Consider the following 57,671-nt stretch of genomic DNA (forward strand, 5'->3'; position numbering starts at 1 on the left):
CCGCTGGAAGTAGCCGGGCGGCGGCGGGAAGCAGCCGCCCGCGTTCTGCACCGGCTCGACGAAGACGGCCGCGACGGTGTCGGGTCCCTCCATCTCGATGGCCCTGGCGACCCGGTCGGCGGCCCACCGGCCGTACTGCTCCGGGGTCATGCCGGGGACGCCGCTGATCTCGTCGGCCCGGTAGTGGTTGGTGTTGGGCACCCGCACCGAGCCGGGCACCAGCGGCTCGAAGGGCTGCTTGAACGCCGGGATGCCGGTGATCGACAGCGCTCCGTGCGGGGTGCCGTGGTAGGCGATCTCACGGCTGATGACCTTGTGCTTCGACGGCTTGCCGACGGCCTTGAAGTACTGCTTCGCGAGCTTCCAGGCGGTCTCGACGGCCTCGCCGCCGCCGCTGGTGAAGAAGACCCGGTTGAGATCGCCCGGCGTTTGTCCGGCCAGGCGGGCGGCGAGCTCGGCGGCCTTCGGGTGCGCGTAGGACCAGAGGGGGAAGAACGCGAGCTTCCGGGCCTGCTCGGCGGCGGCCTCCGCGAGTTCGGCCCGGCCGTGGCCCGCCTGGACCACGAACAGACCGGCGAGGCCGTCGAGGTAGCGCTTGCCGTGGATGTCGTAGATGTAGGCGCCCTCGCCTCGCACGATCATCGGCGTGTCGGTGGCGTCGGCGGAGCCGTACCTGGTGAAGTGCAGCCACAGGTGGTCCTGGGCGGCCTTGAGCACCGAGGCCACATCGGTGTTGTCCTGCGTCATCGCTATCTTCCCTACGTGATCTGGGCTCCTCACAGTCTGCATGCCACGTCAGACGTTGCCAAGTGAAAGCGTGGCAGCAGAGTGCAAGAACTTCGGATTCCGCTATATCGCACTGTAAACACGACGAAATCCGTGACGAAATTCGAGACGGCTCCAGACCAGGTAACCTTGCCCGCCGGGTGACACAACGGAGACACGCCGTACGCCGCCTGTGATCGAATAAGCCGAGATATCAGACCCCCGGGGGAAGACGTGACTCCTGATCAGATCGAGGGTGCCGTCGCAGCGGTCATGCCCCAGGCCGTCGAGGACCTCAAACGACTCGTCGCCATCCCGTCGGTGGCCTTTCCCGGCCACCCGGAGGAGCCCGTGCGCGCCGCCGCCGCGTTCACCGAGGAACTGCTGCGCAGCACCGGCCTGCCGCACGTGCGCCAGGTGCCCGTCGAGGGCAGCTTCCCCGCCGTCTTCGCCGAGGCCCCCGCGCCGCCCGGGGCGCCGACCGTGCTGCTCTACGCGCACTACGACGTTCAGCCCGCCGGCGACCCGGCGCTGTGGCGGACGCCGCCGTTCGAGCCGACCCAGGTCGGCGGTCAGGTGTACGGCAGGGGCGCGGCGGACGACAAGTCGGGCATCATCTCGCACGTCACCGCGCTCCGCGCCTTCCAGGGCCGGTTCCCCGTCGGGATCAAGGTCCTCATCGAAGGCCAGGAGGAGTACGCGGGCGAGCGCCTGGAGCAGTTCGTCGAGCGGAACCCCGACCTGGTGCGCGCCGACGCGATCGTGGTGGCCGACACCGGCAACCCGCGGGTGGGCGACCCGTCGGTGACCACGTCGCTGCGCGGCATGGGCGCCTTCACCATCGAGGTCCGCACGTTGAAGGAGTCGCTGCACAGCGGCCAGTTCGGCGGCGCCGCCCCCGACGCGCTCGCCGCGCTGCTCCGGATGCTCGCCGCGCTGCACTCCGACAACGGCGACCTCCGGGTGCCCGGCCTGCCCCGGGGCTCCTTCCTGGGCACCGGTCCGTCGGAGGAGGAGTTCCGGGCGACCGCGGGCGTGCTCGACGGGGTGTCCCTCGTCGGCTCCGGCTCGGTGGCCGACCGGCTCTGGTCCTCCTACGCGATCACCGTGACCGGGCTCGACGTGCCGACGGTCGCCGGTGCGATCAACGCGGTCCAGGCCGTCGCGCGGGCCCGCATCACCCTCCGGGTGCCTCCCGCGGGCGACCCGAAGAGCACCGTCGACGCCGTGGTCGACTATCTGCGGCAGGTCGCGCCGTGGGGGGTCCAGGTCTCGGTCGGCGACCTCGTCCTGGGATCGGGTTTCCTCGCCGACGCCGGCGGCCGGGCCCGTTCCGCGCTGAACCGCGCCATGGAGCGCGCCTACGGCCGCCCGCCGCGCGACATCGGCGCCGGCGGCTCGATCCCGCTGGTGTCCACGCTCGTCAAGCAGTTCCCGGCCGCCGAGATCCTGCTCTTCGGCGCCGAGGACGACGACGCGGCGATCCACGCCCCCAACGAGCGGGTCGACCTGGAGGAGCTCCGCCGTACGGCCACCGCCGAGGCCCACTTCCTCCAGGAGTACGGCACGCAGCCCTGACACTCCGCCCCGTGAGATTCGGTGCCGCCCCCGCGCTCGCCGCCCGGGGGCGGTGCCATATCCAGGGCCGGCGCGCCTTGTCACACGCGGTGTAACGGCGGATCGTCTGGTCTATGCGTCCCCGTTCATGGCGCGACCGGAGGAAGAGTCTCATAGACCGGATTGACGCACTTCTTCCCCATGCCGCCTTCCTTCTCGGCTGTCTGGTCTTGTTGCTGATTTTTCACGGGTGCACTCTCCTCTTGGAGGGGCGGGAATGGGATCCGCGCCTTAGCGACGTGTCATGCGAGGACGTGGAGGACACGTGGCCGATCGAGATCGGGCACGGCCTGCACACGCCCTCGTGCGTCGACACGACGATCGGCCGCTACGCGTTCGCCAACCGGCTGAGCGACTACCCGATTCACGTCTGCCTCGGCTCGGGCAGGCGATGTGAGGACGGGCACGGGGTCACCGCCATCACGATCCCCCACGGCGAGGAGGCGGCGATCGTGGTGCCCCTCAGAGAGGGCTGGCTCTGGGCCCAGGCCCCGCGCAACTACCCCATCACTGTGTACGCCGATCCCGCCGCCGACCTTCCCGTGATCGACCTGGTCATACGATCGGTGCCGCCTTCCGACTAGCGCGCCCACCGTGGCGTCGACAAATGGCTCGGCGAATCAACGCTCCGACCTAATCCCTTGTCTCCCTGTATCCGCACTACTTACGATCTTTTTGTGGCATACCCTTCGGGACGACCGCGTCGATTATTGCCATTCGTGCTCGCCGCAATTATCGCGGCCGGGCTCGTCTACGGCCTCTATCTCTTCACCAGACCCGAACCCGGTCCGGTTTCGGCGTGTTCGGGGCAGGGCGTTCAGATTATGATGGCGTCCTCTCAGGACAAGGTGGGGCTGCTGCGCGAGGCCGCGGCCAAGTACAACGGACGGGCCGTCGGCGGGAAGTGCGCCGAGGTGACGGTCACGTCGATGAACTCGGGCACCGTGATGCGAACGCTGAGCCGGGGCTGGAACGAGCAGACGGACGGCCCCCGCCCCGACGTGTGGGCCCCCGCGGCCTCCGCCTGGGTGACGCTGCTCCGCCTCCAGTCGGCCACCGCCGACGGCACCCTGCCCGTGGCGGAGGGCGATCCGGTGCCCATCATGACCTCGGCCCTCACCATCGCCATGCCCCGCCCGATGGCCGAGGCGCTGGGCTGGCCGGACAAGGCGATCGGCTGGGCCGACCTCGCCGAACTGGCCGCCGACCCCAAGGGCTGGGCCCGGTTCGGCCATCCCGAGTGGGGCGTGTTCAAGCTCGGCAAGACCAACCCGAACTTCTCCACCTCAGGGCTGAACGCCACCATCGGCGCCTACTTCGCCGCGACCGGCACCACCTCGGACCTGACCACCCGTGACATCGACAAGCCCGAGGTCCGCTCATTCGTCAAGAACGTGGAGCAGTCGATCGTCCACTACGGCGACATCTCGCTGACCTTCCTGGCCAACCTGCAACGCGCCGACGAGAAGGGCGCGGCCATGAAATACATCTCCGCCGTCACGGTCGAGGAGAACTCGGTCACCGACTACAACCGGGGCAACCCCAGCGGCGACCCGGCGACTCTCGGCAAGCACGCCCCGCCGAGCACCCCGCTCGCCGCGATCTACCCCAAAGAGGGCACCCTCCAGTCCGACCATCCCTTCGTCCCGCTGACCTGGATGGACCCGGCGAAGAAGGCCGTCGCCGACGACTTCCTCCGTTACCTCCACTCCCCGCCCGTGCAGGCCGGCTTCCAGGCGTACGGCTACCGCGACCACCAGGGCAAGGCCGGGCCGCTGGCCAAACTGGAGTACGGCGTGCCGCCCGAGGTGAAGGTCACCACCTTGCACCCGCCCGCGCCCGCCGTACTGGAGAAGGTGCTGCAGAGCTGGTCGGAGCTTCGTAAGAAGGCCAACGTGCTGCTGGTCATCGACAAGTCGGGCTCCATGGAGGAGGACGTGGCGGGCACCGGCGAGACCCGGCTCGAACTCGCGAAGAAGGCGGCGATCAACGCGTTGCCGCAGTTCCGGGCGACCGACGAGGTGGGGCTGTGGGCGTTCTCGACCGAGCAGAACGGTGATCTCGACCATCGGGAGCTGGTCCCCGTCGGGCCGGTGTCGAGCGTCGGGCCCGCGTTGAGGCAGCAGATCAGCGATCTGGTCCCGGACGGCGGCACCGGGTTGTACAACACGGCGCTGGCCGCGTTCGAGACGATGAAGGCCGCCCGTGACCCCGACGCCATCAACGCCGTGGTGTTCCTGACCGACGGCAAGAACGAGAGACCCGGCGGGATCGACCTGGACAACCTGCTCGGCAAGCTCCGGACGACCGGCGAGGCGAGCGTCCGGCTGTTCACGATCGGCTACGGCGACGACGCCGACCAGGGCACCCTGAAACAGATCGCCGAGGCGACGGAAGGGGCCAACTACGACTCCTCCCGGCCCGACGCCATCGACCAGGTGTTCACCTCAGTGATTTCCAACTTCTGATGGGCCGTTTCCGCGAGGAGTTGCGCAACCCGTGGGGACTGCTGCTCGGCGCGACCGCGGGCGGCGCCGCCTGGGTCGTCAGCGCGCATCCGGTCGCCGCCGGGGTGGTCGGCGTCGCCGCCTGGTTGTCGAAGGCGGCCATCGAGACCTTCCAGCGGCGCGGCGAGCCGCAGGTGGCCGCGGGCAGCCCGGAGGCCCGCTGGCTGGCCAGGGCGGACACGGCGGCGCGCGGGTTCGCCGAGCTGGACCGTTCGCTGCCGCTGGCGGCGCAGGTGACGGACACGATGGCCGTGATCCACCGCCTGGCGGGGCAGGCGACGCGCGCCGGCCGTACGCTCGCGGGCTTCGACCTCGCCTTCCTGATGGCCGAGCAGGCGCGGCTCGCCAGGGAACGCGAGCACGCCACCCCCGAGGTCGCCGTGGAGCTGGAGCGGTCGATGGCCTCGCTGACCACGCAGCACGAGGTCTACGACCGGTTGCACGCCGCCCGGGTGCGGGTGCTCGCCCGGCTGGAATCCAGCACCCTGGGGCTGGAGAGCCTGCTCGCCCGAGCCGTCGAACTGTCGGCCCTGTCCGCGGCGGGACCGCTGGAGGGCGCCGCCGCCCTGGACGAGCTGTCCGATGTGCTCGAAGGCATCCGGCGGGGGATGGCGGAGCTGGAAGAGATCACCAGGCGCACGCTGGACCGATGAGGAGTCTCCATGTTCAAGGTGATCCACCGGACCTGGCGCTATCTGGTCGCCGCGTTGTCGGGCCGGCTGGAGGCGCGGAAGGACCCGGCCGTGCAGCTCGAACAGGCGATCCAGGAGGCCAAGGAGCAGCATCGGCTGCTGACCCAGCAGGCCGCCGCCGTGATCGGGCACGAGCACGAGCTGGGGATGAAGTACGCGCGTGCCGTCGAGGAGGCCGAGAAGCTCCAGGACAACGCCCGGCAGGCCGTACTGCTGGCCGAGCAGGCCAGGGCGGCGGACGACGAGAAGCGTGCGCGGTCCTTCGAGGACTCCGCCCAGGCGTTCGCCACCCGGCTGGTCGCCGCCGAGGACACGATGCGTGACCTCGCCGGCATGCTCGAACGGGCCCGCGAGACCTCCGCCCAGGCCCGTACCTCCGTCGAGACCAACGCGCTGATGCTCCAGCGCAAGCTGGCCGAGCGGATGCGGCTGCTCTCCCAGCTCGACCAGGCCAAGATGCAGGAGCGCTACAACAAGGTGACCGGCGACCTGACCGGCCTCTCCCCCTCGACCGGCACCCCCACCCTCGACGAGGTCCGCGAGAAGATCGAGGTCCGGTACGCCCGCGCGCTGGGCGAGGCCGAGATCAACGCGGGCTCGGTCGAGGCCCGGATGATCGAGGTCGAACGCGCCACCCTCGACACCCAGGGCGCTGCCCGTCTCGAAAAGATCAAGAACGACCTGAAGGCCGTGCCCGAGGAATCCTGACCAACGATCCGCACACCCGTCCCGGCGTCAGCGGACCGGCAGGTCGTAGACGCGGCGGACGCTGCTGCCGAGGACCGAGAGGTCGGCGCCGTAGACGTGCAGCGAGACGCCGGTCTCGGGGCTGGTGTTCTTGACCTTGTGGATGTCTCCGGGCGGCGCGAAGCCGCTGACGTCGCCCGGGCCGTTGGCGACGCGGTCGATCTCGACGAGGTGGTCGCCGTCGAGGCGGTAGAGGGTCTCGTACTCCACCCCGCTCAGTACGCCGAAGGCGCACCAGGAGACGTGGTCGTGGATCACGGTCTCCTGCCCCCGGCGCCACACGACGGCGGCGATGGAGAAGGTGCTCTCAGCGTGCAGGACGAGTGAGACATAGCCGTCGGGACTCCCCTGGCGTTCCTCGGCGGTGAGGATGCCGGGGTTGAACCGGCGGCCCCTGACCAGCTCGGCGACCTCGTGGGCTGTTTCCTCAGGAGCCAGGCCCTGACCGATCACGATGCGGATGGTCTCCACGAGACCGGTCAGTCCTGGGCGGGTGAGCGTCGTGGTGTCCATGACTCCAGCGTCACGCCACGTTACCCATCACGACAAATGCCTAAGTTCAGGATATTTCATAGATACCGTTGATACATGTTGGATGTAGTGCGGCTACGCGTCCTCGTGGCGGTGGCCAGGAACCGGTCGGTGACGGCGGCGGCCCGCGAGTTGCACTACTCGCAACCCTCGGTCAGTCACCATCTGGCCCGCCTGGAGGCCGAGACGGGCGCGAAACTGGTCCAGCGGGCGGGACGGGGCATCCGGCTCACCGAGGCGGGCAAACTGCTCGCCGAACGGGCCACCGAGATCATCGGCCGGCTCGACACCGCGGAGCAGGAACTGGCCGCCCACGTCGGCCTCAGATCCGGCCGCGTACGGCTGGCCGCGTTCCCCTCGGCGCTCGGCACCTTCGTCCCCGGCGCGGCCGTACTGCTGGCCGGGGAGCACCCCGGGCTGGCGCTGGAGTTGTCGGAGGCCGAGCCCCCGGAGGCGCTGCGCATGCTCAGGGCCGGTTACGTGGACGTCGCGGTGATCTTCCGCTACGACGAGACGGCCCCGGAGGAGAACGGCATCCGCCTCACCCACCTCCTCGACGACCCCAGCCACCTGATCACCCCGCCCGGACACGCCCCCGGAGACCTCGCGGCCCACGCGGCCGAACGGTGGATCGGCGGCTGCGACCGTTGCCGGAGCCACCTGCTCGACCTGTGCGAGGAGGCGGGCTTCGAACCGTCCGTCGCCTACACGACCGACGATTACGTGGCGGTCCAGGCGATGGTCGCGGCCGGCCTGGGGGTCACCGTCCTGCCCGGCCTGGCCCTCGCCGCCCACCGCCACCCCGACGTCCTCAGCACCGAACTGCCCGGCGGATCCCGCCACATCCTGGCCGCCGCCTACGGCGACCCGCCCGATCCCCCCGCCACCACCGCCCTGCTGACCGCCCTCCGCAAAGCCGCCAACGACTTGTGACCGCGCTGGGCGGTAGTGACCAGATTCAGCATCGCCGTCGAGTGCCAGATCGACCGAGGATGGACTGTGATTGTTGAGATTGCCGGTTCGAATCCGGCCGGGCCCTCCACGCGGGCCCGTGGCTCAGTGACTCCTCCCCCCCGTAAACGAGGTGGCTTCTCGCTAGGCCGCTAGTGCGGCTTTGCGGAGGACCAGCCCGGCCCTCTTGACGTTGGTCGCCCCGACGACGTCTGCGTTGGCGGTATAACCACACCGGACGCAGACGAAGTCGGCTTGGGTGGTGCGGTTCTCGCCGCTGATGTGCCCGCATTCAGGTGCGGGGCAGGTGCGGGAGGTGTTGGCGGGGTTGACCGGGATCAACTCTCGACCGGCGCTTTCAGCCTTGTGCATGAGGATGCCCAGGAACACCCCCCAACCCGCGTCCAGGATGCTCTTGTTGAGCCCGGCCTTGGCCGCCGCGCCGTTGGGCAGGTAGACCCCGGCCTGCCCGGGGTCGGGCTTCGACTTCGGGGCCTTGGTCATGTTGCGGATCGGGAGTGCTTCGACCGCGATGAAGTCCGCGCCCCGGACCAGGCTCAGCGCGGTCTTGTGCGCGTGGTCGAGGCGTTGCCGGGCAACCTTGCGGTGGATTCTCCCGATCTTCTGGGCGGCCTTCTTCCGGCGGGTGGAGCCGCGTTTCGTCCGGGCGTAGGCCTGCTGTGCGGCGGCCAGTTCCCCACTCGCGGTTTTCAGATACCGGGGATTGGGGATGTGCCCGCGCTCATCGGTGACGCCCTCGACCGGCTCGGTCAGGGTGGCGAAGTGGACGACGCCCATGTCCACGCCGACCTCGCGGCCGGTCGCGGGGAGCGGCACGGTGGGCACATCGTCACAGGAGAGGATGACATACCAGCGGCCGGCCTCGCGTTTCACTTCGACGGTCTTCACCCGCCCGGCCCTCTCGCGGTGCTGGTGAACCCGGACATGCCCGACGCCTTGGACACGGACGTAGGTCGCGGCCGGGTGGTGGGGCTGGGAGTCCCAGCGCGCCCCGTCGCCTTCGACCAGGGTGACCGTGTCGAACCAGCCCCGGCCTTTGAATCGCGGGTAGCCGGGCGTCTCGCCTGCCCTGACTCGGCGGAAGAAGGAGTCGAACGCCCGGTTCAGGCGGCGGAGCGTCTGCTGCTGGGAGGTGAACGACCACCGGCCCTGCCCCTCGGGATCGGTGTTGCGGATCTCCTTGAGCTGGGCGGACTGGTCGCAGTACCGGATCGAGACCTTCGCGCGCCGGTAGGCCTCGCGGCGTTCCTCCAGCGCGGCGTTGTACAACGCCCGGTGGTCGCCGAGCATCGCGGCCAGCGCGATCTCCTGGTGCCGGGTCGGCCGGAGCAGAAACTTGAACGACCTACGCACGCCCCACCGCCCCCGGCCCGGCCACCCTCTTGGGAACCTTCTCGTCCTGGGTCTCGATGTAGCGCTGCACGGTCGTGGCGGAGACCGTGCCCACCGACGCGACGAAGTACGATCGCGACCACAAGGTGGGGAGCTGGGAACGCAGGTGCGGGAACTCCTCCCGCAGGACATGCGAGGTGTAGCCCTTGAACTGGTTCGCCACATACGACGGCGAGTTCTTCGGGTGCGCCTTGACGAACAGGTACACGTGGTCGGGCATCACCTCAAGGGCGACGATCTCCCAGCCGTGTTCGGCGGCCTTGACGCGGATCAACTCCTCCAGCCGGGTCTTCACCCGGCCGTCCAGGACACGGCGACGGTACTTGGGGCACCACACCACGTGGTAGCCCAAGTCGTACGCTGCTCCCGGAGAGGTTCGCACCTGACGAGCCACGCGATCATTATAAGCCTGTCACTCTTATAACTGAAGAGGTGGCAAAGCGAGGGCTCCAACCTGCGGCTTAAGGCACGCTCAGGCCCAGGGGGCCTTCCCGCTGGGCATTCCCCGTCGCCTAAAGGCGACGGTCCCCTGCCTTCGACCTGATGACAGAGCGCACATCGTGAGGACTGATCCGCCCTCTTAAACGTGCTGGCACCGCACATGGCGGCACCATCAAGGCCCCCCGGCTTGGGTGGTCCGGGGGGGCCGCTCCTTTTGCCGGGGAAATCGGCAGCCTCACAGATCGAACGCGACCAGCGGTGCACCGGTCCTTGGCTACTCCGGCGTTGGCGCATCTCCTGGGATGGGTCAGTGGGTGGTGTCTCGGCGACCGGCCTGCCGGGTCAACGGTGATCGTCCCGCATGCGGGAACCAGGGTGTTCGCCTCCGGCGCGCTCGGGTCGTTCCACAGGTGCCCCCACAAATCAGTCTCCGCTGAGGACGCGCGTCATCCACTCCAGCGATCCGGTACTGAGCGCCTCGTCCGCGATCGCCTTGGCCGACGCCGTCTGGAGAGCGGCCAGTGAGCTGTCGATCCACGGCTGCACGTTCTGGTGGCCCTGCTCGCGGTATTCGACGGCCTGAATCAGGCACTCCAGCTTGTCGGCGTCACGGGCGCAGACGGCTTCGAGGCTGGCCTTCGCCTCGTACTCACCGACCGCCCCCGTCACCATCTCCGCCACTGGCGTGGGGATGCCGCGCACCTGGTCGGCGGTCACCTGCTCGTTCGGGGCGGCCTTCAGATAGCGCTTGCCGATGTATGGGATGTCGGTGATCCGAGTCTCCTGTGTGTCATGGAACAAGCTCATAAATGCCGCACGCTCGGGGTTCCCACCCTCCAGTGCCGCCACCACACTGGCGATGACCGCAGTCCGGAAGGAATGGTCAGCGATACTCTCCGGATCTCGCACTCCCGCCACCAGCCACCCGGTGCGCTTGTACCGCTTCAGCAGGCCCACCTCGTACAGCAGGCCCGTCAGCCTGGCCAGTTCCTCCGCCACGAACAATGTCTCCTACCTTTGGTGGATGATGCGCAGAGCGTAAAGGATCGCTCCCAACTCCCGCTGAGACTGCTGGGACACAGCGGCCTCGTCCAGCACCCGGCCGGCCGCTGCCCAAAGACTTTCCACACTGTGTGAGTCCAGCGCCGAGGGCCGTAACATGACCAGTGCCCACAGCGTGTGCACCACCACATCAACATACGGGTTCGCGGAGTACAGCCTGTCGATCAGGTGTCGAAGCAGTGCAGTCCCACGCCACGCGTCTGGGCTCAACTCGACCATGAACGTATCAACCAGTTGCGGGTCGCTAACCTCACCGAGCCAGTAAGCCCAATAGTTGAGATTCGCCACTTCACAGACCTCGTCGACCAGGCGGGTCTGGATGAAATGCTGCAATCCTTCCCGGTCTCCGATCCGCGCGAGCGAGTGCGCACCGGAGCGGACCACTGCCCACGCGGGTGTCCATTCACCGGCCCGGCCCATCCGGCGCACCTCGGCACGTTGGGTGGCCACGAGCCATTCGGCGGTATCGCTGCCCTCGTCGAAGCTGGCTACGTAATGCGCCTGGCGACGTAGGAGCATGCCGTCCACGCGCTTCGTGTCGGCCCGCTCTGCTGCTTTCTTCAGGTGGTCGAAGAAGTGCTCGTGTTCCTCAGGCAAGAGAGTAGGGAACGCAGCTACCGGTCCTCGACGACTCGCAGGACGGCCCGCTCCGGTCAGAGATGACGGCGGGATCTTGGTGAACGGCCACGCCACCAACTCCGTGGACGGGCGCGTGATCACCCACGATGCGAGCGGATGGTCAGCGCTGGAAGTATCCCCAGGTTCGGCGCTGAGTACGTAGCCGATGAACCTATCCGCCTCAAGAGCCATGTCGAGCTGAGACAGCAAGCGGGGGGACGCACCGAGCCGTAGGAGCGAAGACCGCAAGGAAAGGTAGTTCCCTGTCGCAATGGCCATGAGTGGCCGACGGCTGGACTCCCAGCCCTGCACTGTCGTGGGATCGATCGCCAACCGTTCCGCGAAATCTTCTTGAGTCACCCCAACCGACTCACGGATGACCTTGAGCACGTACCCGGAGATACGACCTTCACGGGCATGATTGCCAGAACCCCGACCGACAGTCAGAGTTCCCGGGCCACGAAACGCAATCAAAGCTGACCACCTCTACCTGAACTCGTACTCGCGGTCAGTTCTGGGGCGGCTGCGCCGACCATAGCGTTGCCATCAGCGAATTGAACGCTACTCCTCAGGGCCGGTGTGGTGGGGCCATTCTTCCCTTCGGTGGAAACAGGTGGACCCGCCGAGACGAAGCGATTCGCCTGGCATGCCCTTGATCGCACACTGGAGGTGCGCATTATGCATCGCTATAGAAAAGCGCAGCACACGGTCGGCACCTGGCGAATGATCGCTACCCACCAGAAATTCGGCTCCTACAGCAAGGCCCTTGCCACGCATCTCGACATGATCGAGCCAGGCTGGGTCATCTGGTACGGCGTGGCGTCCAGTCGCTTCTTCGCCATCCCCGCGTGGAACTGCCAGGGTCTGCTGATCGTGCAGGCGGACAGCGCCGGGGAACTCGTCGAACAGATGCGGGCGGTAGAGGACGGAAGCCGGGCGCTGATCCGGTGAGCGGTCACAGCGAATTCCTCTACGTCTTGGCAAGCCAAGACGCGTGGACACCTCCCCGGGACACACGGACGATTTACGTGTGGGACGCTGACAACGGCCACGGACGCAGGCGCTCCGGCGTCACCGGCTTCCGTCACCGCGCGGTCCTCGACCTGTTTCAGACCATGTGCGGTATGCCCGATCGAGGCGCCGCCGGAACACTCCGCGCGGCCATGCTCGACTGTGTCTCCCGTGCCCCGCTTTACATCTATAGCCCGGTGCTGATGCGCATGGGGCGTGATGAACGCACCGGCGGCATACTCGTCGAAGGTGGCGACGTCTGATGGACTCCCAGGGCAGGCCAAGTGCCTCTTCTGCCGCTTGGCTGCCGCATCCGTACGAGGACGGCGAGAATGCGACGGCCCGCACGGCGCGCGAGCAATCGGGCGCGCAGACCTGCTTGCCTGCGCCATCTACATGGCAGTGTTCCGCACTCAGCGCCATCGACGATCTGCATCGTGAAGCGCTGGCCTGCACTTACCCCGGGTGGCGGCTCTGCGTGCTGGGTGGCCTGTGGTGGGCGACCAGAATCGTGCCACCGACGTTGGAGCAGGTGCGGAGCGGTGTCCTGCACCAATTCGCTCGCCCGGATGTAATGCGACTGGGGCAGGTACTCAGCCAGCAACACGGAATACTTACAGGTATCCGGCACATGGGATAGAGCCGCACCCGCAATTCTTGCCGTATCGACGCACCTCAAATCGCCCACCGGCCGGGAGCTTGTCGGCGTCACGTGTGCAGATGGCTTCGAGGCTGGCCTTCTCCTCGTACTCACCGACCGCGCCGGTCACCATCTCTGCCAGCCACTGTGTTGAGGTCATCGCTCTGGGTTCTCATTTTGCCTGGTCGCCGGTATTTGCCGGGCGCGGTGCCGTACTCCCGTTTGAAGGCGTTGGCGAAGGCGAACTCCGAGGTGTAGCCGACCTGCTGGGCCACGGCGTTCAGGGGCGCGTCGGAGTCGCGTAGGAGCCGTGCCGCAGTGGTCAGGCGCCACCAGGTCAGGTAGGTGAGCGGCGGCTGGCCGACCAGGGCGGTGAATCGGCGGGCGAAGGCCGCACGGGAGAGCCCGGCTTGCACTCCCAGTTCCTCGACCGTCCACTGCCGGGCGGGATCGCGATGGATGCCGCCCAGAGCCGCGACGATCGCCGGGTCACCCAGCGCCGCAGCCCAGCCGGTGGCAGTGCCGTGCTCGGGCTGTTCGGCGAACCAGGCGCGCAGGATGAACAGCAGGAGCACGTCCAGGAGGGCGGGCACGACGGCGTCGGAGCCGAGGCGGGAGTTCGCCAGCTCGCCGCCGAGGAGATCGACGGCAGCGCGGAGCTCGAGATGGTGGCCGAGCCGAGCCGGCAGGTGAACGATCTGGGGGAGGTCGTTCAGGAGTGGGTGCGCGCGGGAAGGGGCGAACTGGTAGGCGCCGCACAGGGTCACGCTGGGAACGCCTGAGCCCTGCGCCGCCGCGTCCGGAGGGAACTCCTCTCGTTGCCCGAAGTGGAGGCCGTTCTCTCCGGGGGCGCAGAAGGGTTCGGTCAAGGGGGTGGAGGGAGTGTCGGCCAGCCCGTGATCAACCCCCCGGGGAAGGAACACCACGTCTCCCGGGCCCAGCGCGATGGGGGCGCCGTCCGGAGGGAGCAGCCAGCACGTCCCTTGGAGGATCACGTGGAAGGCGGCCCCCGGCACGGACGGATAGCGCCGCCCCCACGGACCATGTCGTCGCACGCGCGCGGAGGCGGGGCGTCCAACGCGCATGGCCACGATCACGTCACTGAGCACATCCATGAGCGGAGCATATCGCTGCATCCAGCAATAGAGACGATGGAGTATAAATGTAAGATTTTGAAGCATTGAGCATCTCTGTTGCTCATCCTACGGTCATGTGCCGGGGGAGAAGTGACCGCTTCCCCGGGGGGTGCCATCCCCCCTCTTGCCCTATCAGGAGTGCACGCACATGACCCACGACGCTCCACCGGCCCGGGGTTTGCGCTGGCGCGCGTTCGCCGTGCTCAGCGCCGTACAACTAATGATCATTATTGACTCCAGCATCGTGTACGTGGCGTTGCCGGCCATCCAGAACGATCTGGGCTTCTCTTCGGCGGGTCTGGCCTGGGTCGTGAACGCCTACATGATCGCCTTCGGCGGCCTGTTGCTGTTGTCCGGGCGGTTGGGCGACCTGATCGGCCGCAAGCGCATGTTCGTCATCGGCCTGCTCGTGTTCACCGCGGCCTCGCTACTGTGCGGGATGTCGGTGAGCCAGGAGATGCTGGTCGCCGCCCGGTTCGTTCAGGGAGCCGGCGGGGCGATGGCCTCGGCCGTGGTCATGGGCATCATCGTGACGATCTTCCAGGAGCCACGTGAGATGGCCAAGGCGATCGGGGCGATCGGCTTCGTCGCGGCCGCCGGTGGCGCGATCGGCGGTACCGCCGGGGGCATTCTGGCCCAGGCCGCCGGTTGGCACTGGATCTTCTTCGTCAACGTACCCGTTGGACTCGTGGCCGCGGTGCTGGCCGTACGCCTGCTGGTCACCGATCGTGGGCTCGGTCTCGCCGCGGGGGCCGACGTCGCAGGCGCCTTTCTGGTCACCGCGGGCCTGATGGTCGGCGTCTACACCATCGTCAAGGTCGAGGAGCACGGCTGGGGATCAGCGCACACGCTCGGCTTCGGCGCCCTGTCCATCATCCTGCTCGCGGGGTTCGCCGCCCGCCAGGCCAAGGCCAGGAGCCCGCTGATGCCGCTGCGCGTCTTCCGCTCGCGCAACCTGTCGGGCGCCAACCTCGTCCAGGTCCTGATGGTGGCGGGCATGTCCGGATTCCAGTTCCTCACCGTCTTGTACATGCAGCGGGTCCTGGGTTACGGCGCGGCCGAGACCAGCCTGGCGGGGCTCCCCATCGCGCTGGTGCTGGCGGTCGTCTCACTCGGCCTGTCCGCGCGGTTGAACACACGCTTCGGGCCGCGCGCCGTCCTGCTGACAGGTCTCACGCTCATCACGACGGCGCTCGCGTTGTTCACTCGCAGCCCGGTGGACGGCGGATACGCGCTGGACGTCCTGCCGTCGATGGTACTGCTCGGGGCGGGCGCCGGCCTGGCGATGCCCGCCGTAATCACCCTCGCCATGTCGGGCGTCCACCCCGGCGACGCCGGGCTCGCCTCCGGCCTGGCCGGAACAGGAGCGCAGGTCGGTGGCGCACTCGGCCTGGCAACCTTGGCCGCGCTGGCCTCGGGCCACACCGACGCTCTGGCCGCCGGCGGGCAGCACACCGTCTCGGCGCTGAACGCCGGCTATCACCTGGCATTCGGCGTCGGCGCCGGCCTCCTCGTCACCGCCGTCATCGTCGGGCTCATCATGCTGCGCTCCGGGCCGGCGACGCCGGCGCAGGGCCCCGCCGCCGGTGAGCGTCCGGCCGCGAGCCCCGCCCATTCCTGAACGACCGACCAAGAAGAGAAGAGTCCGTGATCAAGGTAGCGATCATCACCTCTGCTCGGCCTGTCAGAGCCCTCGGAGTGGATGACTTCAGCCTGCAGTGGCTCGCCGACCGGGTGCCCGACGTCGATCTACACGTCGACCAGCCGACGACGGGCGACCACCAGTGGTCGTCGGCCTGCACACTCGTCCTGTCCGAATGGGGGTGCGGGATAATGGCGGTGGGACGTACTATCTCCGGCATGCCCGATCTCGCGACTCTTGCCCTCTTCTGCGTGGCTGCGCTGGCCCTGTTGCTGGTGCCCGGACCGGCGGTGGTCTATATCGTCACCCGGAGTGTGGCGCAGGGGCGAGGGGCCGGGCTGGTGTCGATGCTCGGGGTGCACGCCGGGTCGGTCGTGCACGTGGTGGCGGCGGCACTGGGGATCAGCGCGCTGCTGGCGGCATCGTCGGTCGCCTTCACCATCGTGAAGTATCTCGGGGTCGCCTACCTGGTCTGGCTGGGCGTCCGGAAGCTGATGGGCGCCTCGAAGGAGACCGAGGCCGCCGAGATGGTGCCCGCCTCCAGGAAGCGGCTGTTCTGGGAGGGGTTCGTGGTCAACGCGCTCAACCCGAAGACGGCGCTCTTCTTCCTGGCGTTCCTCCCCCATTTCGTGGTGCCGGAGGCCGGGCCGGTGGCGCCGCAGATCGTGCTGCTCGGAATGCTGTTGATCGGGCTCGGGATGGCCACCGACGGCGCCTACGCCCTGCTCTCCTCGACGCTGGCGGGCGGGTTGAGGCGCTCGCCCAGGGCACGCCGCCGCCTCGATGTGGGCAGCGGCGTGATCTATCTGGGGATGGGAGCCGTCGCCGCCCTGTCGGGCGAGCCCGCCAAGGCGTGACGATCGGCGGGGGTCAGGAGCCGGCGGCCAGCACGATGTCGCGGGCCCACCGGTAGTCGGCCTTGCCCGCGGGTGAGCGGACCATCTCGGCGACGAAGGCGTAGCTGCGGGGCACCTTGTAGCCGGATAACCGTTCGCGGCAGTGCGCGTCGAGTTCGTCGGCCGTGGGCGGCAGGCCGGGGCGGGGTTCGACGACGGCCGCCACCCTGCTCCCCCAGCGCTCGTCGGGAACCCCGGTGACCACCGCGTCGAAGACCGCCGGATGCCCCTTCAACACCGCCTCGACCTCCTCGGGGAACACCTTCTCGCCGCCGGTGTTGATGCAGCCCGAGCCCCGGCCGAAGACGGTCATCGTGCCGTCCTCCTCGACCGTGGCGAGGTCGCCGGTGAGCAGCCAGCGGGTGCCGGCCGCGTCGGTCACGAACGTCCGCTCCGTCTTGTCCGGGTCGTTGTAGTAGCCGAAGGCGATCCGGCCCGACTTGGCGACGATGCCCATGCCGCCGGAGCCGGGAATGACCGGCTTCAGCATCTCGTCCAGCACCACCAGGTTCGCGGCGGCGGTGGGCTGGTATCTCAGGCCCGACTCCGGCGAGGACCCGGCGACGCCCGAGGCCGTGTAGCCCGACTCGGTCGAGCCGAAGCTGTCCAGGATCATCGTGCCGGGCAGCAGTTCCTGGAGCCGGTCGCGCACGGTCCCGGTCAGGATGGCCCCGGTGGAGCTGATCACCACGAGTGACGACAGGTCGTGGCCGCCGCGTGCGATCTCCTCGGCCAGCGGTCTGGCCATGGCGTCCCCGGTGATGTTCATCGTGATGACCTTCTCCCGCGAGACGGTCTGGAGCACGTCGACCGGGTCGAACTTACGCACGTAGACCATCGTGGCGCCCATCCAGAAGGCGATGAAGGTGGCCATCTGCGCCGCCCCGTGCATCAGCGGCGGCACCGCCATCATGATCACCGGCCCGGCCGCGAGCGCCGCCTCGATCACCTCCTCCGGCGTCTTGCGCGGCTCGCCGTACGGGTTGCCGCCGCCGAAGGCCATGAACAGGTCCTCGTTGCGCCACATCACGCCCTTCGGCATGCCGGTGGTGCCGCCGGTGTAGATGATGTAGAGGTCGTCGCCGGACCGCGCGGGGAAGCCGCGCGTCTCCGGCTGTCCCGCCAGCGCCTCCTCGTACGGCACGGCGCCCTCGACCGTCGTGACCCCGCCCACCGCGATCAGGTGGCGCAGCTCCGGAGCCAGCGGCGCGACCGAGGCCACCCGCTCGTCGAACTCCACGTCGAACAGCAGCGCCACGATGTCGGAGTCGTGGTAGAGGTAGAGCAGCTCGGACTCGACGTAGCGGTAGTTGACGTTGACGGGCACCGCACGGATCTTGAGCACCGCCAGCATCCCGGCGACGTACTCGACGCCGTTGTAGAGATGGATGCCCACATGCTGGCCCTGCCGTACGCCTGCCTCGGTGAGGTGGTGTGCGAGCCGGTTCGCCGTCGCGTCGAGTTCGGCGTAGGTGACGCGGCGGCCGGCGCAGACGACGGCGACGCGGTCCCCGATCGCGTCGGCGAGACCCTCGAACAGGTCGGCGTGGTTGAACTCCATCGGGGAGGCTCCTTCGGTCCGGTTAGGGCTTCTCGCTTCCGACGATCCACATGGCGAAGAACTGGGCGCCCCCGCCGTACGCGTGGCCGAGCGCGCGGCGTGCGCCGTCCACCTGGTGCTCGCCCGCCCTGCCCCTGACCTGCAACGCGGCCTCGGCGAACCGGATCAGGCCGGAGGCGCCGATCGGGTTGGCGGACAGCACGCCGCCCGAGGCGTTCCACGGGATGTCGCCGTCGAGGGCGGTGGCCCCCGACTCGGTCAGCTTCCAGCCCTCGCCATCCGCGGCGAAGCCCAGGTTCTCCAGCCACATCGGCTCATACCAGGAGAAGGGCACGTAGACTTCGGCGACGTCGAGCTCCCCGCGCGGGTCGGTGATGCCCGCCTGCCGGTAGACGTCGGCCGCGCAGTCCTTGCCCGCCTGCGGGCTCACCGTGTCGCGGCCGGCCCGGAAGATCGGCTCGGAGCGCATCGCCGTGCCGTGCACCCAGGCGGGCGTGCCGGTCACCGCCGCCTCCGAGCTGAGCACCATCGCGCACGCGCCGTCGGAGGACGGGCAGGTCTCCAGGTAGCGGATCGGCTCCCACAGCATCGGGGTCGCCTCCACCGTCTTCCGGTCGATGCCGGGGATCCGCAGGTGCGCGTAGGGGTTCTTCAGCGCGTTGAGCCGGTCCTTGACGGCGACGAGGGTGCCGATGTGCCCGGGGGCGCCGGTGCGGCGCATGTACTCGCGGATGTGCGGGGCGAAGTAGCCGCCCGCGCCGACGACCAGCGAGGCGCTGAACGGCACGTGGGTCGACAGGGCCCAGGTCGCGTTCGACTCGGACTGCTTCTCGAAGGCCACCACCAGCACCCGCTCGTGCACGCCGCCCTGGATCAGCGACGCGCCGACCAGCGCGGTGGACCCGCCGACGCTGCCCGCCGTGTGCACCCGCATCATCGGTTTGCCCGCCGCGCCGAGCGCGTCCGCGAGGTACGCCTCGGGCATCATCACGCCCTCGAACAGGTCGGGCGCCTTGCCGATCACCACGGCGTCGATGTCCGCGAAGGTCAGCCCGGCGTCCTGGAGCGCCCGCAGCGCCGCCTCCCGGACGAGCCCGGCGATCGAGACGTCCAACCGCCTGGTCTGATATTTCGTCTGACCGACCCCGATGACCGCGCACCTGTTGCTCATCGGGCCTCCATCACGGTGACGAGGTTGTGCTGCAGACAGGGCCCCGAGGTGGCGTGCCCGAGAGTACGGCCGGCGCTGCCGTCCAGGATCCGGGCCGCCGCCTCGCCGATCCTGATCAGGCCGGTCGCCATCACCGGGTTGGCGGCCAGCGGCCCGCCGCTCGGGTTGACGATCGTGTCCGCGCCCAGATCGAGCGCGGCCCGCAGGATCGGCTCCTCGTGGCTGAACTGCGTGTGCAGCTCCGCCACGTCGAGGCGTCCCTTGCCCGAGCCCGCCACCCGCCCGGCGTCGGCGGTGGAGACGGACCGGGCGAGGTCCCGCATCCCCAGGTAGTGCGGTTCGATGCGGTGCGCGATCCCGCTGATCCAGGCGGGCCGCTCGCACAGCTCCCCGGCCAGGTCACCCGCCGCGAGCACGACCGCCGCCGCCCCGTCCGTGATCGGCGCGATGTCGTACGGCATGAGCGGCTCGACCTCGAACTCCCCGGCCATCGGCTCCGGCAGGTCCAGCGCGTGCGGGTTGGCCCGGCCGGCTGCGCGGCTGCGCCGTACGATCTCGTCGAGGGTGGTGCGGTCGGCGGCGAGCGCGGCCGCCTGGAGGGCGGCGAAGGAGACCTGGTCGAGGCCGAGCGGGGCGAGGTAGTAGGGGTCGAGCTGGAGGGTCATGATCTCGCGCAGGTCGCCCTGTGAGGACTTGCCGAAGCCGTAGACCAGGGCGGAGTCGATGTCGCCGTGCTGGAGTCGCACCCACGCCTCGTACAGGGCCCAGGCGGCGTCCATCTCGACGTGGCTTTCGGAGATCGGCGGCCAGGCGCCGATCGCGTCGAGCGCGGAGACGAAGGAGAACGGCGCGCCCGCCAGGTAGTCGCAGCTCCCCGAGCAGGTGAAGCCGAAGGTCCGCAGGCCCGAGCGGGCGCGGATGTCGTTGATCAGCGGGCCGATCAGCTCGGGTTCGGTCAGCCCGGCGTCGTGCCCGGTGTGTGTGGTCTGGGCGAACGCCACCACCGCTACGTCACGCATCGGCTACAGCTCCACGTCCGGTTCGCCGGTGGGGGCGAACCACTTGATGTTGGCCATCGACGCCGTCCGTTCCGCCTCGGGCACCCACACGGCCCGCACCCGCATGCCCTGCCGTACCTCGTGTGCGGGCACCCCGCCGACCAGGGCGATCATCGGCACGTCGGCGCCGTCGAGCAGGATGTAGGCCGAGACGAAGGGGACCTCGGGGGCGCGCGGGTCGGGCAGGTTGTTGATCGCGAAGGTGGTGATCGTGCCGGTGTCGGGGAGCTCGACCTCCTCGGTGATCGGGGTGCCGCACTGCGGGCAGGCGCTCCGGAACGGCACGTAGACCGCGTGGCAGGAGTCGCAGCGCCCGCCGAGGAGGATGCCGTCGCGCACCTTCGCCAGGAAACGGGAGAGCGCCTCGCCCGGCTGGATCTGGTAGGTCAGGCGGATCGGCGCGACCATCCCGGTGACCTCCGGCACGAAGCTCTCGATGTCGGTGATGTGCCCGGCCCGTTCGGCCCGCCAGCGGGGCCGGACGCGCAGTCCCGGGCGCATGGCCTTGGCCGAGCCCGCGTCCACCGCGTGGACCAGCGCGGTGTCGGCGCCGTCCAGCCTGATCAGCGCCCAGGCGAACGGCGTGGCCAGCGGATGGCCGGGGCGCGGTGTGCCCACCCAGGCCCAGCTCTCGACCGTGCCCGCCGGGCCGACCGGGACCCACTCGCCGGTGACCGGCTCGCCCGTCGCCGGATCGTACTCCAGCGGCGGCACCAGCACCCTGCCCTGCGCGGTCCGGACCCCGACGAGCCGGGCGTCGCGCAACTCGGTGAGGAAGCGCCCGATCACCGGGCCCGTCGTCCTGGTGTAGCCGCCGGGGAATTCGAGGACGTGCTCAGATCGCACGGTCGTGGCCCTCCCAGTAGGGATCGCGCAGCTTGCGTTTCAGCAGCTTGCCGTTGGGTTCGCGGGGCATCTCCGCGATGAAGTCGACCGACTTGGGCCACTTCATGCCGGCGAGCCTGCCGCGCAGCGAGCCGAGGATCTCCTCGGCCAGCTCGGGTCCGGGTCGATGGCCCGGGGCGGGTTCGATGACGGCCTTGATCTGCTCGCCCCACTCCTCGTCGGGGATGCCGAAGACGGCCACGTCGGCCACCTTGGGGTGGACCATCAGCTCGTTCTCGATCTCGGCGGGGTAGATGTTGGTCCCGCCGGAGATGATCATGTCGGCCTTGCGGTCGCAGAGGAACAGGTAGCCGTCGGCGTCGAGGTAGCCGATGTCGCCGACGGTGAAGTGGTCCTTGAGCCGGTTCGCCTCGGTCTTGGCGCGGTCGCCCTTGTACTCGAAGGCGACCCCGGCCATCTTCATGTAGATCGTGCCGGGGGTCCCCACCGGGACGGGCCGGTGGTCGTCGTCCACGATGAGCAGCTCGCTGATCGGCCAGGCGGTGCCGACCGTGCCGGGATGCGACCGCCAGCCCTCAGGCGTCGCGAGGGTGCCGCCGCCCTCGGTGGCCGCGTAGTACTCGTAGATGCAGTCGCCCCACCATTCGAGCATCGCCCACTTCACCGGGACGGGGCAGGGCGCGGCGGCGTGGATCATCCACCTAAGCGACGATAAATCGTATTTTGTGCGGATCTCGTCTGGGAGGGAGAGGAGGCGTTTGAAGTGAGTCGGCACCATATGGGAGTTAGTGACCCGGTACCGCTCGCAGAGCCGCAGCGTCTCCTCCGCGTCCCACCTGTCCATGTAGACCAGTGTGTGACCCATGTGCAGCGCCGTTCCGCCGAACTGGGTGACCGCCGTGTGATAGCTCGGCGAGGTGACCAGGTGCGCGTTGGGCCGGCCCGGGGTGATGCCGAAGAGGCTGGGCAGGAAGGCCATCAGTTCGGCGGCGTCGTCGGGGTCCAGGCCGCTCAACGGCCGCCGCACCCCCTTGGGCCGGCCGGTGGTCCCCGAGGTGTAGTGCATGGCGGTGCCCGCCGTACGGGCCTCGGGGGGGTCGGCGGGTCGGCCGTCGGTGAGGTCGGCGACCGGCCGGAAGCCGTCGATGTCGCCGAAGGCGAAGCGGCGGTGGGGTTCGATGGCGCGGGCTCCGCGGGCGCCTTCCCCGGCGAAGCGCTCGTGCACGAAGAACGCCCTGGCCTCGCTGTCCGCCACGATGTACTCGATCTCCGGGCCGGTCAGGTGCCAGTTGACCGGCGTGTAGTACCAGCCGGCCTGTAACGCGGCGAGGTAGAGGACCAGCCCGTCCACCCCGTTGGGGGCCAGCCCGCAGATGCCGTCCCCCGGCCGCAGTCCCAGCTCCCTGAGCCCGTGGACCAGCCGGTTCGCCCGCGCGAGCAGGTCTCCCGCCCGGTGCTCGGTGCCGTCCGGATCGACGGCGGCGATCCATCCGGGGTCCGCCTGCGCCAGCCGCCAGAAACCGAGCGTGCCCATCCGGAACTCCCTTGTCCGGTTCGTCCGCGAGGCTTCGGAGCGCCTTTCCCCGGCGGGGGCCCTGGCGGTACCGGAGGATGCGAACAAGAATCTGTTCTAGTACGCAGCGGCAGACTAACCCGGGGCGACTATACCGAGCAAGCGCTTGATCCAGTCGGGTTCCCGCGCTTCGGCGGACGGTCCGTCCACGGGCTTTCGTGCGCCGGGACGGCGGTCTAGGATGCGCCTAGCAAGCGCTTGATCAATGTGGAGGCCGCACTGTGGAAGTACTGCCCATCAGCACCCCGCACTGCCGCGTCGAGCGCGACGGCCATCTCGTCATCGTCACCATGGACCGGCCCGAGGCCAAGAACGCGCTCTCCACCGACATGCTGGTCGGGCTCGCCGACGCCTGGGCCTACATCTCCGCCGAACCCGGCGTCCGCGTCGGCATCCTGACCGGCGCGAACGGCACCTTCTGCGCCGGCGCCGACCTCAAGGCCATGGCCGTCCCCTCCGCCGACCCCCGGGTACGGCAACGCGCCTCGGAGATCCCCGACTACCACTGGAAGGGCCTCCTCCGCGACACCGGCGCCCTCCCCACCAAGCCCATCGTCTGCGCCGTCGAAGGCCACGCCGTCGCCGGCGGCACCGAACTCCTCGTCGGCACCGACCTGCGCGTGGTCGCCGAATCCGCCACCCTCGGACTCTTCGAAGCCCGCCGCGGCCTCTTCCCGATGGGCGGCAGCGCCGTCCGCCTCCCCCGCCAGATCCCCTACGCCTTCGCCATGGACCTCCTCCTCACCGGCCGCGCCGTCACCGCCGGGGAGGCCCTCACCATGGGCCTCGTCAACCGCGTCGTCCCCGACGGCCAGACCCTCCTCGCCGCCCGCGGCCTCGCCGCCGAGATCGCCGCCTGCGGCCCCCTCGCCGTCCAGGCGATCCTCCGCACCTACCGCGAGACCCTCGCCCTCCCCGAACCCGAAGCCCTCAAGATCTCAGACGCCCTCGGCTGGCCCGTGATCGGCTCCGAAGACGCCAAGGAGGGCTCCCGCGCCTTCCGCGAAAAACGCCCCGCAACCTATTCCGGCCGCTGATCCGCGTTCCGCTGATCCTTTACGGCGAGCCCACCCGGCGCCCCGCGCCGCACCTGGCCGGTGTCCGTGGCGTCACGCTCCTCCAGTGCGCATGGCCGCGCGCCGCGACGACTCGCCCCTTGGCCATATGGCACCTTCACAACCGCCGGTCAGGCGTTGGATCGCCGTTGGCGGAGCAGCCTGCTCCCCACGAACCAGATCACGGCCGGCACGCAGGCGGCGATGACCACCGCGGTCAGCACGCCGGCGTACTGGTCCACGACCTCCCAGTTCTCGCCGAGCAGTAGCCGGCCATCACGAAGATCGTGTTCCAAGCGCTCCGGTCAGGGCAGCGAGGTAGGTCATGACAGACCTCCCCCAGATGGGACGAGACCGACGGCGCCTCGGCCGAGACCGCCATTCGCGCGGTCGCGGCGACTCCTCGACGACCAAGAGGACACCGGCCAGAAGGGACACTCGATGAACTCCCCCGCACGCGCCGGCCACCAGGCCCGCGCCACCGCACACCAGGCGGCCAACAGCCAGGCCCTCGACCGCCTGGCCCGTCTCGGGCTCGCCTGCCGTGGCGTGCTCTACGCGCTGATCGGCGTGCTGGCCCTGCAGATCGCGTTCGGCGACGGCGGCGGCCAGGAGGCGGACAAGGGCGGCGCGATCTCCACGGTCGCCGAGCTGCCCTTCGGCGCGGTCATTCTATGGATCATGGTCGTCGGCTTCGCGGCCCTGGCCCTCTGGCAGCTCTCCGAAGCGGCGATCGGCCGCCGCGAGACTGTCGACCGGGCCAAGTCGGCCGGTCGGACGGCCGTCTACGTCCTGATCTTCGTCACCCTGCTGGCCGTGCTCCTCTCGGGCGGCGCGGGGTCGGAGGACAAGAAGTCCAAGGACCTCACCAGCACGATCCTCGACCTGCCCGTCGGCCAGGTCCTCGTCGGCCTGATCGGCCTCGGCATCATCGGACTCGGCGTCTACTGGGTCCACGAGGGGGTCACCAAGAAGTTCCGTGAGGAACTCAACCTCGGCCAGATGTCCCCGCGCGCCCGCTCGACGATGGAGCGGCTCGGCCTCGCCGGATACATCGCGCGCGGCGTCATCGCCGGCGTGGCCGGTGTCTTCGTCATCCAGGCCGCGATCGCCTATGACCCGGACAAGACCAAGGGAATCGACGCCACCCTCAGATCCTTCGCCGACACCCCCGTGGGCCCCTGGCTGCTCGTCGTGATCGCCCTCGGCCTCGTCCTGTTCGCCGGCTACTGCTTCGGCGAGTCCCGCTGGCGCCGTACGTGAACACGCACCGTGGAGCATCGAGGACGCCGCCGGCGGAGACGACTCACGAGGCTCGGTGGGCGGCGTCCAGGGCGGCCTTGACCCGGCCGACGTCGTCGGCGGTCGTCTTCCAGCTGCTGAACGCGGCCCGGATCGCCGGGACACCCGCGTAGACGGTGGGAGTGAGGAACGCCTCGCCTGAGGCGCCGACCCGTTCGAGGAGCCGGGCGACGGCGGCGGGGTCAGGCTCGCCGGCCGGTGTGAAGCAGACGACGTTCATGATGACGGGTGCGAGCACGCGCCAGGCGGGATCGGCGTCCAGCAGGCGGGCCAGTTCGCCGGCCCGGTCGACGGAGTCCTGCACGATCTTCCGGTGGCCGTCCAGGCCGTAGGCCAGCAGGGTCATCCACGCGGGCAGGGCTCGCAGGCGGCGGGAGTTCTCGACCGTCAGGTGGACCGGTTCCGGGTGGTCGTCGTCGAGGACTCCCAGGTAGGCGCCGAGGCTGGCGAACACCCGTGCCTGCAGGTCCCGGCGCCGGGTGAACTGGGCGCCGCAGTCGTAGGGGACGTTGAGCCACTTGTGCAGGTCGACGCACACCGAGTCGGCGGCGTCGAGCCCGTCCACCAGGTGTCGCCGGCTGTCCAGCAGCGCGGCGTACGCTCCGAACGCGCCGTCGACGTGCAGCCAGAACGGGTGGCTCTCGCGAAGCTCGGCGAGCGCCGCCAGGTCGTCGAAGTCGACGGTGTTGACCGTACCGGCGTTCGCCACCACGATCACCGGCTCGTCCGGCCGTTCCCGCAGCGCCGTGGCCAGCGCGCCGACGTCCACCGCCTCCCTGCCGGGCCGGGTCGCCACCTGCCGCACCGAGTCGCGGCCGAAGCCCAGGATGGAGGCGGCCTTGTAGACGCTGGCGTGCGGGGAACCGGACAGGATGGTGACCGGCCCCAGGGCGGCGGCTCCCGCGTCGGAGACGATCGTGCCCCGCTGCTCACCGAGCCACTCACGGCCGATGGCGAGCCCGACGAGGTTCGCCGCCGTCGCCCCCGTGACCGTCATCCCGTGGTGCCGGTGGCTCAGCCCGAACATCTCGCGAAGCCATCCGATGGTCTGGCTCTCCAGTTCCGCCGCGCAGGAGTCGCCGGTGGACATGACGTTCTGGTCGAAGACGCTGACGGCCCAGTCGCCGAGAACGGCGGCGGGAGTCGCCCCGCCGGTGACGAACCCCAGGTAACGGGGGCCGGCGCTGCCGGAGAACCCCGGCTCCCAGTCGCGCAGAAAGGTCTCCAGCGCGGCCAGGCCGCCGACGCCTTCCCGAGGCAACGGAACCGGCGGCGGGTGTGCCGCGTCGCCGGCGACGGGCCGGGTGTCGAGTCCCGCCGCTCGTTCCCCCAGCAGCCGGGCCGCGTCGGCGAGCAGACTGGGCAGGTGATCATCCATGGGTGACGACATGGGCCGCAATTCTAGGTCAGCGGCACCTCACGACTCTCCCGGACGAAGCCCGCCGTACTGTGTACGCTCGCCCGTGTGGCTGACCATTTAGCGGACGACACCCGCACCAACCGCGAACGCATGCTGGCCGGCGACCTCTACAACGTCGACGACCCCGAACTTCTGGCGGCCCTGCGAGAGGCCAGCCGGCTCGTCCACCGCTACAGCGAGACATATGCGCAGGATCCGGACGCGGCGCGGCCCCTGCTGGAGAAACTCCTCGGCTCGATAGCCGAGAACGCGTACGTCAAACCGCCCCTCCACGTCGACTACGGCGCCCACATCACCATCGGCCCCGGCACGTTCGTCAACAGCGGGCTGACGGCGCTCGACGTCGCCTCGATCACGATCGGCACCGACGTCCAGATCGGCCCGAACGTCCAGCTGCTCACCCCCACCCATCCCCTCGACCCGGAGCAGCGCCGCAACAAACTGGAGGCGGCCAAACCGATCGTGATCGGCGACAACGTGTGGATCGGCGGGGGCGCGATCGTCCTCCCGGGGGTCACCATCGGCGCCAACAGCGTGATCGGCGCCGGAGCCGTGGTCACGAAGGACATCCCGGCCAACGTCGTGGCCGTGGGCAACCCGGCCCGAGTGATCCGCCACATCTGACCCGCAAGCCGCCAGACGACAGCCGGAAAAGTGCCGGCCCCGAAGACGTACGGCAAGCCCGGTCGGCGCCACGCGCCGTACCGGGCCGGGGTCCGTGGCGCCACGCTCCGCCAGCGGCGCATGGCCGGTCGCCGTCACGACCCGGCCGCCGGCCGTCCGGATGCCGCGAAACCCGCGCGGCGCACGTCCCGGCGTGAGCCGCATCGCCGTCCCGCACGAACGCCTGAGTGAGCCGGAGCGAGCCGGAGCGAGCCGGAGCGAGCCGGAGCGAGCCGGAGAGTGCAGGTGTCAGGCTCGCAGGCCGCTGCGGTCCTGGCGTACCGATCGGGGTCAAAGCGCCGCCGCGCGGGCGGCCATCACCTCGTCGACGTTGGCCTCGGCCCAGTCGGTGATGGCCTTGATCGGAGTCTGCAGGGTCAGGCCGAGGGGGGTCAGCCGGTACTCCACGCGCGGGGGCACCTCGGCGAAGACCTGTCTGGTCAGGAGGCCGTCGCGGGCCATCGCACGCAGGGTCTGGGTGAGGACCTTGGGGGTGACACCGTTGATCATTTTGCGCAGTTCGGTGAATCGGCGTGGGTTGCCGTCACTGAGGGTAAGCACGACAAGCACCGTCCACTTGTCGCCGATCCGGTCGAGGACCAGACGGGTGGGGCAGTTCGGGTCGAAGGCATCTCCGTGCTTCATGGTTTCCAAAGGGTACCAATAGCACGTTGAAGTAACCGATATCCGATGGATACTGTCCAGTTGCTGAGACGCCAGAGGGAGACATTTCATGAGAGTTCTGCTGTTCGGGGCCACCGGAATGATCGGGAGCCGGGTGGCCGCCGAAGCGAGGGCCCGGGGGCACGAGGTCACCGGGGTGACCCGTGGCGGCGCCGGCGAGACGGTGACCGGAGACGCGAGCGACGCCCGCGCCGTGGCCGCGCTCGCCGCCGGGCACGACGCCGTGGTCCTGGCGGTCGCGCCGCCCCGCGACGGCTCGGCGGCGGCGGCCCCGCTGCTCGCGGTCGGGCTCGGCGTGCTCGACGGGCTCCGCAAGGCGGGCGTCCGCCGTCTGCTCGTCGTCGGCGGAGCGGGCAGCCTGGAGGTGGCGCCGGGCGAGCGGCTCGTCGACACGCCGTCGTTCCCCGCCGTCTACAAGAACGAGTCGCTGGCCCAGGCCGAACTGCTGGACCTGCTCCGCGCCCAGGCCGACGACCTGGACTGGACCTACCTCTCACCGGCGGCGGAGATCGCGCCGGGCGAGCGCACCGGCTCCTACCGCCGGGGCGGCGACCAGTTGCTCACCGGCCCCGACGGCACGAGCACCATCAGCGCCGAGGACTACGCCGTGGCCCTGGTTGACGAACTGGAGAACAACACCGCCATCCGCCGCCGCATCACCGTCGCCCGCTAGTGCGGTGTCCACAACCTTCGCCGGGGTCACCACGACCCCGCCGATCGCCACCGCTCCGAGGGTCCTTCTGCTCATCCATCACGCATCCCCCCAAGGCGCCGCAAAAACGCCGGGCAGCCCCTCGGCGAGCTTCCTGACCTTCTCCGCCGCGGCCTCCCCGCCGCCGGCCAGCTTGACGTGGAACTCCTCCGGCGGGTTGGACAGCACCAACTCCCATCCACCGCTCATGCCCCCACGAGCGCTGTGCCTGGCTTCTCGCGACACGAAGGCGAGGTCGGCGAAATAGACCACCGCGACCTCCGGCAGCTCACGCAGGCGCTGGTAGATCGTGTCCTTCTCGTCCTCCGTGGCCGGCCCGCGCCCCGCGCACGGCCCTGAGTCCACCACCCCCTTCTCAGGGCACAGGGAGATCCCGACCTCCGTCTTGCCCGTCCAGAAGTCTGTCGCCAGACCGATCGCCTTGCCCACCCCCGGCATCGCCTCGACCACCGCCTTCAGCGAGGGGAAGTCGTCGCGATCGGCCAGGCCGGCCTTGACGAACGCCGCCTCGCCCACGCCGCCCGGCTCGCGAGTGATCCGCGCGCGCGAGATCCCGGGGATGAGCCGCAGCCTGGCCAGCACGGCTTCGCCATCCTTCTTCGTCGCGAGGGGCCCCCCGTCGCATCTCGGATCGATGGCGTTCTTCGTGCACATGTTGACCTGCACCGTGGCCGTCATCGGCCACGGTCCGGAAGGCGGCGGCGCCGGGCCGTCGCGGAACCAGGGCCCTGCCCACGCTCCTGCTACGGCAGCCGACAGGACGAGCACCGCCGTCGCCCACATCCCACGCCTCATCCAAGCCCTTTCGCGCATCCCGGACGGGAAGACCGAGTGCCGCCCGAGGTGCGCGTCACGCTACGGGGCCGCGTTATACGTCCGATTTAGGTCGATGCGAGCCACAACATCACGTGCCGCAGAGCTGCTCGCCCCGGTACTCGCATCGACCAGCGCCAGGACGGCCGTTGATGTGCTGTACTACCGCATCAGGGCAGGCACCCGCTCGTCCACCTGGGGGCGCCTCATTCGGTGAGATGGGTGAGGCGTTCCGTCGCCTGGAGGTACTCCTCGACCAGGGAGAAGATCACGTCGCGGGTGGAGCGGACCTGGTTCATCGTGCCGATGATCTGCCCGGCCGGGAACGTGGCCAGTTCGGCGGCGTCGGATCGGCCGATGCGGCGCAGGGCCTCGGAGACCAGCATGAACTGGAGGGGCATCGGCAGGGTGCCGGGCGATTCGGTGGTCTCCCAGGCGTCGGTCCACTCGTTCTTGAGCAGGCGGGCGGGCTTGCCGGTCCAGGAGCGGGAGCGGACGGTGTCGCGGGAGGTGGCTTCGAGGATGCGCCGGCGGGCCATCTCGGGTGTGTCGGCCTCCTCGACGGTGAGCCAGAGGGAGCCGGTCCAGACGCCCTCGGCCCCGAGGGCGAGTCCGGCGGCCATCTGCCGGCCGGTGCCGATGCCGCCGGCGGCGAGCACGGGCACGTCCACGGCGTCGACGACCTGCGGGATCAGCACCATGGTGGAGATCTCGCCGGTGTGACCGCCCGCTTCGGTGCCCTGCGCGACGACGATGTCCACACCGACCTCGACCTGCTTGACGGCGTGGCGGGGGGTGGAGGCCAGGGCGGCGACCTTGACGCCCTTCGCGTGGGCGAGTTCGACGACGTCGGCGGGCGGCGGCCCGAGCGCGTTGGCGAGCAGCGCGATGGGGTGTTTGAGCGCCACCTCGACCTGGGGCCTGGCGGTGGCGTCCGTCCAGCCGAGCAGCACCTTGCCCGGATCGCTGTCGGCGGCGAGCGGGGGGACCCCGTGGGAGCTGAGGAGCTTCTCCACGAAGGCGCGGTGGCCGTCGGGGATCATGCCCTGCAGCCTGCCGACGAGGTCCTCGGGGGAGTCGACGCCGAGGTCGGCCCCCGCGTAGGAGGCGGGCATCACCACGTCCACGCCGTACGGCCTGCCGTCGACGTGGTCGTCGATCCACTTGAGCTCCGTTTCGAGCTCCTCCGGGGTGAAGTAGAGGGCTCCCAGCACACCCATGCCGCCGGCCCGGCTGACGGCCGCGACGACGTCCCGGCAGTGGCTGAAGGCGTAGATGGGGAACTCGATGCCGAACATCTCGGTGACTCGTGTCCGCATGGCCTGACTGTACGGCGACGCGACCAGAAACTGCAACGCGTTCTACTCTAGAATGTATCGTCGGTTCAGCGGGGCAGCCGCCGCCACAGTGCGCGGGGCAGCGACCGCATCGCCGTGAACAGCACGCGCAGCCCGCCCGGCACCCAGACGAGCTCCGCCCCGGAGCGCAGCCCGGCCACCACCGCGTCGGCCACGGCCCCCGGGGTGGTGGACATCGGGGCCGGCGACATTCCGGCGGTCATCCGCCCGCGCACGAAACCCGGCCGCACCACCAGCACCCGCGCGCCCGTGCCGTGCAGGGAGTCGCCCAGCCCCTGCGCGAACCCGTCGAGGCCCGCCTTGCCCGCGCCGTAGACGAAGTTGGCCCGCCGTACTCGCACGCCCGCCACCGAGGAGAGCATCACCAGCGTGCCGTGGCCCTGCTCGCGCAGCCTGCGGGCGGCGAACAGGCCCGCCGAGACGTGCCCGCCGAGGTTGACGGCGATCGACTCGGCGGCGGCCACCGGATCCGCGTCGTACTCCCGCTGGGTCCCCAGCACGCCGAAGGCGGAGATCACCACGTCGAGGTCGCCGACCAGCCGCACGGCCTCGTCGACCACCGCGCCATGCGTCTCGGGCCGCGCCGCGTCGAAGCCCACCACGTGCACCTCGGCCCCGTCGATCACCGGCGCCTCCCCACCGCGTACGGCGAGCACCACCCGGCGGGCTCCCCCGCGCACCAGCCGACGGACGATCGCCAGCCCGATCTCGCTGAGCCCGCCGAACACCAGCACCGTGTCGACCGAGCCCAGGGCGTTCTTCACAGGTCAAGCCTCCTGGCCAAGTCGGAACGGAACACGTTATCGGGATCCGCCTCGGCGCGGACCGCGCGCCACTCGCCCAGGCGGGGATACATCGCGGCCATCATGCCGCCCGGCAGCCGGGAGTCCTTGGCCAGGTAGACGCGCCCGCCCGCCTCCGCCACCCAGCCGTCGAACATCCGGAGCAGCCCGGCCAGGCCGCGCCGGCCCGCGGGGACGTCCAGGGCGAGCGTCCAGCCGGGCATCGGGAACGACAGCGGGCCGGGGGTGCCGGGGCCGAGGCGTTTGAGCACGCCCAGGAAGGACGGCACGCCGTCGGCGGAGAGCCTGTCCACGATCCTGCGCAGCGTCTCCTCCGCGCCGTCGGGCACCACGAACTGGTACTGCACGAAGCCGCGCGAGCCGTACAGGCGGTTCCAGCCCTTGATGGAGTCGAGGGGATGGAAGAACGGGCCGAGGCCCTGGATCAGGCCGTGCGCGGGGCGGGCCCGGCGGTACCACGCCTCGTTGAAGGCCCGCACGGTGAGCGGGTTGAGCAGGCCGTTCGGGGCCCAGGGCGGGGCGGTGAGCCTGGTCACGGGGGCGAAGGCCAGCGGGTCCGCGATCCCCGGCAGGTCGTCGCGGGTGGCGTGGTCGCCACGGGTCAGCACGCTGCGGCCCCTGGCCATCAGGTCGATCCAGGCGACGCTGTAGCGGTCGCCGGTGGCGGCCATGACCTCCAGCGTCTCGTCGAGGTCGCGGGTGCGCTCGATGTCGACGCGCATCCGGGAGGTCTCGACGGGCAGGCAGGCGAAGGTCGCCTCGGCGATCACGCCGGTGAGGCCCATGCCGCCGACCGTGGCCCAGAACAGCGGGTCGCCGGGACGCAGGACCCGGGTGGCCCCGTCGGCGGTCACCAGCGTGAGCGAGCGGAGGTGCGCGCCGAAGGAGGAGTCGCGACGGTGGTTCTTGCCGTGCACGTCGGCGGCGATCGCGCCGCCCACCGTGACCTGCCGGGTGCCGGGGCTGACCGGGACGAACCAGCCTCGCGGCACCAGGGCGGTCATCAGCTCGTGCATGCTCACGCCCGCCCCCGCGGTGACGGCGCCCACATCGGTGCCCACGCCGGTGCCCACGCCGGTGCCCACGTCGAGGCTCCAGGACGTCAACGCGGTGCAGTCCACGACCAGGCCCCCCGCGTTCTGCGCCGCGTCGCCGTACGAGCGGCCGAGGCCGCGGGCCACCAACCCGCGCGCGGGCGCACCGGCGACGAGCGCGGCCAGCCCCGCGGTCGTACGAGGGCGGGCGACGGTGGCGGGGGTGGGCGCGGTACGGGCCCAGCCGGTGAGGAAGGTCACGGAAGGTAGATCCCCAGGGTGAGCAGGACGAGCTGGACGGCGATGAAGATCTGTAACGGACGGTCGCGGAGGGCGATCTCCTCCGGCTCCTCCCCGATCCCCCGGTCCACCAGAAGATTGTGCCGCAGCACGATGAGCACGAACGGCACGATGCTCAGCGCGTGGAAGGGACCGAGCTGGTCGTTCAGCGCCCAGAGGCAGTAGGTGACGATGATCGCGCCCGAGCACATGGTCCTGACCTGCGCCAGGTAGGCCGGGGTGTAGGCGGCGAGGGTGGCCCGGGTGCCGGTGAGCCCGTGCGCGCGCAGCTCCGTCTCCCGTTTGCCCGCGACGAGCTGGAGCGACCCGAGCGAGATGACGACCAGGAACCAGCTCGTCACCGGCACGTCCACCGCGACCGCCCCCGCGTAGGCGCGGATCACGTGGCAGCCGGCGACCGCGACCAGGTCGACGACGGGATGGCGCTTGAGCCAATAGGTGTAGGAGAAGGTCAGGGCCAGGTAGCAGGCGACGACGGCGGGCAGCCGCCAGTCTCCCGTGACGGCGGCGACCACCGGGCCCGCCACGACGAGGAGCACCCCGACGATCCTGGCCTGCCGTACCGAGACGACTCCGGCGGCGATCGGCCGGTGTCGTTTGCGCGGGTGCAGCCGGTCGGCCTCGGCGTCGGACGCGTCGTTGAGCAGGTAGGTGCCGCCGGCGGCCAGGCAGAAGGCCACGAAGGCGATCGCGGCCGGCAGCACGCCCGCCGCCGTGTCGAGCACGCCGGCCGCGACGGGCGCCGCCAGCACGAGCCCGTTCTTCAGCCACTGCCGGGGACGGCACGCGCGCACCAGCCCGCGGATCGGCACCCCGGACCCGGGCGGCGCAGCCAGATCGGCGCTCGCACCCGCCCGGCGACCGCTTCCCCCACCGATGCTCATGCGGGGACCATCCACCCCATCACCGCCGCCGTCACGCACACCTTGGCCTCGGGTGAGAGCACCTCGATCCGGAGGGACTTCGCCGCGCCGGTCATCGGCACGTAGATCTTCCCGGTGCCCTGCTCGAAGGTGATCTCCGTCTCGCCGTCCCCGTCGTGGACGAGGGCGGCGGTGGCCAGGTCGGCGGTGTAGGTGAGCCGGAGCACGTCGGAGCCGTCCCGGTGCGGCATCGGCACGTCGATGACGCCGCCGTCGCTGACGAAGCAGCCGGTGGCGTTCTTCGGCACGGCGAATCCGCCGACGACGTCCGCGGGGACGAGCCCGGTCCCCCGGGCGTTCAGCACCATGGGACGGGTGCTCGGCCGGGGATGCCGCATCAGCGCGGCGAGGCCGGGCGGGGCGAGCGGGCTGAGGGTGCGGGAGCTGAGATCCTCGTCGACGACGCCGAAGACGAGCACGTCCTGCGGCAGGCGCTGCGGATAGACGTCGGTGCTCTCCGGCGTACGCGCCAGGGTGGACCTGGCGGCGGCGAGGAACTCCTTGATCTCCACCCGTTCGGCGGCGAGACCCGAGACGTAACGCTGGGCCGAGACGGCGGAGAACGCCACGACGGCGACGATCAGCACCCCGCTCACCACCCGCAGACCGGGCAACCGCCGCCGGTACGGCGCGGCCTCGCCCGCCAGCGGCAGGGTGGCGAGACCGAGGCAGAGGGCGAGCACCGGCGCCGAGTCGGCGAGATAACGCACCTCGCGGGCGAGGGTCAGGACCTCTCCCCTGCCGAGGATCACCGGCGCCAGGTCGACCAGCGGCAGATACAGCACCATGATCAGCCAGGCCCGCCAGGCTCCCCTGCGCACGTACAGGGTGACCAGCACCAGGCCGATGATCACCGTCCAGGCCAGCACGAGCACGGCGGTCGCGGGGGCGGCCATCACCGAGAACCACTCGCCCGGCCCGCCGATCGCCAGGGTGGGGAACGTGATGCCGAGCAGTTCCCCCGCGAAGGATCCGACCTGCGCACCGGTGGGGATCTTCGCCGACTGGGTCAGCTCGCCGAGCTGGGCCAGGAAGATCGCCGAGTAGGCCAGCACCAGCCCGATGCCCCAGGCGAACACCGGCAGGTTCGCGCGCAACACGCGCAGCGGCCGTCCGCCGGAGAAGTACAGGACGGTGATCAGCAGCAGCAGGAGCGGGAGGGCCACCACGGCCTTCACATGGAAGGAGCCGAGGCCCAGCAGCAGCCAGCCCCCGGTCTTGAGCGCGTCGGGCAGCCGCCTGTCCCGCAGGTAGGTCACGTGCGTGGCCACCGACATGGCGATCGCGATCTGGAACGGCACGGCCTGGATCCCCGCCGCCCACCAGTGGAAGGCGGGCACGGTCAACGGCGTGAACAGGTAGAAGGCCAGCGGCAGCAGGATCGCGGGCCTGCGCCCGAACACCACGCTCAACATCCGGTAGACCGCCAGCGACGCGCCCGCCTGCATGATCAGCAGCGAGGCCGCCGCCAGCGTCCAGTTGTAGGCGTCCAGCGCGGTGACCACCCGGACCACGGCCAGCCCGACCGGCATCACGTGCACGGCGTACAGGTTCGTCAGGTAGTCGAGCAGCGGCCCCGGGTCCGACGCCCTGCCGGTGAGGGTCAGGTCGTCGCCGAAGAAGTACGCCTGGTCGAGCAGGCCGCCCCGCCACACCAACTGGACGACGACGAGGACGATCGCGGCGGCCGTGACCAGCCGGGCGCGGCCGGCCGGGCGCGGGGTCTCGCCCGCGCCACGCCGTACCCGCTCGGCGACTGCGGCGAGACGCATCATGCCCCCGCCCCGGGAACGCGCGGGGGCGGGGTCCGCTCTCGCCAAGTCGACGGGCGATGACTCCCGCGCCCTCCGCGGCAGAGAATGGGAACACGTTCTACCCCTGGGCGCAACGCGCGGAAAGGCCGCCGAGACGTCTCGGCGGCCTTTCCGGGGAACCGTGCTCGGATCACGCGTCCGAACGGGTGCGGCGCAGGCCCAGCAGGAAGCCGGCGATGATGACGACGACGCCGACCGCGAGCAGGACCAGCGGAACGGTGGACTTGACCAGGGTGATCTGGCTCTTCGCGTCCTTGGCGTTGCGCACCAGGTCGTCGACCGTCTGGGTGGTCATCTTGGCGGTGGCCACGAGGGCGACCGACCGATCGACGCCGTCCTGGGTCTTGAGCACCTCGTGGCGCTGCTGCTCCTGCTTGACGGGAGAGCCGCTCACGGGCTCGATCCAGAAGGTGTTGACGCCGTCGTAGACCCGGTCGACCTGGACGTCCCCGGCTTCGGTCATGCCCAGCGCGGACGCGGGCGCGGAGCGGGTTTCGGTCTTGGTGGGCGGTACCACCTGCTCGAACTTGTAGACGCTCAGGCCGTTCACCGACTCCTCGGCCACGAACTTGGCCTCGAAAGCCTTCTGTGCCGTGGAGTTGAAGACCGGATACGACTTCTTCTCCACGTCGAAAGGCCATTTGTAGATCTGGCCGCTCAACTGCACGGGCTGCTTGTCGATGTTGGAGCCACAGCAGTCGACGCCCACTCCGGTGTACTTGTCGAAAGCGCTGCGACGCTGGGAGTAGTCGATTCCGGATTTGTTGTTCGTCACGTCGTCGATGGCCGTGAATTCATCCCAGACGACGTTGTCGCCCTTCGCCTCCTTCACATCGCCTCTGGTCGTGACGGTGATGTTGAGGTTTCCGGTGAGGACTTTGAGGTCGCCGGCGCTGAAATACTGCGCGTTGGCCGCCTCCAGTCTGCTCACGCCGTACTGGTCGGCCGGGGCGGCGACGATTTGCCCCGCCACCTGAAAACGGATGAGCGGGGCGAGCACGATCAGGAACGCCCCGATTCCGATCAGCACTACACCGATGACGCGACGCATCGCTTCCTCCAGGGGCAGTCAGCAGGAACTCGCCCTATAACAAGTTCCACTATGTTAGTGGCGGGCCTGACCTACGTCACCAGGGATGCGGAAAAGTGACCGAACTAAGTTCTGTCCCAGCGGACGGCCGGAGCAGCGAGGCGCCCGCCGTAGAGGGCCATCTCGACGCGCTCGACGGGCTCCGCGCGGTCGCGGCGCTCATCGTGCTGGTCTACCATGTCGCCGCGCAGACGGGTTTCTCCTTCCAGGAGGGCTTCTTCAACAGCCTGGTGGCGCGGGGCGACATCGGGGTGCCGATCTTCTTCCTGCTGTCCGGGCTGCTGCTCTACCGGCCGTGGGCGAAGGTGGCGCTCGCCGGCGGCGAAGCCCCGCGCGTCCGGGGCTACCTGTGGAAGCGGGTCCTGCGCATCCTGCCCGCCTACTGGCTGGTCGTCGCCGTGGCGTTGCCGCTGTGGTCACCGCAGGCACGTGATCCGCTCGACTGGCTGCCGCTGCTGCTCCTCGCCCAGAACTACGTGACGGACGCCTGGTGGACCGGGCTGGGTCCGGCGGGACTCGGGCAGATGTGGAGTCTGTCGGTGGAGTTCGCCTACTATCTCGCCCTCCCGCTGATCGCGCTCGGCCTGCACGCGGTCGCCACCCGGGGGAACCCGGGCGTCCGCACCCGTGCCCTGCGGCTGCTCGCCGGACTCGGCGTCCTCGCCTCGCTGTCCTTCCTGTGGATCATCCCGATGCACCTGGCCCCCGACGGCATCGAACTGGGCCTCTGGCTGCCCCGGCCGATCATCTACTTCTGCGTCGGCATGGCCCTGGCCGTGATCACGTTGTGGGCCCGCGACGACGAGGGCGTCCGCCGGTTCACCCACGGCATCGCCCAGTCCTGGGTGACCTGCTGGATCATCGCGGCGTTCGTCCTGATGATCGCGGCGACCCCGCTGACCGGAGGCCGGTTCCTGCAGATCCAGGACGCGTGGACCGACGCGTTCGAGACGACCCTCTACACGGTCTTCATCATCGCCTTCATGGCCCCGGTCGCCTTCCTGCCCCCGGGCAGGACCCCGCTGCGGACGCTGCTCGGCAACCGGGTGATGCGCTACCTCGGGCGCATCTCCTACGGGATCTTCCTCTGGCAGTTCGTGGTGATCCTCGGCTACTACCGGCTCACCGGGCAGCCGGAGTTCACCGGCGACCTGCTGAGCGGGGTGATCGTGTGCGCGGCGGTCACGATCGTGGTCGCCGACCTGAGTCACCGGATCGTCGAGGCTCCCGCTCTCCGCCTGCACCGCTTCCTGGCGCCGAAACAGCCGAAGCAGCCGAAGCAGCCGAAGCAGCCGTAGCAGCCGTAGTCGTCGAAACCCCCGAAACCCCCGAAACCCCCGAAGCCCCCGAAGCCGCCGAGACGTGGACCCGCCAGCCGTACCCGATGAGGAGCGCGCCGGCCAGTAGCAGCACTCCGGGCACCACCAGCCCGGTGACCGTGACCCAGGTGCGGAACGCGTTCGCCTCGGCGGCGCTGTACCGCTCGTCCCACTCGGAGGTGCGCAGGTCGGCGGCCAGCGCCAGCACCTCGCCCCGCCGGTCGGCGGTGCGGAGGGTGCGCGTGAGGTTCTCCCTGATCGAGACGACGATCCCGCTGGCCGGCTCCACCCAGTAGGTCCGCCGGCCGTCGAGGAAGGCCGCGGCGGGCACCTCCGCCCGGCTCTTCAGCCCGAGCACCCTGCCCGGCAGGGGCAGCGCGGGCTGCGCGATCCGGTCGTTGACGAAGCGCTGGACGTACCGGTGCGCGCGGACGCCCGCCACCTCCTCGATGCCGTCGAACCGCGCGGTGACCGCCCTGCGCACCACCGGGTCGTAGACCTGGTACGCCGTGGGGCGCGCGCCTGCGGGCCAGCGGAAGGCGAGACCACGGGGACGCGCCTGGTCGTCCGCGTCCACGTAGGCGCCGCAGCAGTCGACGATCTCGCCGCTGCGCCGGTCGAAGGGGACCCGGCGCTCGTGGTAGTCGATGCGCGGCCCGCGGACGGCGGTCAGCGAGAGGAACTCGGTCCACACGGCGGTGTCCCCGGTGCCGGCCAGGGCGTCGCCGTACCTCGCCATGGTCATCTCGACGCCGACCCCGCGGCGCGACTCCAGCCGGGCCGTGTCGAAGACGGTGGCGTTCGCGGCGCTGAGATGGATGACGCGGGACTGCTCGACGGGCAGGGCCGTCCCCGAGGGGTACACGTGCAGGCGCACCAGCAGGGACAGGGTGAGCAGGAAGGCTCCGGCCGCCAGCAGCAGCACGCTCTGCTGCGCACGGCTGATCACGCGGTCTCCACTCACGATGTCTCCACGAGTACGGCCGGCCGCGCCCCGGCAGCCGCGCCGGGATCGCCGGGCGGCGCGTCCGGCCGGACCGGCGTGCCGATCGCGGCGAACAACAGGCCGAGTACGGCGAGGCTCGCCAGTTGCGCGACCTGCTCCGCGCCCGCGGCGAGCGCCACGCCCGCCACGCCCAGCCCGGCGATGACCGGCCACGGCGAGGTGAAGAGCCGGGCGGCCAGGAACCACCGGCCCGTTCCGTGCTCGGCCAGCGCGACGTGCCGCCACCAGATGGCCAGCGCGCCGACGACGCCGACGACGACCGCCGCGGCGAGGCCGTCCACCCAGAAGCCGAGCAGCGGCGCGAACGGCCACCACCGGGCCGCCCGGATCCGTGCGGGACCGGCCGCCGGCAGGTCGGGCCGGGGCCGCCGGCGGATCACGGCCGCCACGAGCACCAGCGCGACCAGGACCCAGCCGACGGCGAGCGAGACCTGGTAGAGGCGGTCGGGGCCGTAGACGATCGTGACCGCCCCGTCCGTGGGGGGCAGCCGCCACGCCTGCCGCCAGCCGTCCAGGCGTACGGGTTCCAGCGTGCGGCCACCCGCCTTCGCCTCCCAGCCGACGTTGAAGTTCTCGTTGACCACCAGGTAGGAGGGCTCGGTGGTGCTGACCGCGATCCGGCGTTCGCCGGGGCCCCAGGTCTCCACCCGGGCGGGCGTCATGGTCGTCGCCGGGGCCGTGGCCGCGTCCGCCGCCCGGACGACGAGCGAGTCGACCCGGAACCCCTGGACCGACGGCGCGCGCACCCGGGCCTGGCCCTCGCCGATCGCCACCGGTTCACAGGTCCGATAGGTCAGCGGCGTCCCGTGCAGCACGTCGCGCATGGTCCCGGCGACGATCTCGGTGAGCACCCGCTTGCCGTCCACGAAGAGCTGCGGGCCCAGGCCGCAGGGCACCGTGACCGGGACGGCGTCGTAGGACGGCAGCGGATCCACGCCGGGGACGGCGACGCCGAGGATCTCGACGGGCCGCCGGCCCGCGGCGCTGAAGGTGAGCTTCACGCTGCTCGCCCGCAGCGGCGCGAACCGGATCCAGCCGTCGGCCGAGGCCCACGCGTGCCGGGTCCCGCCGTCGGTCTCGATCGTGACCCGCACGGGCGGCGCGCCGAGGCGGAGGTCGGGGAAGTCGACCCGGATCCGGGAGAGCCTGACGGTCCTGCCCAGCTCGGCGGTGAGCGAGGGGCTGATGTCCTGGTCGGCGGCGTACCAGATGGTCCGGCGGTCGTCGTCGAACGCCGCCCACGGGCCGGTGGCGGGCACGTCGCTCTTCGTGGAGGACGCCGTGACCTTGGGATACACGCCGGGGAAGGTGAGCATGCGGGTCGCCAGCCGCTGGTCGGTGAGCGTCGTCCTGCCGGTGAGCACCCGGTCGCCGCCGGTCCTGACGGGGAACGACCGGTCGAAGCCGTACCCGTCGTCGCCGAGCACGCCCAGCTCCGGCGCGCAGGTCCACGCGTACGACCCGCGCATGCACGACGGGACGGCGTCGGTACGGCCGGTCACGATCGTGCGGTCACCCGCGCCGGGCAGGTCGGGCACCACCAGGGTGCGTTCCGCCCGCACGCCGGGGATCGACACCTCCAGGATGCCGGCCCGGCCGTCCGGCCCGGCCGTCCGGCTGATCTCGATCCGCACCCGGGAGGTCGTGCCGCGCCGCACGTTGAGGGTCTGCCAGCCGCCCGCCGGGGTCAGCCGCGTCCGGGCGGTGCCCGCGTCCGTCTCGACCGTGACCTCGGTGACGTCGGCGGTGTCGTCGGAGTCCTCGAACACGGCTTTCAGCGGGCTGACCTCGATCGGGCCGGTGAACTCGATCTCCAGCCACTCCTCGGTCGGCGGTTCCCACCCGGTGGACCGCCAGCCGGTGCGCACGTCGCCGTCCACCGCCGCGTACGGCTGCCGCCCGGGATCTCGGAGGTTCGGCAGCGCGTCCAGCCCCGACTCCGAGGAGGACGCCCGCACTCCCGCGACCTCGCTCAGCCACGCGACGGTCTTCGGCTCCGCCCAGGCGGGATCGGTCAGATCCTCGACCGGGCCCACGCTCTGGAACGCGTCGTCTCGTGCGAGCGTGGCCGTCGCCGCCCTGCGCAGGTCGCTGACCGACAGGTCACGGCGGCGCATGGTGTCGGTGAGCACCACCTCGTCCGCGTCGCCCGGGTCCGCGCCGAGGAACACCGGCCGGTCGTCGGTGAGCACGCCCTCCTCCGCCATCGTGAGCAGCGCCTCGGGCCCGCCGGACACCCGCAGCGGCTCCCCCGTGACGGTCCCCGCGATCGGCCTGGCCCCGCTCACCTCGTAGATCTCCAGAGCGGAGTACGGCTGGTCGAACCAGCCCGCCGCGGTGGTGGTCTCCTCGAAGCCGACCCGCGGGCCGAAGCCGCGGACCCGGGTCAGGCCGGGCGAACGGTCGAGCGTCTCGTGGACCCTGGCCGGCCACGCGCCGGCCAGGGCGACCCGGTCCAGGTCGTTGCGTACCACCAGGTAGCGCACGCCGATCCGGCGCAGCGTGGCGGTGAGCCCGGCGGAGCCGTACCCGCCGGCGAAACGGTCGTCGATCGCGTCGATGAGCCGCGACCCGCCCGCCGACCCCCAGGGCACGTTGGTGTTGCTCACCCAGCGCGCCTTCTTCAGCAGGGGCTGCAGCGGTTCGTCCAGCGGACGTCCCCACACGTACTCCCCCCGGCGCGCGCCGGGCACGGCCAGCACCGCGCCGAGCTCCGCCCGGTCGTCCAGCCAGGCGGCGGCGTCGCGCCAGTAGCCGGGCAACTCGCTGAACGAGCCGCTGGGGGCGATGCCCGCACTCGCCACCGGAACGAGGCTGAGCCCGACCAGGCAGGCCCCCCCGAACGCCGCCGGCAGCCGTACGGCGGGGCGTTTGAGACCGACGAACGAGACGAACGCGGCCAGCCCCAGCACGAGCGGCAGCCGGACCACCGCGTTGAACTTGTGCAGGTTGCGGAACGGGGACAGCACGCCGTCCAGCAGGTCCCTGATCGGCTCGGCGAGCGGCCCCGCGTGCCCGGCCACCAGGATCGTCACCCCCACCAGCAGCGTGCCGACCAGGAAGGCCCGCTCGGGGGTGCGCCTGAGCGTGAGCCCGGCCAGCCCCAGCCCCGCCAGCAGCGCGGTCCCCACCACCAGCCACGCCGCCGAGGTGTGCTCGTACCCCGCCGGCAGGTACGGCCGGCCGTCCACGGGCAGGAAGGCGACCCAGTCGTTGACGCCGCGCAGCACGTTGGTCAGCGAGCTCACCAGGGTCGTGGTGCGGGCGTTCTCGGTGTAGGGCATGAAGGAGAAGACGTACCTGCCGAGCAGGACGAGCGGCACCAGCCACCACAGCGACACGGCCGCGATCGCGGGCAGCCACCAGCCGACCAGCCGGCGCTGCCGGGGGCCCCACCGCCGGGTGAGGAGATAGACGCCGGGCACGACGAGGACGGCCAGTTCGGCGGAGGCGTTGATCCCGCCCGCCCCCACGAAGGCGAGCGCGGACAGGCAGGCGGCGCGGCGCGGGCTCAGCGTCCCGTCGCTGCCCCGCACCAGCGGAAGCATGATCCACGGCAGCACGGCGCTGGGCGAGAACTCCGCCGAGTTGAAGCCCATGAGCGCCTGGGCGTGCGGGGCCAGCGCGTAGGCGAGGCCGGCGACGACCCCGGCCAGCGAACCGCCGAGCCGCATCGCCCGGACGAGCTGGACGACGCCGGTGAAGGCGACGCACAACACCAGCGCGACCCACAGCCGCTGGATCGCCCACGGCGGCATGCCGAGCTGCGCCCCGGCCGCGTAGAAGGGACCCATCGGGAAGAGATAGCCGTACGCCTGGTTCTGGAGCTGCCCGAAGAAGGTCGGCTCCCACATGTGCAGCGCCCGGCCGAGGAATCCCAGCGGGTTGACCGTCATGTCGAGCTTGGTCTCGGCGATGATCCGGCCGGGGGCCATGGAGAAGGCGACGGCCGCCAGGAAGGCGCAGCCCGCGAGGAGGCGGAGGCGGTGCCGCAGCCGCGTGTCGGAAGCCCCGAACTCGGCGGGCGACGACGCCAGCCGGCCAATCCACGAGTCAGAGGTCAATTCGCTGCTCAGGTCGGGTCGGTCTCACCATTGGCGAGACACAGCGGTCGGACGGGAGCCGCATATCCCAATCTGTCCAGTTCCGCGGCTATCAGCCCGGTCATGCTAGCGCCGGTCCTCCCCCAGGTGAACTCTGCGGCCCACGTCTGGCAGGCCTGCTGGACCTCGGCGCGGCGTACCGGGTCCGCCAGTTCCCGCAGCGCGTGCCCGACCACGTCCACCAGGTGCTCGCCGTCCCGTACCAGCCAGCCGGTCACGCCGTGCCGTACCGAGTCGCGGAGCCCGCCCACGTCGTAGGCGACCGTGGGGATGCCGAGCGCGGCGGCCTCGATCACCGTCAGCCCCCAGCCCTCGAACTCGGAGGCGGTCACGTTGAGCCGGGCCGCGCCGAGCACCGCGTTCTTGCCGGCGTCGCTGAGGTAGCCGTGCAGGTGGACCCGGCCGGCCGCGCCGAGTTCGCGGGCCCGGGCGGCGAGCCTGTCCTGCTCCTGGCCGCGTCCGACCACGTGCACGTGCAGGCCGGGCCAGGAGCCGTCGAGCTGGGCGACGAGGTCGATCACCCGCTCGACCCGCTTGTGCCCTACCAGCCTGCCGAGATAGACGACGGCGGGATCGCCCGCCACGTCCGACCCGTCCGGGACGGGGCGCACGGCGGGGTTGCCGTTCGGGATCACCTGGATGGGGGCGAGCCAGCGCAGCCGTCCGCGCAGCTCGGACCGCGACGACTCCGAGACGGTGACGGTGACGCAGCGGCGGTAGAGCAGCCTGGCCACCGGGCCCTCGATGAAGCAGCCGATCCTGGCCAGCCAGCGCGGGAAGAACGCGTAGAACTGGCGGTCGTGCACATGGTGGACGAGGGAGATCACCGAGGTTCTGCGGCCGGTGACGAGCGGGGCGAAGAAGGGGATGCCGTTCATGCAGTCGATGACCACGTCGAAGCGCCGCCGCCGGAGCAGCAGCCAGAGCGGGATCAGCAGGTAGATCGTGAACCGGTTGCCCATCCGCCTGAGCTCGATCCCGTCCCGCCGCTCGGCCCTGTGCTGCCCGTGCTCCCTGCCGGTGGCGAACCAGACGGACGCGCCCTGGCCGATCAGATGCCGGCTGACCTGCCAGGCGTACTCCTCCGCGCCGCCGGCCGCCGTCTGCCCCGGTTCCCTGAAGTTCAGCACCGCCACCCGGACGCCGGGCAGCCTCTGGGCGTCCACGACCGCCGTCTCCGCCGCCAGCCGCGGCCTGCTTGACGCGATCTTCCCTGGCACCGCGTCCGTTCCTTGGACTCGCACCGATTCAGGCATGACGGAACCAGGCACCCCTCTCTTCGGGCTGTCCCGACACGGATCTCCGGCGCAGGACGCCGGTGGCGGATCTCTGTGGGGCCGGCGAACCGACCCCACAGGATCACTTGACGCCGTAGTTGTAGAGCGGCTTGTTGGGCGGCTCCGGAGTGGGAGAGGCCACGTTGACGACGGCCATGGAAGCGCCGAACGCCAAGATTGCCCCAACCGCCAGAGCGGCGATCACTCGCACCACCGAGCTTCTCCCTCCAATGCGCGGGGAACGCACAGTGTGCCGAGACTAGAACGCGTCACAGCCGCTGTGCCAGGGGTTTGGTCAAACCGTGATAATACAAGCTACTGTCGGGTAACCATGATTTAGCACATCAGGGTAGGTCACAGACGGAGCAGAAGGACATGCCGGCCGTCGATGACCCGGTGGGCTCCGGGCAAGTGGGATAGGAACGTGTTCTCATGAGGCCGCTGGATGAGCACATAGCGGACGCCCTCGGCGATCAGGCGAGCCGTCCACGGCCCATCTGCTCCCACGCCCGGCTCCGTGCCTGTTTCGGTGCCCGGTTCGGCACCTGTTTCGGCACCCGGCTCCGTGCCTGTTTCGGCACCCGGTTCCGCGCCCGGCTCCGTGCCCGTTCCGGTGCCCGGTTTCGTGCCTGTTCCGGTGCCTGTATCCGTGCCTGCGACGATCGAGCCGACCCGGCGGGCGACGGGGTCCTCGGCCGCCAGCCGTACCACGCCCCGGCCCCGCACCTCGACGAGGAGCCGATCGTCCCAGATCACCCGGCGCGAGAACAGCTTGGTCGCCGGGTCGAGCATGATCCGCCCGCCGTTCCAGCCGAACGCCCGGTAGGCGCTCCAGGGCAGCGAGAGCAGCGCGCCCGGCGCCGGATCGGCGTTGACCACGGCCTGCACCCGCCGCAACTCCTCCGGATACTCGACCGCGACCAGCCTGCCGAACCCGCCGAGCGCGAAGGTCGGCAACACCAGCAGAGGCACCAGCACCGCCGCCGCCCCCACGACCCTCCCCCGGCGACCCGGCGCCACGGCACGCCGCACCCACCCCACGGCGGCGGCGAACCCGACGGCCTGCACCAGCACCAGCGGCGCCACGTACACCTGCCCGTCACGCAGCGGCCCGAAGCCCGCCCACCACCCGAGCATCGCCCGGAGCAGTCCGGGCGCGTACGCCCCCGCGCAGGCGACGGCCAGACCGGCACAGGCCGCCACCAGCAACCCACGCCAGTACGGCGGCCGCCCCGCCCCGCGCAACGCCAGATACCCGGCCAGCGCCGTCAGCGAGAGCGCCAGCCGTACCGAGGCGAGCCACCAGCCGTCCTGACCCGGCACCCCCGCCTCCGCGTTCCACACACCCCCCAGCGAGAACAGGCTGCCCAGCGTCCCGAACGGCCCATCGGCCCGCGCCGCGAACGCGTCCACCCCCGCCGGATCGGTGACCACCCCGCCCCGGGCCGACGCGAGCACCCCCGGCACCGCCCAGGGCAGACTCAGTACGGCGAGCAGCCCGAGAGCCGACGGCCAGCGGCGACCCGAGACCGGCAGCACGACCAGCGCGGTCACCAGCATCGCCTGGAACCCGCCGATCGCGGCCGGTACCAACGCGAGCGCCAACCGCCAGACACCCGCCCCGCCCCGCGACCTGCTCCACAACCTGGCCCGCACCCCGACCCGCACCCCGACCCGCGACGTACTGAGCGATCCAGCGCCCAGCTCCACAGGCGATCCAGAGGCCGGCTCACCGCGCGTCCCAGCGCCTGACTCTGCGCGCGATTCAGCGCGCGACCCGGCGCGCGACCCCGCGCCCGACCCCGCGCCCGACCCCGCGCCCGACCCCGCGCCCGACCCCGCGCCCGACCCCGCGCCCGACCCCGCGCCCGACCCCGCGCCCGACGCTACGCGCGATCCCGCGTGCGACCCGACGCGCATAACCGTGGCGGCCCGCACGGCCCACGGCAGGCCCGCGACGCCGAGCAGCAGCGCCCACTGGCCGAGAAGCAACCGCTGGGCGAGATAGGCGTTCCACACGAAGAAGACGGCGGCGGCGAGCCGTTCGACCTTCCGCTCGGCGGGCAGCAGCGACGCCGCCCCCGCCGCGCCCAGCACGAAGATCCCGAGCAGCACGATCTTCTGCACGACCTGCGACGGCAGGACCACGGCCAGCGCCGCCACGACGAGATCGCTCGGCACCGCCCTGGGAAACCCCGACTCGGGCCAGACGAACGGCGGATCGGGCACGAAGACCATGTCGTACCGGAGCGCGAACCCGGGCCCGAGAGCCGGCCACAACGCCAGCAGTCCCAGCGCCAGCCCGAGCAACGGAACCAGCCAGCGCGCCAGGAACTCCCGAACGCGCCGAGCCGAAGTCCCTCCCAGGGACATCACTCCGCGCCCGGCTCGCACCGCCTCAGCGACCCGGCGCGAACGTGGCGACCAGGCAGGTCGGAGTCACCGGCCGAATCCCCGACCGGACCGCAGCGTGAACGGCCACTTCCCGCCGTATCCCCTCGGACATGGGCGAAAGCCTAACCCGGGACCAACTCCCGCGAACCAGCCAGACGGTCACCTCCTGGAACCCGCCCCCGCCAAACTCGGACAACGGCCGCCACTTGCCCCGAACCCGTTCGCGCGAATCCCGGGCAGACGGCCGCCACTTGCCCGGAACCCGTTCGCGCGGGTCCCGGGCAGGCAGTCGCCACTTGCCCGGAACCCGTTCGCGCGGATCCCGGGCAGACGGTCGTTACTTGCCCGGATCGGGGTCGCGGGGCAGGCCGAGCATGCGCTCGGCGATGATGTTGAGCTGGACTTCGGTGGTGCCGCCGTAGATGGTCATGGCACGGGTGGCGAGGACCGCGCGGTTCCAGTAGCCCGCGTCGCCGAGCTTCATGTCCGCAGCGATCACGGCCGAGGTGCCGAGCAGGCTGACCGCGCACTCCGACACGTGCTGGGCGTGCGAGGTGGACAGCAGCTTGCGCACCGACGCCTCCCCGCCCGGCTCCGCGCCCGCGAGTTGCTTGAGCGTCACCCGCAGGGACAACGCGTTGATCGAGTGGGCCTCGCAGACCACGTTCGCGAGTTCCTGCCGCTCGGCCGCCGTCAGTTCCCTGCCGAGCCTGCCTGTCAGGCCGAGCAGGTCGGATACGGCCGCGCCGGTGCCACCCGACCCCGACGAGAGCGAGACCCGCTCGTTGGAGAGGGTGTTGCGCGCCACCCGCCAGCCGTTGTCGACCTCGCCGACGACCAGCTCGTCCGGGATGAAGACGTCGTCGAGGAAGACCTCGTTGAACAGGTTCTCGCCGGTCATCTCGGTCAGCGGCCGCACCGTCACGCCGGGGGCCTTCATGTCGACCAGGAAGTAGGTGATGCCGTCGTGCTTGGGCTTGTCCGGGTTGGACCGGGCGATGCAGATGCCCCACTCCGCGAAGTGCGCGACGGAGGTCCAGATCTTCTGGCCGTTGAGCTTCCAGCCGCCCTCGACCCGATCCGCCTTCATCTGCACCGCCGCCAGGTCGGAGCCCGCGCCCGGCTCGCTGAACAGCTGGCACCAGATCATCTCGCCGCTCAGGGTGGCCGGCAGGAAGCGGTCCTGCTGCTCCTGCGTGCCGTACACGGCGATGGACGGCACCACCCAGGCGCCGATGATCATCTGCGGCAGCTTGACCTTGGCCGCGCGCAGCTCCTGGTGGATGAGCACCTGCTCAAGCGGCGAGGCGCCCCGGCCCCACGGCCTGGCCAGGTGCGACATCACGAACCCGCCCGTGGCCAGCGCCCGCTTCTGCTCCTTGCCCTCCAGCGCGGCGATCTCCGCGATCTCGGCACGGAGCCCGGCGCGCACCGAATCGGCCTCCGCCGGCAGGTCGATCTCCATCTCCCTGGAGACACCGTTGAGCGACAGCTCGGCGACGCTCTCCGCCCACTCGGCCGAGGAACCGAGCAGTGCGCGCAGCGTCAGCGCACGCCGGTAGTAGAGATGGGCGTCGTGCTCGAAGGTGTAGCCGATGCCGCCGAAGGTCTGGATCGCGTCCTTCGCGCACTGCACGGCCGCGTCCGGGGCCATCACGCCGGCCACGGCGGCGGCGAAGGCCAGTTCGTCGCCCTCGGCGCGGGTGGCGTCCCACACGGTGGCGCGGGCCTGCTCCAGCGCGACCAGCATCCGCGAGAGCTTGTGCTTGATGCCCTGGAACTGTCCGATGGGCCGCCCGAACTGCTCCCGGACCTTGGCGTAGTCGGACGCCGCCGCCACGCACCACGCCGCCACGCCGGTGGCCTCGGCGCCGAGCAGGATCGCCGCCAGCGTGTGGACCTGCGACCCCTTGAGCCCGTCGAGCACCCGCTCGGCGGGTACGGCGACCGCCTCGACCTCGACCTTGGCCACTCCCCTGGTGAGGTCGAGCGACTTCAGCGGCGTCACGGTGACGTCCTCCCGCGACAGGGCGATCCACTCCTCGCCGTTGTCCGTGCTCACCGGCAGTACGAGCACGTCGGCCAGCGCGGCGCCCAGCACCGGCTCCGCCGTACCCGTGACGGTGAGGACGCCGTCGTCGTCGTGCGTGCCGGTGAGCGAGCCGCTGAACGCGACCGCACCCGTCAGGCCGCCCTCCGCCATCGCCGGAAGCAGCTCGGCGCGCGCCTTGCCGTCCGAGGCGAGGATCGCCGCGCTGGCCAGCACGCTCGGCACGTACGGCCCGGGCGCCACCCGCTCGGCCAGCGTCTCGATGGCGACGGCCGCTTCGAGCAGACCGTACCCCGAGCCGCCGTGCTCCTCCGGCAGGTGCAGCCCGAGCAGTCCCTGCCCGGCGAGCCCCGCCCAGAATTCCGGCCGCTCCTCGGCCTCCGCGCCCACCGCCGCGCGAACCACTTCGGCGGGAATGTTCCGCTCGGCCCACCCGGCCACCGACTCCCGGAGCGCCTCGTGCTCCTCGCTCAACCCGATCGCCATATCAACCCTCCGCTTGGCTCGTTCCCAGAATCATATTCTGGAACATCCTTCCACCGCGAGCCCGCGTCTGCCCCGCACCACCAAAACGGGATCCTTCGGGGGCCGGGACGGCGAAACGAGGGTCAGGCGGGCTGGTCGCCGGAGAACACCAGGAAGATCAGGAACACGATGACCACCGTCACCAGCGTGCCGCCGACGCCGTACACGACCCTGATCGGCACGTCGCCGATCCGCTGCATCAGCCGGTCGGCCACCCCCCGGCCGCGCGGCCCCCTCGCCCCGGCGGGCCGCTCCGGAGAGGGCGCAGGCACCGGCCCCCGCTTGAGCCAGGGCGCTTCCCGCTCGGCCCAAGACGCCTTCCGCTCGAACTGGGGCGGCTCCTGCGCGAACCGAGGCGGTTCTTCCTGCGCGAAGCGGGACGATCCCTGCGGAAACCGAGGCAGTTCCTGCGCGAACCGGGGCGCCTCCTGGGCAGGACGGGGCGGTTCCTGGGTGAACCGGGGCGCCTCCTGCGCGAACCGGGGCGCTTCCTGCTGGCGCCGTGGCGGTTCTGGGAGCCGGGGGCCTTCCTGCCGGAACGGCCCGGCGGACGGCTGGCGGAGGAACGTCAGAGTCTGCTCACCTTCTCCGAGGTCTGATTCAGGGGGCGCGCCCGGCGGCGGAGGGCCGGTCGGGCCGATGCGCGGCATCGGTGTGGTGACATCCTCGGGAGGCAGGGAGGGACGCTCGTGATCACGGCGCCCCGAGGGGTCTTCTCCGACGTCCGCCATGACCAAAAGGCTATGTCACACGGGTCCGCGCCGCGCCCTGTCGCCGAGAGGCATCCAGATGCGGCCCAGGTCACCGGCGCTCCCCTGTCATCAACAGAATGAAATTCTGTATGGTCTCCCCATGAACGGCTTCTTCGAGATCGCCGCCGCCGACCCGGAACGCCCCGCCGTCTCCGGGCTCACCTACGGCGAACTGCTCGGCCGGGTCAACCAGGCGTCCAACGGCCTCCTCTCGCTCGGCTGCGTGCCGGGCGACACCGTCGTCACCGTGCTGCCCAACGGAGCCGACGCGATCACCATGATGCTCGCGACCTACCAGATCGGGACCTACCTGGTCCCGGTCAACTGGCACTACACGGCCGAGGAGATCGGCTACATCCTCGCCGACTGCTCCGCCAGGGCCGTCGTCACCTGCGAGGCGTACGCGCACACCGTACCCGAGACGGCGATCCCGCCGGGCACCGCACGGTTCGCCGGGATCGGCGACCTATTGGACGGCCGGCCGACGACGGCGCCCGCCCACCGGCGCGCGGGCTCGATGATGCTCTACACCTCCGGCACGACCGGAAAGCCCAAGGGCGTCCGAAGGCGGCTGCTCGACCTCACACCCGAGGACCTGTATCCCATCCTGATGCGCAAGAGCTGGCGGCACTTCGGCCTGCCCGAGGGCGGGGTGCACCTGGTCGCGTCACAGCTCTACCACTCCGCCCCGTACGGCCAGGCCATGATGGCCCTGCAACTCGGCCATTCGATCATCGCGCCGGAGCGCTTCGACGCGGCGGAGACGCTGGAGCTCATCGAGCGACACCGGGTGACCAACACGTTCATGGTGCCGACCATGTTCCACCGGCTGCTGACCCTGCCGCGCGGCGATCACGACCTGTCGTCGCTGACCCGGCTCTACCACGGGGCCGCGCCCTGCCCGCCCGCCACCAAGCAGGCGATGATCGACTGGCTGGGGCCGGTGCTGTGGGAGTACTACGGCTCGACGGAGGCGGCGGTCGCCACGATGGTCTCCTCCCAGGAGTGGCTGGCGCGGCCGGGAACCGTGGGCCGGGCGCTCGACGGGATGGCGTTCACGATCCTCGACGACGAGGGCCGGGAGTTGCCCGCCGGGGAGCCCGGCCTGGTCTACATCAGCGGCGTCAACCGGTTCGAGTACCACGGTGACCCGTCGAAGACGGCCGCCACCATGCGCGGCCGTCTCTACACGCCGGGCGACATCGGCTACCTCGACGACGACGGCTACCTGTTCCTCTGCGACCGCCGGACCGACCTGATCATCTCGGGCGGCGTCAACATCTACCCGGCCGAGATCGAGGCCGTGCTGCTCGAACATCCGGCGGTGGCCGACGTCGCGGTGATCGGCGTGCCCGACGAGGAGTGGGGGCACAAGGTGGTCGCGCTCGTCGAGCCGGAGCCCGCCTCCGCGCCGGGACCGGAGCTGACGGCCGCGCTGCTGGATCACTGCGCGCCCCGGCTGGCCCGGCTCAAACACCCGCGCCTCATCGAGTACCGGGAGCGGTTGCCGCGCACCCCGACGGGCAAGCTCAGCAGGAGCGGCCTGCGCGACGGGTATCTGACAGGTGACCCTGGGTAGTAGCCCTGCATGGGGAATGTGACTCGTCGTGTCGGAATCGTCGCCGCCGCGCTCATGGTGGCAGCGGGCTGTGGCGTCACCCAGTCGTCCGCACCGGCCACGCCACCGGCGAGCACGCCGGCGGCGAGTCCGTCCCCGACGCCGGCGAACGGCGCGATGGCCCTGGAGGACACCTACGAGCAGGTCATCGCCAACGTGCTGCCCTCCATCGTGCAGATCACCACGAAGACCGGCCTCGGCTCCGGCGTCGTCTACGACACCGGCGGGCACATCATCACCAACGCCCACGTGGTCGGGCAGGCCGAGACCTTCGAGGTGACACCGGCCACCGGCGGTTCGCCGAGAAACGCGAAGCTGGTCAAGTCCTTCCCCGACGGCGACCTCGCGGTGATCAAAGTGGACGACCCCGCCAAGCTGGTCCCCGCCAAATTCGGCGACTCGGCGAAGCTCAGGGTCGGCCAGATGGTGCTGGCCATGGGCAACCCGCTGGGCCTGTCCGGCAGCGTGACCAACGGCATCGTCTCCGCGCTCGGCCGTACGGTCACCGAGCCGGCGGAGGCGGGGTCGCCCGAGGCCACGATCGTCGACGCGGTCCAGACCTCGGCCGCGATCAACCCGGGCAACAGCGGCGGAGCGCTGGTCAACCTGTCGGGCGAGGTCATCGGCATTCCCACGCTCGTCGCCGCCGACCCTCAGGCGGGCGCCGCCGCCACCGGCATCGGCTTCGCGATCCCCAGCAACACCGCCACCGACATCGCCCGCCAGATCGTCACGAGCGGGAAGGTCACCAACACCCGGCGGGCCGCGCTGGGCATCACCGCCAGCGTGGTCGTCGGCCCCGACGGCCAGCCGGCCGGAGTGAACGTCATCCGCGTGACCCCGGGCGAGGGCGCCGACAAGGCGGGCATCGAGCCGGGCGACGTGATCGTCGCGGTCAACGGCGAGGAGACCCCGACCACCTCGGCCCTGACGGAGGTCCTGGCCTCCCAGCGCCCAGGCGACAAGGCCAAGGTCGAAGTCCTGCACCCCGACGGCACCACCACGACCGTCACCGCCACCCTCAGCGAACTGCCGGGCAGCTGAAGGCATCCCACTGCGACGAGGCGAAGTACAGCCTTTGGCCTGTACGGATCCTTAGCGTCGCAAAGGAACTCAAGGGCGGTTTCGGCAAGCCTCAGCGACGCGGGCGCAGACCGTTGAGAGCGGTCTTGACGATGCTGTCGGCATAGCCGGGGGTGAGCGCTCCGCCGCGCTGGAGCCATCGGTTGAGCAGCGGTCCCCAAAGCAGGTCGACGGCCACGTCGAGATCGAGGTCCTCGGCCAGTTGCCCGGCCCGCTGGGCGCTGCGCAGTCGTTGTTTCTTCAGCTCTCTCATCGGGCCGCCCAGTCGTTCCGCGTAGAAAGCGGCAAGCGCCGGATCGTGCGTTATTTCAGTGTTCAGGGCGCGCATCGGCTCGTCGTAGCGCGGATCGTTGAGCTCTTCGATCGTGGCTCGGAGTACCGCCTTCAGGTCTGCCTCCAGATCACCGGTGTCGGGCAGGGCGGTTTCTCCGCCGTCTGGTTGCTCACTGAGCATGAGGAACGCATCGAAGAGCACCGCCCCCTTCGAGGGCCACCAGCGGTAGATCGTCTGCTTGCCGACACCGGCCCGGGCTGCGATGCCCTCGATGTTCAGCTTGGCGTATCCCACCTCCTGCACCAACTCGAAGGCTGCGGCGAGGATGGCCCGCCGGGAGGCCTCGTTCCGGCGGGTCGTGTGGGAGGAGGGCTTGCGCTGTGTCGTCATGCCGTAAACCTAACAAACGAACGAGACGAGACGGTCCGTCTTGACTCGACAAAGGGGGTCCGGTACCGTCACTCTTCGAGACGAGACGGATCGTCTCGAAGAGAAGTACGCAACCGATCGGAGTTCTGCATATGCGCACCCCGGATACCGCCCCTACCCGCACCTGGTTCATCACGGGAGCCAGCCGCGGCCTGGGCCGTGCGTTCGCTCTCGCCGCGCTGGAGCGCGGCGATCAAGTGGCCGCCGCCGCCCGGACCATCACGCGACAGGACTTCGACGACCGGTACGGAGACCGGCTCCTTGCCCTTCCCCTGGACGTGACCGACCGCGACGCGGTGTTCGCCGCCGTGAACGCCGCCGTCGAGCACTTCGGCCGGCTCGACATCGTGGTGAACAATGCCGGGACCATGTCCTCGGGCATGGTCGAGGAGTTCACCGAGGCCGAGGCGCGCGCCCAACTGGAGGTCAATCTCTTCGGGGCGATGTGGGTCTGCCAGGCCGTCCTGCCGCACCTGCGTGCCCAGGCATCCGGTCACATCGTGCAGGTCTCCAGCATCGCCGCCCTGGGTGGCTTCCCGAGCACCGGGATGTACAGCGCGAGCAAGTTCGCGCTGGAGGGCATGAGCGAGGCACTGGCGATGGAGGCCGCGCCGTTCGGCGTCAAGCTCAGCATCCTCCAGCCCGGCGGCTACTGGACCGACCTCTACACCAGCATGACGACGACGTCGCCTTCGGCGGAGTACGGCCCGTTGCGCGCCGAGTTGGAGAAGCAGTGGGGCGAGGGATCGATCGACAGTGAGCCGCGTCTGGCCGCCGAGGCACTGCTGAAGCTGGTCGACAGCGAAGACCCACCGCTGCGGATGCTGCTCGGCAGCATGGTCTACGATCTGGCTTTCGACATCTCCCGCCGGCGGATGGAGACCTGGGCCGCCTGGGAGCAGGTCAGCCGCGCCGCCGAACACGCCGTACCGGCCCCCGAAACCGCCGGTTGACCGGCGGACCGGCGTCAACACCGGCCTTTCCGACACCAGAACCGCCGCACCGGCAGCTCCGCCGAGTCCACTCGGCCATGCCGACATCAGGAGGACGCTCATATGCGCATCGGTCATCCCTCATCCGGCACCCAACCCGTCCCTGCCGAAACCCGCGGAAACGTTGGCGGCGACCGGGCCGCGCGCGGACGCGACGAAACCCCGCGAGAGGAGCGGCCGATGACGGACGCCGATGTGATCATTGTGGGGGCCGGGCCGACCGGCCTGATGCTGGCCGCCGAACTTCGTCTGGCCGGGGTGCGACCGCTGGTGCTGGAGCGGCACCCGCAGCGCCGAGACACCCCCAAGGCCGGTGGTCTCGGCGGGCAGATCCTGGAGCTGCTGCGCTACCGAGGCCTGCTGGAACGATTCGAAGCAGCCTGCACCGGCCCTGCTCCGGCTCCTCGTTTCCCGTTCGGCGGGGTGCACCTGGACTTCACCCAGCTGGCAGATCCGCCGATGCATGCTTTGTCGCTACCGCAGCAGAAACTCGAGCGGCTGCTCGACGACCGCGCCGGCGAACTCGGTGTCGACATCCGCCGCGGACACCAGGTGGTCGGGGTGAGCCAGGACGACGCCGTGGTGAGGGTGGACGTGCGGGGCCCGGACGGGCCGTACCAGGTTTGCGCCCGTTACCTCGTGGGTTGCGACGGGGCACGCAGCCGGGTCCGTGACTGGGCCGCCATCGGCTTCCCCGGCACCACCTATCCAGAGGTCAACCGGCTGGCCCAGGTCACCCTGCCCGAGACGGTGACCAAACACGGCAACGGCGATCTCGAGGTCCCCGGCTTCGGCACGATCCGCGCGGGTTTCACCCGGACGGACCACGGCCTCTTCGGAGTCGCCGCGTCGCCCGACTCCCGGTTCGTCTCCCTCTACACGATCGAAGACGAGACCACCGAATACGACGACGACACACCGATGACCGTGACCGAACTCCAGGACAGCCTCCACCGCGTGCTCGGCGTGCGGTTGCCCGTGGGAGAAGCGATCCGGCTGTCGCGGTTCACCTTCAAGGCCCACCAGGCCGAGCGCTACCGCCACGGGCGGATCCTGCTGGCCGGTGATGCGGCGCACCTGTTCCCCGCCACCGGTGTGGCAATCAACGCCGGCATGCTGGATGCGGTCAACCTGGCATGGAAGCTGGCCGCCGACGTCCACGGCTGGGCGCCGACCGGCCTGCTGGACACCTACCACGGCGAACGCCACCTCGCCGGCGCCCGCACCATGCTGCACACCCGAGCCCAGGTGGCACTGCGGCGCGGGCACGACCCGGCCGCCGAAGCACTCCGGGAAGTCTTCCAGGAACTACTCGCCGACGAGCAGCCGCTGCGCCGGATGGGAGCCCTTGTCGCCGGCACCGACATCCGCTACCCGATGCCCGGCTCCCACCACCACCCGTTGGCCGGCACCTTCGCACCCGACCTCACCCTGCACACCGACCAGGGCATGACCAGTGTCGCGGAACTCATGCACACCGCTCGGCCCATCTTCCTCGACCTCGCCGACCGCCCGGACCTCCGCGAGACCGTGCGTGGCCGGGTCGAGATCCGTACCGCCAAGACCGATCAGCGACCGGCCGACGCCCTGCTGATCCGCCCGGACGCCCACATCGCCTGGGCCGCGACCATCGACGAACCCGCCGACACCGCCGCGCCCGCGCTGCGAGAAGCACTCTCCGCCTGGTTCGGCACACCCTGAAACGACGACCGGATCACCACACTATTCCCCGGCGTTCCGGGCACCCGGGCGCCTTCGCCACTGCTCTATGACCTGCCGGAACGCCTCGGTCACCAGAACAAGAAGTTCGGCGGAGGATTCGAAACGGGCGCCCGCCGGGGTCGCGGCCCCGAGAATCTCGGCTCCGCGCCGCGATGCGGCCGCCAGGGCGTCGTTCATCTGCTGAGCCGCAAGGAGGGACCGGAGCCAGATCTCATCGTCCATGACATAGCGTTCGCGGCGCCCACCGGGAACCCGTTCCCGCTTGAGCGTTCCCTGCTGTTCGAGGAAGGCGACGGCGTGCGAGACCGACGCCGGGCTGACGCGAAGCCGCTGGACCAGGTCGGCGGCGGTGAGAGTGCCGGAGTCGGTGACGTACAGGCAGGCCAGCACCCTGGCCTCCATCCGGGGCATGCCCTGCTGAACGAGGAGAGCGGTGAAGGACTGCGTGAAGTCCCGCACCGCGAGGGGGTCACGCCCATGGCCGCCGTCGGGGATCGTCGGCACCGGAGGCTGAGCCTGCTTGCGCCGGCGCGCACGATGCCGTGTGGCCTCGTGCGCCACGTCCGCCCCGTAATCGTCGGGTCCGCCATTGCGGGTGACCTCCCGCATGATGGTCGAGGCGGGCCGCCCCAGACGCCGGCCGATCTCTGCGTATCCGAGCCCCTCGGCCAGCCACGCGGCGATGTGCTGACGATCCTCATTGGTGAGTCTGCCTCCGGGCATCGGTGCTCGGCCCCCCTCTGTCGACACGCGTGAAGCTCGGCGACTCCGCTGCAAGTGTGCGTTCACCGGCAGCCCATTGCAATTCTCATCTTGATCTCCCATTGCATTCAGCATCACAATCATTGCAATGCGAGCCTACTGAGCCGAATTTAGCAGGTCAGATGCGCCATTTTCTATGTTGACGAATACATGAACGCAAAGTACTGTCGCAGATGTTCAGCGATTCCCGAACACTAGCGGGTGCCAGTGGCACCGCCGAGGGAGTCCTGTGACCGAGCTCCGACTCGCCGAGGCCATGAGCGCCACGCCGGGACAGGGCTCGCAGAAATCGACCACTGTTCGCAAGGAGATCGATGATGGAACACGGCAATAGAGGCTTCTCCGAGGCAGGGCTACGCAGACTGCACGACGTGCTGGCCAGGCATGTCGAGTCCGGGAAGATTCCCGGACTGGTCGCCCTGGTCGGCCGGGGCGACCAGACGCACGTCGAAGCGATCGGGACGATGCGCCATGACGGCGGCGCGCCGATGCGCCGGGACACGATCTTCCGGATGG

The 57,671-nt window shown here is 70.4% G+C and carries 50 protein-coding genes (2 of these 50 running past the window's edge); 20 read left to right on the forward strand and 30 right to left on the reverse strand.

Annotation, left to right across the window (positions count from 1 at the left end):
- Positions 1-747: the 5' portion of an aspartate aminotransferase family protein gene (locus MBA17_RS23345; protein ID WP_238498678.1), read on the reverse strand. The gene continues 645 nt to the left of window position 1, outside the view; 747 of the gene's 1,392 nt are visible here — the first part of the coding sequence; it begins with the start codon at positions 745-747; its stop codon lies beyond the left edge, outside the window.
- 252 nt (positions 748-999) lie between these two features.
- On the opposite strand from MBA17_RS23345, the gene MBA17_RS23350 reads away from it, so the two are divergent.
- The 5 genes from MBA17_RS23350 to MBA17_RS23370 all read left to right on the forward strand — a co-directional run bounded on the left by MBA17_RS23350 (position 1,000) and on the right by MBA17_RS23370 (position 6,289).
- Positions 1,000-2,343 carry a M20/M25/M40 family metallo-hydrolase gene (locus MBA17_RS23350; RefSeq protein ID WP_238498679.1) on the forward strand — a complete coding sequence of 448 codons (1,344 nt, stop codon included), beginning with the start codon at positions 1,000-1,002 and terminating at the stop codon, positions 2,341-2,343.
- A 293-nt stretch (positions 2,344-2,636) separates the two neighbouring features.
- Positions 2,637-2,966, forward strand: coding sequence for a hypothetical protein (locus MBA17_RS23355; RefSeq protein ID WP_238498680.1), 330 nt, complete (start codon positions 2,637-2,639; stop codon positions 2,964-2,966).
- A 135-nt stretch (positions 2,967-3,101) separates the two neighbouring features.
- Complete coding sequence (locus MBA17_RS23360) at positions 3,102-4,850, forward strand: substrate-binding domain-containing protein (RefSeq protein ID WP_238498681.1); 1,749 nt, start codon at positions 3,102-3,104, stop codon at positions 4,848-4,850.
- A complete protein-coding gene (locus MBA17_RS23365) occupies positions 4,850-5,542 on the forward strand; it encodes a hypothetical protein (protein WP_238498682.1) in 693 nt (230 codons plus the stop codon). Before MBA17_RS23360 ends, MBA17_RS23365 begins: the two co-directional genes overlap by 1 nt.
- A gap of 9 nt (positions 5,543-5,551) precedes the next feature.
- Entirely contained in the window at positions 5,552-6,289 is a 738-nt protein-coding gene (locus MBA17_RS23370; protein ID WP_238498683.1) for a PspA/IM30 family protein, read from the forward strand.
- A gap of 27 nt (positions 6,290-6,316) precedes the next feature.
- On the opposite strand, the gene MBA17_RS23375 is transcribed toward MBA17_RS23370, so the two are convergent.
- A complete protein-coding gene (locus MBA17_RS23375; RefSeq protein ID WP_238498684.1) occupies positions 6,317-6,841 on the reverse strand; it encodes a cysteine dioxygenase family protein in 525 nt (174 codons plus the stop codon).
- A 75-nt stretch (positions 6,842-6,916) separates the two neighbouring features.
- On the opposite strand from MBA17_RS23375, the gene MBA17_RS23380 reads away from it, so the two are divergent.
- The gene (locus tag MBA17_RS23380; RefSeq protein WP_238498685.1) at positions 6,917-7,792 is read left to right on the forward strand and encodes a LysR family transcriptional regulator; all 876 of its coding nucleotides are present in this window, start codon (positions 6,917-6,919) and stop codon (positions 7,790-7,792) included.
- A 162-nt stretch (positions 7,793-7,954) separates the two neighbouring features.
- Here MBA17_RS23380 and MBA17_RS23385 read toward each other — a convergent pair whose 3' ends face one another.
- The 4 genes from MBA17_RS23385 to MBA17_RS23400 all read right to left on the reverse strand — a co-directional run bounded on the left by MBA17_RS23385 (position 7,955) and on the right by MBA17_RS23400 (position 11,734).
- Entirely contained in the window at positions 7,955-9,184 is a 1,230-nt protein-coding gene (locus tag MBA17_RS23385) for an RNA-guided endonuclease InsQ/TnpB family protein (protein ID WP_238498686.1), read from the reverse strand.
- Entirely contained in the window at positions 9,177-9,617 is a 441-nt protein-coding gene (gene tnpA / locus MBA17_RS23390; RefSeq protein ID WP_238498687.1) for an IS200/IS605 family transposase, read from the reverse strand. Before tnpA ends, MBA17_RS23385 begins: the two co-directional genes overlap by 8 nt.
- A 470-nt stretch (positions 9,618-10,087) precedes the next feature.
- Positions 10,088-10,663, reverse strand: a complete 576-nt coding sequence (locus MBA17_RS23395; protein WP_238498688.1) for an HD domain-containing protein — start codon at positions 10,661-10,663, stop codon at positions 10,088-10,090.
- Between the two features lie 12 nt (positions 10,664-10,675).
- Entirely contained in the window at positions 10,676-11,734 is a 1,059-nt protein-coding gene (locus MBA17_RS23400) for a helix-turn-helix domain-containing protein (protein ID WP_238498689.1), read from the reverse strand.
- Between the two features lie 213 nt (positions 11,735-11,947).
- Between MBA17_RS23400 and MBA17_RS23405 the strand changes: the two genes are divergently transcribed.
- Together MBA17_RS23405 and MBA17_RS23410 are read left to right on the forward strand one after the other, a co-directional pair.
- Positions 11,948-12,295 carry a hypothetical protein gene (locus MBA17_RS23405; RefSeq protein WP_238498690.1) on the forward strand — a complete coding sequence of 116 codons (348 nt, stop codon included), beginning with the start codon at positions 11,948-11,950 and terminating at the stop codon, positions 12,293-12,295.
- A 77-nt stretch (positions 12,296-12,372) separates the two neighbouring features.
- Complete coding sequence (locus tag MBA17_RS23410) at positions 12,373-12,618, forward strand: hypothetical protein (protein WP_238498691.1); 246 nt, start codon at positions 12,373-12,375, stop codon at positions 12,616-12,618.
- A gap of 487 nt (positions 12,619-13,105) precedes the next feature.
- Here MBA17_RS23410 and MBA17_RS23415 read toward each other — a convergent pair whose 3' ends face one another.
- Positions 13,106-14,110 carry an AraC family transcriptional regulator gene (locus tag MBA17_RS23415; protein ID WP_238498692.1) on the reverse strand — a complete coding sequence of 335 codons (1,005 nt, stop codon included), beginning with the start codon at positions 14,108-14,110 and terminating at the stop codon, positions 13,106-13,108.
- A gap of 169 nt (positions 14,111-14,279) precedes the next feature.
- Here MBA17_RS23415 and MBA17_RS23420 point away from each other — a divergent pair, with 169 nt between their 5' ends.
- Entirely contained in the window at positions 14,280-15,752 is a 1,473-nt protein-coding gene (locus tag MBA17_RS23420; protein WP_238498693.1) for an MFS transporter, read from the forward strand.
- Positions 15,753-15,829: 77 nt separating this feature from the next.
- Complete coding sequence (locus tag MBA17_RS23425) at positions 15,830-16,630, forward strand: LysE family translocator (RefSeq protein WP_238498694.1); 801 nt, start codon at positions 15,830-15,832, stop codon at positions 16,628-16,630.
- 13 nt (positions 16,631-16,643) lie between these two features.
- On the opposite strand, the gene MBA17_RS23430 is transcribed toward MBA17_RS23425, so the two are convergent.
- Genes MBA17_RS23430 through MBA17_RS23450 form a run of 5 tightly spaced genes read right to left on the reverse strand, consistent with a single transcriptional unit; the run spans position 16,644 to position 22,839 of the window.
- The gene (locus MBA17_RS23430; protein ID WP_238498695.1) at positions 16,644-18,230 is read right to left on the reverse strand and encodes an acyl-CoA synthetase; all 1,587 of its coding nucleotides are present in this window, start codon (positions 18,228-18,230) and stop codon (positions 16,644-16,646) included.
- Between the two features lie 22 nt (positions 18,231-18,252).
- Complete coding sequence (locus MBA17_RS23435; RefSeq protein ID WP_238498696.1) at positions 18,253-19,401, reverse strand: thiolase domain-containing protein; 1,149 nt, start codon at positions 19,399-19,401, stop codon at positions 18,253-18,255.
- Positions 19,398-20,420: a thiolase domain-containing protein gene (locus tag MBA17_RS23440; protein ID WP_238498697.1), complete on the reverse strand. Its 1,023-nt coding sequence runs from the start codon at positions 20,418-20,420 to the stop codon at positions 19,398-19,400. The genes MBA17_RS23435 and MBA17_RS23440 overlap by 4 nt, the downstream gene beginning before the upstream one ends.
- Positions 20,421-20,423: 3 nt before the next feature.
- Positions 20,424-21,305, reverse strand: coding sequence for a Zn-ribbon domain-containing OB-fold protein (locus tag MBA17_RS23445; RefSeq protein ID WP_238498698.1), 882 nt, complete (start codon positions 21,303-21,305; stop codon positions 20,424-20,426).
- The gene (locus tag MBA17_RS23450) at positions 21,295-22,839 is read right to left on the reverse strand and encodes an acyl-CoA synthetase (protein ID WP_238498699.1); all 1,545 of its coding nucleotides are present in this window, start codon (positions 22,837-22,839) and stop codon (positions 21,295-21,297) included. Before MBA17_RS23450 ends, MBA17_RS23445 begins: the two co-directional genes overlap by 11 nt.
- A gap of 260 nt (positions 22,840-23,099) precedes the next feature.
- Here MBA17_RS23450 and MBA17_RS23455 point away from each other — a divergent pair, with 260 nt between their 5' ends.
- Complete coding sequence (locus MBA17_RS23455; protein WP_238498700.1) at positions 23,100-23,915, forward strand: crotonase/enoyl-CoA hydratase family protein; 816 nt, start codon at positions 23,100-23,102, stop codon at positions 23,913-23,915.
- A 149-nt stretch (positions 23,916-24,064) separates the two neighbouring features.
- Here MBA17_RS23455 and MBA17_RS23460 read toward each other — a convergent pair whose 3' ends face one another.
- Positions 24,065-24,229, reverse strand: coding sequence for a hypothetical protein (locus MBA17_RS23460; RefSeq protein WP_238498701.1), 165 nt, complete (start codon positions 24,227-24,229; stop codon positions 24,065-24,067).
- 145 nt (positions 24,230-24,374) lie between these two features.
- On the opposite strand from MBA17_RS23460, the gene MBA17_RS23465 reads away from it, so the two are divergent.
- Positions 24,375-25,196, forward strand: a complete 822-nt coding sequence (locus tag MBA17_RS23465) for a DUF1206 domain-containing protein (protein ID WP_238498702.1) — start codon at positions 24,375-24,377, stop codon at positions 25,194-25,196.
- 43 nt (positions 25,197-25,239) lie between these two features.
- Here the strand turns inward: MBA17_RS23465 and MBA17_RS23470 are convergent, their stop codons facing one another.
- Positions 25,240-26,625 carry a pyridoxal phosphate-dependent decarboxylase family protein gene (locus MBA17_RS23470; RefSeq protein WP_238498703.1) on the reverse strand — a complete coding sequence of 462 codons (1,386 nt, stop codon included), beginning with the start codon at positions 26,623-26,625 and terminating at the stop codon, positions 25,240-25,242.
- A gap of 120 nt (positions 26,626-26,745) precedes the next feature.
- Here MBA17_RS23470 and MBA17_RS23475 point away from each other — a divergent pair, with 120 nt between their 5' ends.
- Entirely contained in the window at positions 26,746-27,279 is a 534-nt protein-coding gene (locus MBA17_RS23475) for a sugar O-acetyltransferase (RefSeq protein ID WP_238498740.1), read from the forward strand.
- A 330-nt stretch (positions 27,280-27,609) separates the two neighbouring features.
- On the opposite strand, the gene MBA17_RS23480 is transcribed toward MBA17_RS23475, so the two are convergent.
- Positions 27,610-27,963, reverse strand: a complete 354-nt coding sequence (locus MBA17_RS23480) for a winged helix-turn-helix transcriptional regulator (RefSeq protein WP_238498704.1) — start codon at positions 27,961-27,963, stop codon at positions 27,610-27,612.
- Positions 27,964-28,051: 88 nt separating this feature from the next.
- Here MBA17_RS23480 and MBA17_RS23485 point away from each other — a divergent pair, with 88 nt between their 5' ends.
- Entirely contained in the window at positions 28,052-28,675 is a 624-nt protein-coding gene (locus tag MBA17_RS23485; RefSeq protein ID WP_238498705.1) for an NAD(P)-dependent oxidoreductase, read from the forward strand.
- Between the two features lie 78 nt (positions 28,676-28,753).
- Here the strand turns inward: MBA17_RS23485 and MBA17_RS23490 are convergent, their stop codons facing one another.
- The 7 genes from MBA17_RS23490 to pgfA (MBA17_RS23520) all read right to left on the reverse strand — a co-directional run bounded on the left by MBA17_RS23490 (position 28,754) and on the right by pgfA (MBA17_RS23520) (position 36,789).
- A complete protein-coding gene (locus tag MBA17_RS23490) occupies positions 28,754-29,509 on the reverse strand; it encodes a cell division FtsX domain-containing protein (protein WP_238498706.1) in 756 nt (251 codons plus the stop codon).
- 224 nt (positions 29,510-29,733) lie between these two features.
- Positions 29,734-30,846: an NAD(P)H-dependent flavin oxidoreductase gene (locus MBA17_RS23495; RefSeq protein ID WP_238498707.1), complete on the reverse strand. Its 1,113-nt coding sequence runs from the start codon at positions 30,844-30,846 to the stop codon at positions 29,734-29,736.
- 65 nt (positions 30,847-30,911) lie between these two features.
- Entirely contained in the window at positions 30,912-31,649 is a 738-nt protein-coding gene (locus MBA17_RS23500) for a decaprenylphospho-beta-D-erythro-pentofuranosid-2-ulose 2-reductase (protein ID WP_238498708.1), read from the reverse strand.
- A complete protein-coding gene (locus MBA17_RS23505) occupies positions 31,646-32,983 on the reverse strand; it encodes an FAD-binding protein (RefSeq protein WP_238498709.1) in 1,338 nt (445 codons plus the stop codon). The genes MBA17_RS23500 and MBA17_RS23505 overlap by 4 nt, the downstream gene beginning before the upstream one ends.
- On the reverse strand, positions 32,980-33,906 hold the full coding sequence (locus tag MBA17_RS23510; protein WP_238498710.1) for a decaprenyl-phosphate phosphoribosyltransferase: 927 nt from the start codon (positions 33,904-33,906) through the stop codon (positions 32,980-32,982). The genes MBA17_RS23505 and MBA17_RS23510 overlap by 4 nt, the downstream gene beginning before the upstream one ends.
- Positions 33,903-35,720 carry a hypothetical protein gene (locus MBA17_RS23515; protein WP_238498711.1) on the reverse strand — a complete coding sequence of 606 codons (1,818 nt, stop codon included), beginning with the start codon at positions 35,718-35,720 and terminating at the stop codon, positions 33,903-33,905. Before MBA17_RS23515 ends, MBA17_RS23510 begins: the two co-directional genes overlap by 4 nt.
- A 169-nt stretch (positions 35,721-35,889) precedes the next feature.
- Positions 35,890-36,789, reverse strand: a complete 900-nt coding sequence (gene pgfA / locus MBA17_RS23520; protein ID WP_238498712.1) for a cell envelope lipid trafficking protein PgfA — start codon at positions 36,787-36,789, stop codon at positions 35,890-35,892.
- A 116-nt stretch (positions 36,790-36,905) separates the two neighbouring features.
- Between pgfA (MBA17_RS23520) and MBA17_RS23525 the strand changes: the two genes are divergently transcribed.
- Positions 36,906-38,147, forward strand: a complete 1,242-nt coding sequence (locus MBA17_RS23525) for an acyltransferase family protein (RefSeq protein ID WP_238498713.1) — start codon at positions 36,906-36,908, stop codon at positions 38,145-38,147.
- Here the strand turns inward: MBA17_RS23525 and pgfA (MBA17_RS23530) are convergent.
- The 6 genes from pgfA (MBA17_RS23530) to MBA17_RS23555 all read right to left on the reverse strand — a co-directional run bounded on the left by pgfA (MBA17_RS23530) (position 38,032) and on the right by MBA17_RS23555 (position 50,254).
- Entirely contained in the window at positions 38,032-39,132 is a 1,101-nt protein-coding gene (gene pgfA, locus MBA17_RS23530; RefSeq protein WP_238498714.1) for a cell envelope lipid trafficking protein PgfA, read from the reverse strand. The genes MBA17_RS23525 and pgfA (MBA17_RS23530) overlap by 116 nt on opposite strands.
- Positions 39,129-43,238, reverse strand: a complete 4,110-nt coding sequence (locus MBA17_RS23535) for an alpha-(1->3)-arabinofuranosyltransferase domain-containing protein (protein WP_238498715.1) — start codon at positions 43,236-43,238, stop codon at positions 39,129-39,131. The genes pgfA (MBA17_RS23530) and MBA17_RS23535 overlap by 4 nt, the downstream gene beginning before the upstream one ends.
- Positions 43,239-43,246: 8 nt before the next feature.
- Positions 43,247-44,533: a glycosyltransferase family 4 protein gene (locus MBA17_RS23540; protein ID WP_455432824.1), complete on the reverse strand. Its 1,287-nt coding sequence runs from the start codon at positions 44,531-44,533 to the stop codon at positions 43,247-43,249.
- 375 nt (positions 44,534-44,908) lie between these two features.
- On the reverse strand, positions 44,909-46,927 hold the full coding sequence (locus MBA17_RS23545; protein WP_238498717.1) for a hypothetical protein: 2,019 nt from the start codon (positions 46,925-46,927) through the stop codon (positions 44,909-44,911).
- Positions 46,928-47,285: 358 nt separating this feature from the next.
- Entirely contained in the window at positions 47,286-49,484 is a 2,199-nt protein-coding gene (locus MBA17_RS23550; protein ID WP_238498718.1) for an acyl-CoA dehydrogenase family protein, read from the reverse strand.
- 122 nt (positions 49,485-49,606) lie between these two features.
- Positions 49,607-50,254: a hypothetical protein gene (locus MBA17_RS23555; RefSeq protein ID WP_238498719.1), complete on the reverse strand. Its 648-nt coding sequence runs from the start codon at positions 50,252-50,254 to the stop codon at positions 49,607-49,609.
- A gap of 121 nt (positions 50,255-50,375) precedes the next feature.
- Between MBA17_RS23555 and MBA17_RS23560 the strand changes: the two genes are divergently transcribed.
- Both MBA17_RS23560 and MBA17_RS23565 read left to right on the forward strand, forming a co-directional pair.
- Positions 50,376-51,854, forward strand: coding sequence for an AMP-binding protein (locus tag MBA17_RS23560; protein ID WP_238498720.1), 1,479 nt, complete (start codon positions 50,376-50,378; stop codon positions 51,852-51,854).
- A 9-nt stretch (positions 51,855-51,863) separates the two neighbouring features.
- Positions 51,864-52,937 (forward strand): S1C family serine protease, encoded by a 1,074-nt coding sequence (locus tag MBA17_RS23565; RefSeq protein ID WP_238498721.1) that lies wholly within the window; start codon positions 51,864-51,866, stop codon positions 52,935-52,937.
- A 91-nt stretch (positions 52,938-53,028) separates the two neighbouring features.
- Here MBA17_RS23565 and MBA17_RS23570 read toward each other — a convergent pair whose 3' ends face one another.
- Positions 53,029-53,640, reverse strand: coding sequence for a TetR/AcrR family transcriptional regulator (locus MBA17_RS23570; protein ID WP_238498722.1), 612 nt, complete (start codon positions 53,638-53,640; stop codon positions 53,029-53,031).
- Between the two features lie 131 nt (positions 53,641-53,771).
- On the opposite strand from MBA17_RS23570, the gene MBA17_RS23575 reads away from it, so the two are divergent.
- On the forward strand, positions 53,772-54,632 hold the full coding sequence (locus MBA17_RS23575; protein WP_238498723.1) for an SDR family oxidoreductase: 861 nt from the start codon (positions 53,772-53,774) through the stop codon (positions 54,630-54,632).
- A 219-nt stretch (positions 54,633-54,851) separates the two neighbouring features.
- Positions 54,852-56,372, forward strand: a complete 1,521-nt coding sequence (locus MBA17_RS23580; RefSeq protein ID WP_238498724.1) for an FAD-dependent monooxygenase — start codon at positions 54,852-54,854, stop codon at positions 56,370-56,372.
- Positions 56,373-56,393: 21 nt separating this feature from the next.
- Here the strand turns inward: MBA17_RS23580 and MBA17_RS23585 are convergent, their stop codons facing one another.
- Positions 56,394-57,116: a GbsR/MarR family transcriptional regulator gene (locus MBA17_RS23585; RefSeq protein WP_238498725.1), complete on the reverse strand. Its 723-nt coding sequence runs from the start codon at positions 57,114-57,116 to the stop codon at positions 56,394-56,396.
- Positions 57,117-57,472: 356 nt separating this feature from the next.
- On the opposite strand from MBA17_RS23585, the gene MBA17_RS23590 reads away from it, so the two are divergent.
- A protein-coding gene (locus MBA17_RS23590) for a serine hydrolase domain-containing protein (RefSeq protein ID WP_238498726.1) crosses the window boundary here: on the forward strand, positions 57,473-57,671 show its beginning. Its footprint extends 1,031 nt past the window's final position; the window shows 199 of its 1,230 coding nt (coding positions 1-199); it begins with the start codon at positions 57,473-57,475; its stop codon lies beyond the right edge, outside the window.

Origin of the sequence: Dolomitihabitans soli (genome assembly GCF_022213955.1) — a bacterium.
GTDB classification, from domain to species: domain Bacteria; phylum Actinomycetota; class Actinomycetes; order Streptosporangiales; family Streptosporangiaceae; genus Streptosporangium_A; species Streptosporangium_A soli.

Excerpts from the sequence above, each read along its gene's own strand:
- MBA17_RS23580 (WP_238498724.1), top strand. The coding sequence starts at position 54,852 with ATGACGGACGCCGATGTGATCATTGTGGGGGCCGGGCCGACCGGCCTG.
- MBA17_RS23495 (WP_238498707.1), bottom strand. The coding sequence starts at position 30,846 with ATGCGGACACGAGTCACCGAGATGTTCGGCATCGAGTTCCCCATCTAC.
- MBA17_RS23375 (WP_238498684.1), bottom strand. The coding sequence starts at position 6,841 with ATGGACACCACGACGCTCACCCGCCCAGGACTGACCGGTCTCGTGGAG.
- MBA17_RS23370 (WP_238498683.1), top strand. The coding sequence starts at position 5,552 with ATGTTCAAGGTGATCCACCGGACCTGGCGCTATCTGGTCGCCGCGTTG.
- MBA17_RS23435 (WP_238498696.1), bottom strand. The coding sequence starts at position 19,401 with ATGAGCAACAGGTGCGCGGTCATCGGGGTCGGTCAGACGAAATATCAG.
- MBA17_RS23540 (WP_455432824.1), bottom strand. The coding sequence starts at position 44,533 with ATGCCTGAATCGGTGCGAGTCCAAGGAACGGACGCGGTGCCAGGGAAG.
- MBA17_RS23550 (WP_238498718.1), bottom strand. The coding sequence starts at position 49,484 with ATGGCGATCGGGTTGAGCGAGGAGCACGAGGCGCTCCGGGAGTCGGTG.
- MBA17_RS23470 (WP_238498703.1), bottom strand. The coding sequence starts at position 26,625 with ATGTCGTCACCCATGGATGATCACCTGCCCAGTCTGCTCGCCGACGCG.
- MBA17_RS23585 (WP_238498725.1), bottom strand. The coding sequence starts at position 57,116 with ATGCCCGGAGGCAGACTCACCAATGAGGATCGTCAGCACATCGCCGCG.
- MBA17_RS23575 (WP_238498723.1), top strand. The coding sequence starts at position 53,772 with ATGCGCACCCCGGATACCGCCCCTACCCGCACCTGGTTCATCACGGGA.
- MBA17_RS23485 (WP_238498705.1), top strand. The coding sequence starts at position 28,052 with ATGAGAGTTCTGCTGTTCGGGGCCACCGGAATGATCGGGAGCCGGGTG.
- MBA17_RS23365 (WP_238498682.1), top strand. The coding sequence starts at position 4,850 with ATGGGCCGTTTCCGCGAGGAGTTGCGCAACCCGTGGGGACTGCTGCTC.
- MBA17_RS23475 (WP_238498740.1), top strand. The coding sequence starts at position 26,746 with ATGCTGGCCGGCGACCTCTACAACGTCGACGACCCCGAACTTCTGGCG.
- MBA17_RS23420 (WP_238498693.1), top strand. The coding sequence starts at position 14,280 with ATGACCCACGACGCTCCACCGGCCCGGGGTTTGCGCTGGCGCGCGTTC.
- MBA17_RS23555 (WP_238498719.1), bottom strand. The coding sequence starts at position 50,254 with ATGGCGGACGTCGGAGAAGACCCCTCGGGGCGCCGTGATCACGAGCGT.
- MBA17_RS23430 (WP_238498695.1), bottom strand. The coding sequence starts at position 18,230 with ATGGAGTTCAACCACGCCGACCTGTTCGAGGGTCTCGCCGACGCGATC.
- MBA17_RS23560 (WP_238498720.1), top strand. The coding sequence starts at position 50,376 with ATGAACGGCTTCTTCGAGATCGCCGCCGCCGACCCGGAACGCCCCGCC.
- MBA17_RS23545 (WP_238498717.1), bottom strand. The coding sequence starts at position 46,927 with ATGTCCCTGGGAGGGACTTCGGCTCGGCGCGTTCGGGAGTTCCTGGCG.
- MBA17_RS23480 (WP_238498704.1), bottom strand. The coding sequence starts at position 27,963 with ATGAAGCACGGAGATGCCTTCGACCCGAACTGCCCCACCCGTCTGGTC.
- MBA17_RS23440 (WP_238498697.1), bottom strand. The coding sequence starts at position 20,420 with ATGCGTGACGTAGCGGTGGTGGCGTTCGCCCAGACCACACACACCGGG.
- MBA17_RS23465 (WP_238498702.1), top strand. The coding sequence starts at position 24,375 with ATGAACTCCCCCGCACGCGCCGGCCACCAGGCCCGCGCCACCGCACAC.
- MBA17_RS23565 (WP_238498721.1), top strand. The coding sequence starts at position 51,864 with ATGGGGAATGTGACTCGTCGTGTCGGAATCGTCGCCGCCGCGCTCATG.
- MBA17_RS23490 (WP_238498706.1), bottom strand. The coding sequence starts at position 29,509 with ATGAGGCGTGGGATGTGGGCGACGGCGGTGCTCGTCCTGTCGGCTGCC.
- MBA17_RS23380 (WP_238498685.1), top strand. The coding sequence starts at position 6,917 with ATGTTGGATGTAGTGCGGCTACGCGTCCTCGTGGCGGTGGCCAGGAAC.
- MBA17_RS23450 (WP_238498699.1), bottom strand. The coding sequence starts at position 22,839 with ATGGGCACGCTCGGTTTCTGGCGGCTGGCGCAGGCGGACCCCGGATGG.
- MBA17_RS23415 (WP_238498692.1), bottom strand. The coding sequence starts at position 14,110 with ATGGATGTGCTCAGTGACGTGATCGTGGCCATGCGCGTTGGACGCCCC.
- MBA17_RS23570 (WP_238498722.1), bottom strand. The coding sequence starts at position 53,640 with ATGACGACACAGCGCAAGCCCTCCTCCCACACGACCCGCCGGAACGAG.
- MBA17_RS23515 (WP_238498711.1), bottom strand. The coding sequence starts at position 35,720 with ATGATGCGTCTCGCCGCAGTCGCCGAGCGGGTACGGCGTGGCGCGGGC.
- MBA17_RS23510 (WP_238498710.1), bottom strand. The coding sequence starts at position 33,906 with ATGAGCATCGGTGGGGGAAGCGGTCGCCGGGCGGGTGCGAGCGCCGAT.